The organism is Noviherbaspirillum sp. (genome assembly GCF_035254685.1).
Classification (GTDB): domain Bacteria; phylum Pseudomonadota; class Gammaproteobacteria; order Burkholderiales; family Burkholderiaceae_D; genus Noviherbaspirillum.
Window position 1 is genome coordinate 230,687 of the sequence record NZ_DATFAI010000020.1, and the last position, 57,671, is coordinate 288,357.

47 protein-coding genes and 1 pseudogene (2 of these 48 running past the window's edge) are annotated in these 57,671 nt (G+C 58.9%); 19 read left to right on the forward strand and 29 right to left on the reverse strand.

What is annotated here, in order from left to right; genetic code table 11:
• The 4 genes in view from VJ698_RS06940 to VJ698_RS06955 are tightly spaced (at most 23 nt apart) and all read right to left on the reverse strand, a layout consistent with a single transcriptional unit that may run on beyond the window.
• Positions 1–34, reverse strand: the 5' portion of a protein-coding gene (locus VJ698_RS06940; RefSeq protein WP_324101988.1) for a phosphotransferase. The gene continues 1,040 nt to the left of window position 1, outside the view; only the first 34 of its 1,074 coding nucleotides appear in the window; it begins with the start codon at positions 32–34; its stop codon lies beyond the left edge, outside the window.
• Between the two features lie 22 nt (positions 35–56).
• The gene (locus VJ698_RS06945; protein ID WP_324101989.1) at positions 57–830 is read right to left on the reverse strand and encodes an SDR family oxidoreductase; all 774 of its coding nucleotides are present in this window, start codon (positions 828–830) and stop codon (positions 57–59) included.
• Between the two features lie 12 nt (positions 831–842).
• Positions 843–2,024, reverse strand: a complete 1,182-nt coding sequence (locus VJ698_RS06950; protein ID WP_324101990.1) for an acetyl-CoA C-acyltransferase — start codon at positions 2,022–2,024, stop codon at positions 843–845.
• 23 nt (positions 2,025–2,047) lie between these two features.
• On the reverse strand, positions 2,048–4,138 hold the full coding sequence (locus VJ698_RS06955) for a 3-hydroxyacyl-CoA dehydrogenase NAD-binding domain-containing protein (RefSeq protein ID WP_324101991.1): 2,091 nt from the start codon (positions 4,136–4,138) through the stop codon (positions 2,048–2,050).
• Between the two features lie 366 nt (positions 4,139–4,504).
• On the opposite strand from VJ698_RS06955, the gene VJ698_RS06960 reads away from it, so the two are divergent.
• Positions 4,505–4,972: a PaaI family thioesterase gene (locus tag VJ698_RS06960; RefSeq protein ID WP_324101992.1), complete on the forward strand. Its 468-nt coding sequence runs from the start codon at positions 4,505–4,507 to the stop codon at positions 4,970–4,972.
• A gap of 110 nt (positions 4,973–5,082) precedes the next feature.
• Entirely contained in the window at positions 5,083–5,865 is a 783-nt protein-coding gene (locus VJ698_RS06965; protein ID WP_324101993.1) for an SDR family NAD(P)-dependent oxidoreductase, read from the forward strand.
• An 87-nt stretch (positions 5,866–5,952) separates the two neighbouring features.
• Here VJ698_RS06965 and VJ698_RS06970 read toward each other — a convergent pair whose 3' ends face one another.
• Positions 5,953–6,768 carry an IclR family transcriptional regulator gene (locus VJ698_RS06970; RefSeq protein ID WP_324101994.1) on the reverse strand — a complete coding sequence of 272 codons (816 nt, stop codon included), beginning with the start codon at positions 6,766–6,768 and terminating at the stop codon, positions 5,953–5,955.
• Positions 6,769–6,953: 185 nt separating this feature from the next.
• Positions 6,954–8,081 carry an ABC transporter substrate-binding protein gene (locus VJ698_RS06975; protein WP_324101995.1) on the reverse strand — a complete coding sequence of 376 codons (1,128 nt, stop codon included), beginning with the start codon at positions 8,079–8,081 and terminating at the stop codon, positions 6,954–6,956.
• 328 nt (positions 8,082–8,409) lie between these two features.
• Between VJ698_RS06975 and VJ698_RS06980 the strand changes: the two genes are divergently transcribed.
• Both VJ698_RS06980 and VJ698_RS06985 read left to right on the forward strand, forming a co-directional pair.
• Entirely contained in the window at positions 8,410–8,736 is a 327-nt protein-coding gene (locus VJ698_RS06980) for a DUF190 domain-containing protein (RefSeq protein ID WP_324101996.1), read from the forward strand.
• A 390-nt stretch (positions 8,737–9,126) separates the two neighbouring features.
• Positions 9,127–11,448 (forward strand): NADP-dependent malic enzyme, encoded by a 2,322-nt coding sequence (locus tag VJ698_RS06985; RefSeq protein WP_324101997.1) that lies wholly within the window; start codon positions 9,127–9,129, stop codon positions 11,446–11,448.
• Positions 11,449–11,801: 353 nt separating this feature from the next.
• Here VJ698_RS06985 and VJ698_RS06990 read toward each other — a convergent pair whose 3' ends face one another.
• On the reverse strand, positions 11,802–13,445 hold the full coding sequence (locus VJ698_RS06990) for a methyl-accepting chemotaxis protein (RefSeq protein WP_324101998.1): 1,644 nt from the start codon (positions 13,443–13,445) through the stop codon (positions 11,802–11,804).
• A gap of 281 nt (positions 13,446–13,726) precedes the next feature.
• Here VJ698_RS06990 and VJ698_RS06995 point away from each other — a divergent pair, with 281 nt between their 5' ends.
• On the forward strand, positions 13,727–16,381 hold the full coding sequence (locus tag VJ698_RS06995; protein ID WP_324101999.1) for a bifunctional diguanylate cyclase/phosphodiesterase: 2,655 nt from the start codon (positions 13,727–13,729) through the stop codon (positions 16,379–16,381).
• Positions 16,382–16,406: 25 nt separating this feature from the next.
• Here the strand turns inward: VJ698_RS06995 and VJ698_RS07000 are convergent, their stop codons facing one another.
• The 3 genes from VJ698_RS07000 to VJ698_RS07010 form a co-directional block, all read right to left on the reverse strand.
• Positions 16,407–17,900 (reverse strand): DegQ family serine endoprotease, encoded by a 1,494-nt coding sequence (locus VJ698_RS07000; RefSeq protein ID WP_324102000.1) that lies wholly within the window; start codon positions 17,898–17,900, stop codon positions 16,407–16,409.
• Between the two features lie 114 nt (positions 17,901–18,014).
• Positions 18,015–19,310: an ATP-binding protein gene (locus VJ698_RS07005; protein ID WP_324102001.1), complete on the reverse strand. Its 1,296-nt coding sequence runs from the start codon at positions 19,308–19,310 to the stop codon at positions 18,015–18,017.
• Between the two features lie 7 nt (positions 19,311–19,317).
• On the reverse strand, positions 19,318–19,989 hold the full coding sequence (locus tag VJ698_RS07010) for a response regulator transcription factor (RefSeq protein WP_324102002.1): 672 nt from the start codon (positions 19,987–19,989) through the stop codon (positions 19,318–19,320).
• 468 nt (positions 19,990–20,457) lie between these two features.
• Between VJ698_RS07010 and VJ698_RS07015 the strand changes: the two genes are divergently transcribed.
• Positions 20,458–20,964: an aspartate carbamoyltransferase gene (locus VJ698_RS07015; RefSeq protein ID WP_324102003.1), complete on the forward strand. Its 507-nt coding sequence runs from the start codon at positions 20,458–20,460 to the stop codon at positions 20,962–20,964.
• A 41-nt stretch (positions 20,965–21,005) separates the two neighbouring features.
• On the opposite strand, the pseudogene VJ698_RS07020 reads toward VJ698_RS07015, so the two are convergent.
• Positions 21,006–22,359 (reverse strand): annotated as a pseudogene (locus VJ698_RS07020) (ISNCY family transposase).
• A 356-nt stretch (positions 22,360–22,715) separates the two neighbouring features.
• Between VJ698_RS07020 and VJ698_RS07025 the strand changes: the two are divergent.
• Positions 22,716–23,546 (forward strand): hypothetical protein, encoded by an 831-nt coding sequence (locus tag VJ698_RS07025; protein WP_324102004.1) that lies wholly within the window; start codon positions 22,716–22,718, stop codon positions 23,544–23,546.
• Here VJ698_RS07025 and VJ698_RS07030 read toward each other — a convergent pair.
• On the reverse strand, positions 23,503–23,985 hold the full coding sequence (locus VJ698_RS07030; RefSeq protein WP_324102005.1) for a DUF488 domain-containing protein: 483 nt from the start codon (positions 23,983–23,985) through the stop codon (positions 23,503–23,505). The genes VJ698_RS07025 and VJ698_RS07030 overlap by 44 nt on opposite strands.
• 78 nt (positions 23,986–24,063) lie before the next feature.
• The gene (locus tag VJ698_RS07035) at positions 24,064–25,104 is read right to left on the reverse strand and encodes a DNA-binding protein (RefSeq protein WP_324102006.1); all 1,041 of its coding nucleotides are present in this window, start codon (positions 25,102–25,104) and stop codon (positions 24,064–24,066) included.
• Positions 25,105–25,427: 323 nt separating this feature from the next.
• Between VJ698_RS07035 and VJ698_RS07040 the strand changes: the two genes are divergently transcribed.
• Entirely contained in the window at positions 25,428–26,249 is an 822-nt protein-coding gene (locus VJ698_RS07040; protein ID WP_324102007.1) for a site-specific integrase, read from the forward strand.
• A 438-nt stretch (positions 26,250–26,687) separates the two neighbouring features.
• Here the strand turns inward: VJ698_RS07040 and VJ698_RS07045 are convergent, their stop codons facing one another.
• From VJ698_RS07045 to VJ698_RS07060, 4 genes are read right to left on the reverse strand one after another with little or no spacing between them, the layout of a single operon-like run.
• The gene (locus VJ698_RS07045) at positions 26,688–28,124 is read right to left on the reverse strand and encodes a hypothetical protein (RefSeq protein WP_324102008.1); all 1,437 of its coding nucleotides are present in this window, start codon (positions 28,122–28,124) and stop codon (positions 26,688–26,690) included.
• Between the two features lies 1 nt (position 28,125).
• Complete coding sequence (locus tag VJ698_RS07050; RefSeq protein WP_324102009.1) at positions 28,126–28,551, reverse strand: hypothetical protein; 426 nt, start codon at positions 28,549–28,551, stop codon at positions 28,126–28,128.
• A 9-nt stretch (positions 28,552–28,560) separates the two neighbouring features.
• Positions 28,561–29,106: an ATP-binding protein gene (locus VJ698_RS07055; RefSeq protein WP_324102010.1), complete on the reverse strand. Its 546-nt coding sequence runs from the start codon at positions 29,104–29,106 to the stop codon at positions 28,561–28,563.
• A gap of 3 nt (positions 29,107–29,109) precedes the next feature.
• Positions 29,110–31,191 carry a hypothetical protein gene (locus tag VJ698_RS07060; protein ID WP_324102011.1) on the reverse strand — a complete coding sequence of 694 codons (2,082 nt, stop codon included), beginning with the start codon at positions 31,189–31,191 and terminating at the stop codon, positions 29,110–29,112.
• A gap of 374 nt (positions 31,192–31,565) precedes the next feature.
• Here VJ698_RS07060 and VJ698_RS07065 point away from each other — a divergent pair, with 374 nt between their 5' ends.
• Positions 31,566–33,578 (forward strand): DEAD/DEAH box helicase, encoded by a 2,013-nt coding sequence (locus VJ698_RS07065; protein WP_324102012.1) that lies wholly within the window; start codon positions 31,566–31,568, stop codon positions 33,576–33,578.
• 2 nt (positions 33,579–33,580) lie between these two features.
• Positions 33,581–34,225 (forward strand): hypothetical protein, encoded by a 645-nt coding sequence (locus VJ698_RS07070; RefSeq protein ID WP_324102013.1) that lies wholly within the window; start codon positions 33,581–33,583, stop codon positions 34,223–34,225.
• A gap of 118 nt (positions 34,226–34,343) precedes the next feature.
• Here VJ698_RS07070 and VJ698_RS07075 read toward each other — a convergent pair whose 3' ends face one another.
• From VJ698_RS07075 to VJ698_RS07120, 10 genes are all read right to left on the reverse strand, one after another.
• Positions 34,344–35,657, reverse strand: a complete 1,314-nt coding sequence (locus VJ698_RS07075) for a hypothetical protein (RefSeq protein ID WP_324102014.1) — start codon at positions 35,655–35,657, stop codon at positions 34,344–34,346.
• A 41-nt stretch (positions 35,658–35,698) separates the two neighbouring features.
• On the reverse strand, positions 35,699–36,577 hold the full coding sequence (locus VJ698_RS07080) for a hypothetical protein (protein ID WP_324102194.1): 879 nt from the start codon (positions 36,575–36,577) through the stop codon (positions 35,699–35,701).
• 317 nt (positions 36,578–36,894) lie between these two features.
• Entirely contained in the window at positions 36,895–38,436 is a 1,542-nt protein-coding gene (locus VJ698_RS07085; RefSeq protein ID WP_324102015.1) for a DHA2 family efflux MFS transporter permease subunit, read from the reverse strand.
• On the reverse strand, positions 38,433–38,873 hold the full coding sequence (locus VJ698_RS07090; RefSeq protein WP_324102016.1) for a universal stress protein: 441 nt from the start codon (positions 38,871–38,873) through the stop codon (positions 38,433–38,435). Before VJ698_RS07090 ends, VJ698_RS07085 begins: the two co-directional genes overlap by 4 nt.
• A gap of 16 nt (positions 38,874–38,889) precedes the next feature.
• Positions 38,890–39,936: an HlyD family secretion protein gene (locus tag VJ698_RS07095; protein WP_324102017.1), complete on the reverse strand. Its 1,047-nt coding sequence runs from the start codon at positions 39,934–39,936 to the stop codon at positions 38,890–38,892.
• A 260-nt stretch (positions 39,937–40,196) separates the two neighbouring features.
• Positions 40,197–40,682, reverse strand: a complete 486-nt coding sequence (locus tag VJ698_RS07100) for a hemerythrin domain-containing protein (RefSeq protein ID WP_324102018.1) — start codon at positions 40,680–40,682, stop codon at positions 40,197–40,199.
• 290 nt (positions 40,683–40,972) lie between these two features.
• Positions 40,973–41,539 (reverse strand): DUF2242 domain-containing protein, encoded by a 567-nt coding sequence (locus VJ698_RS07105; protein ID WP_324102019.1) that lies wholly within the window; start codon positions 41,537–41,539, stop codon positions 40,973–40,975.
• A 93-nt stretch (positions 41,540–41,632) separates the two neighbouring features.
• Complete coding sequence (locus VJ698_RS07110; protein ID WP_324102020.1) at positions 41,633–42,328, reverse strand: VIT family protein; 696 nt, start codon at positions 42,326–42,328, stop codon at positions 41,633–41,635.
• 100 nt (positions 42,329–42,428) lie between these two features.
• A complete protein-coding gene (locus tag VJ698_RS07115) occupies positions 42,429–44,198 on the reverse strand; it encodes a carboxylesterase/lipase family protein (protein ID WP_324102021.1) in 1,770 nt (589 codons plus the stop codon).
• Between the two features lie 320 nt (positions 44,199–44,518).
• Positions 44,519–45,163 (reverse strand): class I SAM-dependent methyltransferase, encoded by a 645-nt coding sequence (locus VJ698_RS07120; protein ID WP_324102022.1) that lies wholly within the window; start codon positions 45,161–45,163, stop codon positions 44,519–44,521.
• A 167-nt stretch (positions 45,164–45,330) separates the two neighbouring features.
• Between VJ698_RS07120 and VJ698_RS07125 the strand changes: the two genes are divergently transcribed.
• The 6 genes from VJ698_RS07125 to VJ698_RS07150 all read left to right on the forward strand — a co-directional run bounded on the left by VJ698_RS07125 (position 45,331) and on the right by VJ698_RS07150 (position 52,024).
• Positions 45,331–45,765 carry a bacteriohemerythrin gene (locus VJ698_RS07125; protein ID WP_324102023.1) on the forward strand — a complete coding sequence of 145 codons (435 nt, stop codon included), beginning with the start codon at positions 45,331–45,333 and terminating at the stop codon, positions 45,763–45,765.
• 326 nt (positions 45,766–46,091) lie between these two features.
• On the forward strand, positions 46,092–46,559 hold the full coding sequence (locus tag VJ698_RS07130) for a formate dehydrogenase subunit gamma (RefSeq protein ID WP_324102024.1): 468 nt from the start codon (positions 46,092–46,094) through the stop codon (positions 46,557–46,559).
• Positions 46,556–48,100 (forward strand): formate dehydrogenase beta subunit, encoded by a 1,545-nt coding sequence (locus VJ698_RS07135; protein WP_324102025.1) that lies wholly within the window; start codon positions 46,556–46,558, stop codon positions 48,098–48,100. Before VJ698_RS07130 ends, VJ698_RS07135 begins: the two co-directional genes overlap by 4 nt.
• The gene (gene fdhF, locus VJ698_RS07140; protein ID WP_324102026.1) at positions 48,097–50,952 is read left to right on the forward strand and encodes a formate dehydrogenase subunit alpha; all 2,856 of its coding nucleotides are present in this window, start codon (positions 48,097–48,099) and stop codon (positions 50,950–50,952) included. The genes VJ698_RS07135 and fdhF overlap by 4 nt, the downstream gene beginning before the upstream one ends.
• A gap of 15 nt (positions 50,953–50,967) precedes the next feature.
• A complete protein-coding gene (gene fdhD, locus VJ698_RS07145; protein WP_324102027.1) occupies positions 50,968–51,786 on the forward strand; it encodes a formate dehydrogenase accessory sulfurtransferase FdhD in 819 nt (272 codons plus the stop codon).
• 4 nt (positions 51,787–51,790) lie between these two features.
• On the forward strand, positions 51,791–52,024 hold the full coding sequence (locus VJ698_RS07150; RefSeq protein WP_324102028.1) for a formate dehydrogenase subunit delta: 234 nt from the start codon (positions 51,791–51,793) through the stop codon (positions 52,022–52,024).
• A 16-nt stretch (positions 52,025–52,040) separates the two neighbouring features.
• Here the strand turns inward: VJ698_RS07150 and VJ698_RS07155 are convergent, their stop codons facing one another.
• Positions 52,041–53,609 (reverse strand): sensor domain-containing diguanylate cyclase, encoded by a 1,569-nt coding sequence (locus VJ698_RS07155; protein WP_324102029.1) that lies wholly within the window; start codon positions 53,607–53,609, stop codon positions 52,041–52,043.
• 118 nt (positions 53,610–53,727) lie between these two features.
• Positions 53,728–55,254: a phospholipase D family protein gene (locus VJ698_RS07160; protein ID WP_324102030.1), complete on the reverse strand. Its 1,527-nt coding sequence runs from the start codon at positions 55,252–55,254 to the stop codon at positions 53,728–53,730.
• A 290-nt stretch (positions 55,255–55,544) separates the two neighbouring features.
• Here VJ698_RS07160 and VJ698_RS07165 point away from each other — a divergent pair, with 290 nt between their 5' ends.
• The 3 genes in view from VJ698_RS07165 to VJ698_RS07175 are tightly spaced (at most 9 nt apart) and all read left to right on the forward strand, a layout consistent with a single transcriptional unit that may run on beyond the window.
• A complete protein-coding gene (locus VJ698_RS07165; protein WP_324102031.1) occupies positions 55,545–56,003 on the forward strand; it encodes a MarR family winged helix-turn-helix transcriptional regulator in 459 nt (152 codons plus the stop codon).
• On the forward strand, positions 56,000–57,076 hold the full coding sequence (locus tag VJ698_RS07170) for an HlyD family secretion protein (RefSeq protein ID WP_324102032.1): 1,077 nt from the start codon (positions 56,000–56,002) through the stop codon (positions 57,074–57,076). The genes VJ698_RS07165 and VJ698_RS07170 overlap by 4 nt, the downstream gene beginning before the upstream one ends.
• 9 nt (positions 57,077–57,085) lie before the next feature.
• A protein-coding gene (locus VJ698_RS07175; RefSeq protein ID WP_324102033.1) for a DHA2 family efflux MFS transporter permease subunit crosses the window boundary here: on the forward strand, positions 57,086–57,671 show its start. 947 nt of this gene lie beyond the right edge of the window; the window shows 586 of its 1,533 coding nt (coding positions 1–586); it begins with the start codon at positions 57,086–57,088; its stop codon lies beyond the right edge, outside the window.

Genomic DNA, 57,671 nt, shown 5'->3' on the forward strand with positions numbered 1-57,671 from the left:
TGCCGATGAAACGCTCGAGGTTGTCCTGGGTCATGTGCTGTCTTTGATGATGAGAGTCAGACAGCCGAGATGCCGCCGTCCACCGCGAGCGCCTGCCCGGTGATGTGCCGCGATGCTTCGGACGCGAGGAACACGACGGCGCCCTTCAGGTCTTCGTCGCCGCCGATGCGATGCAAGGGTGCCCGCGCGATGACGCCTTCGGACACTTTCTCCAGCAAGCCCGCCGACATTTTGGAAGGGAAGAAGCCGGGGCAGATCGCATTCACGTTGATGTTGTACTTGCCCCATTCCGAGGCCAGTGCGCGCGTGAAATTGACTGCCGCGCCCTTGGAGGTGTGATAGGCGATGGTGCTGACGTTGACGGCGCTGCCGCGCAGGCCGGCGACCGAGGCAATATTGATGATCTTGCCGTATTTTTTCGGGATCATGCACCGGCGCGCCACCTCGCGCGAGAGGAAGAAGACCGAGTCGACATTCAGTCCGAGCACCTTGCGCCAGGCTTCGTCCGGATATTCTTCCGCGGGCGCGCCCCATGTTGCGCCGGCGTTGTTGACGAGGATGTCGATGGTGCCGAAGCGTTGCAGCACCTGGTCGACCATGCCCGGGATCTGCTCCGGCCTGGAAAGGTCGTTGACGACTGTCTGCACCTCGTAGCCCATCTTTTCGAGATGCGCCTTGGCCTCGGCCAGTTCATCCGCCTTGCGCGCGGTGATGGCGAGCCTGCATCCCATTTCGCCCAGCGCTTCCGCCATTTGCAGGCCCAGCCCGCGCGATCCGCCGGTGATCAATGCCACCCGCCCGTCCAGCTTGAACAATTCCCTGACGCTCATCCCATGCTCCTCCTAGCAGACTTCGAACAGTCCGGCGGCGCCCTGGCCGCCACCGATGCACATCGTCACCACCACATATTTCGCACCGCGACGCTTGCCTTCGATCAGGGCATGCCCGGTCAGCCGCGAGCCGGAGACGCCGTAAGGATGGCCGACGGCGATCGCGCCACCGTTCACGTTCAGCAGCTCGTCTGGAATGCCGAGCTTGTCGCGGCAATAAAGCACCTGCACCGCGAAGGCTTCATTGAGTTCCCACAGCCCGATGTCATCCATCTTCAGGCCATTGCGCTCCAACAGTTTCGGCACGGCGAACACCGGGCCGATGCCCATTTCATCCGGATCGCAACCCGCGACTGCAAAGCCGCGGAAAATGCCGAGCGGCTCGATGCCGCGCTTCTCCGCCAGCTTGCCGTCCATCACGACGCAAGCAGATGAACCATCGGAATACTGGCTGGCATTGCCTGCCGTGATCACGCCGCCGGGAATGGCAGGGCGGATCTTCGAAACGCCTTCCAGCGTGGTGTCGGGGCGAATGCCTTCGTCGGCGGAAATCGTCACTTCGCGCGTGGTAATGCGGCCGGTCTGTTTGTCCACCACGCCCATCGCCATGGTCATCGGCACGATCTCGTCATCGAACTTGCCCGCGGTTTGTGCCGCAGCGGCGCGCAGCTGGCTGCGTACGCCGTATTCGTCCTGGCGTTCCTTGCTGATGTTGTAGCGCTTCGCGACCTGCTCGGCGGTCTGCAGCATGGGCCAGTAGAGTTCCGGCTTGTGTTCGATCAGCCAGGGGTCGAGGCGCATGTGGCGGTTGGCCTCGTTCTGCACGCAGGAAATCGATTCGACGCCACCGGCCACCATGACCGGCACGCGATCGACGATCACGCGATGCGCGGCCATGGCGATGGTCTGCAGGCCGGACGAGCAGAAACGGTTGACGGTGGCGCCGGCGGTGGTCACCGGCAGGCCGGCGCGCAAGGCGATGGCGCGGGCAATATTGCCGCCCGTCGTGCCCTCCATCAGTGAGCCGCCCATCAGGACGTCCTCGACTTCTGCCGGATCCACCCCGGCGCGCTCGACGGCGGCACGTACGGCATGCGCGCCCAGCGTCGCGCCATGGGTCATGTTGAATGCACCTTTCCAGGACTTCGCGAGTCCGGTGCGCGCGGTCGAGACGATGACGGCATCGTTGAGCATGGGGATCACCTCTTTTGTCCAGATCAGTTAAACGATTCGCCCGCCTGCGCAAGGCGCACGAGCGAGTCGGCCGGTTTCCAGAACGCGGCATCGCCACCGCGCTGCGCGGCAAAGCGGCGCATCTTTTCCACCACATTGGCAAGGCCGACGGTTTCCGCATACAGCATCGGCCCGCCGCGATGCGCCGGGAAGCCATAGCCGGTGAGGTACACCATGTCGATGTCGGAAGCCCGTGCCGCAATGCCTTCCTCGAGGATCCGCGCGCCCTCGTTGACCAGCGCGAAGATGCAGCGTTCGACGATTTCCTCGTCGCTCACCTTGCGTGGCGTGATGCCGGTGCTCTGGCGCGCGGCAGCAATGATTTCCTCGACCTGCGGATCGGGCAGTGCGTCGCGCTTGCCCGGCTCGTAGCGATACCAGCCCTTGCCGGTCTTCTGGCCGAATCGGCCGAGTTCGCACAATTGATCCGCGATCACCGAGCGTTTCATGTTCGGGTTTTCCGCATAGAGGCGCTTGCGGATCGACCAGCCGATGTCGAGGCCAGCCAGGTCGCCCATGCGGAACGGCCCCATCGCCATGCCCCAGTTTTCAAGGGCGCGGTCGATCTGCTGCGGCGAAGCGCCTTCATCCAGCAGTTCGTTGGCCTGGTTGCGGTAATACTTCAGCATGCGGTTGCCGATGAACCCATCGCACACGCCGGATACCACGGCGACCTTCTTGATCTTCTTCGCGAGTTGCATCACGGTGGCGAGCACATCCTTGCCGGTCTTTTCGCCGCGCACCACTTCCAGCAGCCGCATCACGTTGGCAGGACTGAAGAAGTGCATGCCGACCACGTCCTGCGGACGCTTGGTGAAAGAAGCAATCCTGTTCACGTCCAGCGTCGAGGTGTTCGACGCCAGGATCGCACCTTGCTTCATGACCTCGTCCAGCTTCTTGAATACCTGCTCCTTCACGCCGATGTCTTCGAATACCGCTTCGATCACGAGGTCGCAATCCTTGATGTCGTCATACGAGAGCGTCGGCGCCAGCAGGATCATGCGCGCGTCCATCTTCTCGGCAGTGAGCTTGCCTTTCTTGACCGTGTTCTCGTAGTTCTTGCGGATGGTCGCGATGCCGCGGTCCAGCGCTTCCTGCTTCATTTCGAGCATGACAACGGGGATGCCGGCATTGAGGAAGTTCATCGCGATGCCGCCGCCCATGGTCCCGGCACCGATCACGGCTACGCGGTGGATCGGACGCGTCGGCGTGTCGGCCGGCACGTCAGGGATCTTGGACGCAGCGCGCTCGCCGATAAAGGCATGGCGCAGGGCACGCGATTCCGGTGTGTTCATCAGCCACAGGAATGCCTCGCGTTCGATCGTCATGCCTTCGTCGAAGGGCTTGAAGTAGGCTGCAGCGACGGCTTCCAGGCATTTGAGCGGCGCGGGGAAATGCCTGATCGTGGCACTGATCGTGTTGCGCGCGAACTGCAGATAGGCTTCACCGAGCGGCTCGTTGATCTTGATGTCGCGCACGCGCTTGAGCGGCCGGTTTTCGGCAACTACCTTGCGCGCGAACTCGAGCGCGCCCTCCAGCAGATCGCCCTCGATGATGGCATCGAACAGCGCCGTCGCCTTGAGTTGCGCGGCTGGGACGGGATTGCCGGAGACGATCATGTTGAGTGCCGTATCGAGGCCGACAAGGCGTGGCAGGCGCTGCGTGCCGCCGGCGCCGGGCAGGATGCCCAGTTTGACCTCGGGCAGCGCGATCTGCGCGTCCGGCTTCGTGACGCGGAAGTGGCAACCCAGCGCCAATTCAAGTCCGCCGCCCATGCATGCGCCGGCGATGGCAGCGACGACCGGCTTGGAAGCGGATTCGATGACGCGAATGACCGACAGCAGATTCGGTTCCTGCCCGGATTTTGGCGTGCCGAACTCCTTGATGTCCGCGCCGCCGGAGAACGCGCGAACCGAGCCGATCAGGACGATCGCGCGCACGGCATCGTCGGCCAGCGCTCGGTCGACGCAGGTAATGATGGCCCGGCGCAGGCTCAGACCGAGGCCGTTGATCGGAGGGTTGTTGAGGGTGATGACGGCAACGTCGCGATCGACCGTGTATTCAGCGTGTTCCATGGCGGTGTTGTTCCTGTTTGTTTTTCCGGAAGGGCAATGAGACCGTACGGCTCGGTCTGTCCGGCCCTTGTTTTTCACCGACGGAGGCGAGGAAGACTGAGATCCACGCTCGTCGGCGCCTTTAGTTTTGCAGAGTAAAACTGTGTTCCATATAAGCTGTTGCGATATTATCAGGCGGTAGAAACGCTGTAAAGGCGCATTCCTCGGCGCTCGGTTTTTCTCCTATGGAATCGGAACGACGGATGAATCCGCCGGGGAACTGCGGGTGTTTCATCCGGAAAGGTCGGGATCATGGGTTTTCAGGTATAGTGGTTTTGGTACGCAATTTAAGATTCCGCAGAATGAAACCAGTTGAATTCTGAACCAATGAAAAATATTGACCACATGGCGCCGCTCGCGCAGAGGCAAGGCATGCCGGTTGAAGTGCCGGAAGGATTTGAACGACTGAACCGCGGCAGCCCGTTTGTGGAACTGGTCGGTCCGCTCTACGGCAAGAGGATTGACGGGCGGAATATCGTGATCGGCATGCGTGCCGGGCCACAACATGCGAACGTGAAAGGACTGGTCCACGGCGGCCTTATGCTGACGCTTGCGGACACGGCGCTAGGAATTGCGATCACGATCGCCAACGACGAAGTACCAATGGTGACGGTCAACCTGTCGACCGATTTCGTCGAGTCGGCGCATCCCGGAGACTGGATCGAAGCGCATGTGGACATCCAGCGCATCGGCGCGCGCCTGGCATTCGCCAACTGTTACCTGATGGTCGATGGCCGGCGCATCCTGCGGGCAAGCGGCGTGTTCGCTGCCAAGGGCAAAAGCAGGAAAGCGTAACCGGGAACTCTCGCAGCGGCGATGGCGGGATGGAACCGCACCGCCGTCCACGGATCGCAGTACACGGGGCTCGCGCATGTGCGCGGCCAAACCGTGACTGGAGATTGAACATGAGCGAGAAACGACTGAGCGGCGAACTCGCGCTCGTCACTGGATCCGATTCAGGCATCGGGCAGGCGACCGCGATTGCATTCGCCCGTGAAGGTGCGAACGTGATAGTCACCTACCTGCAAGACCGGCAGGGCGCCGAGCGCACTGCGCGCGAGATCGAGGCGGCCAGCCGCAAGGCTGCGGTGTTTCAGTGCGATCAACGTGAATCGAAGAACGTGCGGCAGCTTTTCCAGGACATCAAGTCCGGCATGGGCGTGCCGACCATCCTCGTCAATGATGCCGGGATCGATGCGCTCGGCAAGATGGTCAAGGACATGACGGATGATGATTGGGAAGATGCAATTCGCACCAACCTGAGCGGGCCGTTCTATTTCTGCCGCGAGTTCATCCGCAGCATCGAAGGATCAGGCAGGCACGGCAGCATCATCAACGTCACCAGCGTGCACCAGGAGATTCCGCGAGCGGGCGCATCCGGCTATGACGTGTCGAAGGGCGGGTTGCGCAACCTCACCACCACGCTTGCGCTGGAACTCGCGGAAAAGAACATCAACGTCAACAATATCGCGCCGGGCATGGTGCTGACGCCGATGAACCAGCAGGCCATCGACGACCCGAACGTGCTTCGGCAGCAGGTGCAGTCGATCCCGATGAAACGGGCTGCCAAGCCGGAAGAAATTGCTGCCGTCGCGGTATTCCTCGCTTCGAAAGATGCGCGGTATATCCACGGCACCACGATCGTGGTTGACGGTGCGCTGATGCTGTATCAGGGGCAGGGTGCGTAGCAGCGCAGAAATATTGCCGGTTTCCGTACCTTCCGCACTTCAGTCTCTTCGGTAGGCAAAACTCTCTGCGCTGTGAAGATCTGTCGCTCAGGTCAGGGCCGACGATTCCAGCTTGCGCGCCAGCGCGAGCAGGCGCGGCCTGACGTCGTTGAGCAGAAATTCCTTCGACAGGCTCGACGACGGGCCGCCGCAGTTGATGACGTGGACCGGAATCGTGCCGACGGAGCGGAAGGTGACCGCAATACCGTTCACGTCCTTCTGCCATTCTCCAAAGGAAGTGGCGCATCCGTATTTTTCGTAATCCTCCCTGCCGCGCGCCAGTCCCTCGCGCACTGCATCCGCCGCGGATTCATCCAGCTCAGCCGCGAGGCGCATGATGGCATTGCGCTCCGCTTCGGGCGCACCGGCAAGATACGCGCGCCCGATTGCCGACGAGGCGATCGGAATGCGTGAACCAACCTGCAGCGTCAATGCCAGGGTTGCAGTGCTGCGTACTACTTCCGTGTAGATGATGGAAAGCCGGTCGCGTACGCCAAGTGCGAGTGTCGCACCGGCGAAATCGGCGAGTTCCTGCATCAGGGGACGCGCGTACTGTCGGATGTCCATGCGCGCAAGCATCGAACTGCCCAGCGCAAGTGTGGCCGTACCCAATGCGTACCGTCCGCCAGGTTCGACCTGGACCAGGTAGCCGCGTTTGAGCAAGGTATATACAATGCGCGTCACCGTTGATTTCGGCAGCCCGCAGCGCTCGGAAATCTGCTGGTTGCTCAAGGACGCGTCGCCCGATCGGAAGCAGGCGAGCACGTCGAGGCCGCGCGAAAGCGCAGTGATGAAATAGCGGTCTTCGCCGCCTTTTCCTTTTTCGGCATCGTGCAGGTCGTCCGTGGTTTTATCTAGTGGCATTTCAGGCTCGCTATGCAGTTTTATGTTTTACGTATCAAAACTACTGCAATCTGCCAGAAATGTCCAGTCGCGAGGCGGTCCCGCAGCGCGCCCACGCAAGGAAAACCGCTCGACAAAGAAAGGGAAGGGCTGCGCACGGCATTCCTTCCCTCACACGCCTGCCCCTTCGGCGGCGCGCCGGGCAATCAGTAAGTCAGGCGGCCGCCGAGCCCAACCACGCCGATATCCAGGTAATGACTTCCCACACGGTTGGTTTCGCTGAAGCTGATCGGATAACCGGCGAGCATGTAACCGTTCATGGACGTCAGCGCCTTCGTCACCTTCTCGGGAGTGGGGTGCGGACCGGCCATGCGCACGGCTTCCACCATCAGGCGCGCATTCAGGTACACCTCGAAGTTGGTCGGCGTCGATTGCACGCCCTTGCCGTATTTTGATTTCAGGAAGGTCTGGAAGTCCTTGGCCAGCGGCAGGGTGGTCGAATCCGGATTGGGGATGACCTGGCTGATGCCGACGCCGCGCACGTGCTTTTCACCCGCCACCTGCGCCAGCATTTTTGCCGGCACATAGGACAGCGTGTAGATCTGCGAAGCGCCGACTGGAGCGTTGTAGACCTTCATGAAGTGCATCACCGCTTCCGGCAAGGCCATCAGCAGGATCGCCTGCGGCCTGGACTCGATGATCTGCCTGGCCTGCGAGGTGAAATCGGTCTCGCCCGCCTTGTACGAGGTCTTGTTGATGACTTCGAAGCCATAAGCCTGTGCGGCCTGGCCGATGCTCTGGTTGATGCTGGCGCCGAAAGCGTCATCCTGGTAGAGCAGGGCAATACGCTTCAGGCCGAGGGTCGATACGAGGCGCGCGATCTTCTTGATCTCGTCGGTGTAGCTGGCGCGCGTGTGGAAGATCTGTTCCGAGCCCGGGCCGCGGACAATGTCCGCGCCGCTGAATACGCCGACCAGCGGTACCCTGGATTTGTTCAGGATCCCGGTCTTCATGATCGCCACGGTGTTCACCGTGCCGACCGCGTTCACCAGGCCGACCACGTTGTCCTTCAGGACCGCTTCCGCGACCATGGCTGCCGTCTTGGCCGGATCGTACTGGTCGTCCTTGACGATAGCTTTTAAGGTGTTGCCGTTGATGCCGCCCTTGTCATTGACCATGGCAAGGTAGCCGTTGAAGATCGTTGCGCCGTCCTTGGATGTCGCCGCGTTCGGGCCGGTCAGTCCGGTCACCGAAGCAATCCGCACCTCGCCTGCCGTCGCAAGGCCGACAACCGCGCAGGCGGCCATGGCCGCCAATAGTTTTTTTCCCAACATGTTGTCTCCAGATGTTTGTTATTTCGTCATGGTTTGGGGCGCTGTGGTGTCGCCGTTCTGGCGTTCTATCTGGCCGCACTCCGGATCCGCGGACCGTGCGGTGATGCCCCTGCGAGAGTAGCGGCCCGGTGTATTGCCGCGCCTAACTGTTTATCACCATTTTTCTGAGGAAACAATCTAACTTTTTGCGCCTGGCCTGCAAGGTCAAGTTTGTGTCTTCAGGAGCATTTCATCTCTGCGAGCCCTCACTTATGATGGAATATGGAGATTGTTCCCAATGCGTTGTGCCCGCATTGCCTTGGCATTTCGCCTTTCCGAAGGAGGCATCATGAGCGGCTACCAGCTTGAATTTTTCATGGAGCAAAACAAGCGGCATGGGCATCAGACGATGTGGGAATGGCTGCTCGATGTTGCGCGTTCACATGGCATCCGCGGAGCCACTGTGTTCATGGGCGCGATGGGCTTCGGCCATGACCGCCGCATTCACTCAGCGCATTTTTTTGAACTGGCGGACCAGCCGGTGGAAGTGACCATGGTTGTCAGCGACGAGGAAGCTGAGCGGCTGTTCACGCTGCTCAGGCAGGAAAAAGTCCACATGTTCTATGTCAAGCTGCCCGTCGAGTTCGGCATGCTCGGCGAACCGGTATCAGGCTGAACCCGCAGGGGATGTCGGATCATCGCCGACGCGCCGGCCGGTACAACATCCGCGATCTTGATCAAGATCCAGTGATTGCACGAGAGAGGGGAAATCCGGCTGCGTCACGGCTTGCGCTGGAGTACCATGGACATGTCTGGCGAACGGCATGAAACACGCGACGTGATTCGGCCCGGGTACGCCATTGGCGACACATGTCTCGTCCCGCGATCATCTTCGACGGTTCGTGCGGGAGCGACAGCCAGGATGTTCTTTCGCATGCACTTCATGAACGCACCCCTGTTTCCGGTTCGACCCGGTTTGGCGAATGCAATCCGCACCCGACTGGATATTTCCTGGCGCCTGAAGGCGCGACAGGCATCGACACAAAACAGCTAACGAAAGATGACGATGATGAAAACCGAGCATTCCACACAAGACGAACAGTTGCGCGAAGCCGCACTTGACTACCACCGCAACCCGACGCGCGGCAAGATTCAGGTCGTGTCGACCAAGGCGTTGTCCAACCAGCGCGACCTTTCCCTGGCCTATTCGCCGGGCGTGGCCTACGCCTGCGAGGAAATCGAGAAGGACCCGTCGAAGGCCGCGGAATACACCTCGCGCGGCAACCTCGTGGCCGTGGTCACCAACGGCACTGCGGTCCTCGGCCTGGGCAATATCGGTCCGCTGGCCGGCAAGCCGGTCATGGAAGGCAAGGGCTGCCTGTTCAAGAAATTCGCCGGCGTTGACGTCTTCGACATCGAGCTCGCCGAACACGATCCGGACAAGCTTGTCGAGGCCATCGCCATGCTCGAGCCGACCGTGGGCGGGATCAATCTCGAAGACATCAAGGCGCCGGAGTGCTTCTACATCGAGAAGAAACTGCGCGAGCGCATGAACATTCCGGTCTTCCACGACGACCAGCACGGCACCGCGATCATTTCGACCGCCGCACTGCTCAATGCGCTCAAGGTGGTCGGCAAGGACATCGGCAAGGTGAAGCTGGCGGTGTCCGGCGCGGGCGCTGCCGCCATTGCCTGCCTCGACACCATGGTGGGCCTCGGTGTGCGCCGCGAGAACGTCTACGTCGTCGACTCGCGCGGTGTGATCTACTGCGGTCGCGATGCTCACATGGAAGAGAACAAGGCGCGCTACGCGCAGGACACCAACGCGCGCACGCTCGCCGATATCGTCAAGGGGGCCGATGTATTCCTCGGCTGCTCGACCGCCGGCGTGCTCACCGGCGAGATGGTAGCCACCATGGCGGACCGTCCGATCATCCTTGCGCTGGCCAATCCCGAACCCGAGATCCGCCCGGAAATCGCCAGGGCGGCGCGCCCGGACTGCATCATCGCCACTGGCCGCTCCGATTACCCGAACCAGGTCAACAACGTTCTGTGCTTCCCCTACATCTTCCGCGGCGCGCTCGACTGCGGCGCCACCAAGATCACCGAGGAAATGAAGTTGGCTTGCGTGAAGGCGATCGCCGAACTCGCCGAAGCCGAAAGCAACGATGCCGTGGCCGCCGCTTACGCCGGGCAGGACCTGACCTTCGGCCCAGAATATGTGATCCCCAAACCTTTCGACCAGCGCCTGATCGAGCGCATCGCACCGGCCGTCGCCAAGGCAGCGGCGGAGTCGGGCGTGGCCACGCGGCCGATCGCCAACCTGGAAGCCTATCGCCAGCAATTGAGCCAGCGCGTGTACCACACCGGCATGATCATGCGGCCGGTGTTCAATACGGCGAAGATGTCACCCAAGCGGGTTGCCTATGCTGAAGGCGAGGAAGAGCGCGTGTTGCGCGCCGTCCAGACGGTCGTCGATGAAGGCCTCGCGAAACCGACGCTGATCGGCCGCCCGCATGTGATCGATATGCGCATCAAGAAGGCCGGCCTGCGACTGAAGGCGGGTGTCGACTTCGAAGTCGTCAACCCGGAAGAAGATCCGCGCTACCGCACCTATCACGAAGCCTACCAGGCGCTGCGAGGCCGCGACGGCATCACACCTGACATGGCGAAAACCGCGCTGCGCCGTTCCAACACGCTGATCGGCACAATGCTGGTGCACATGGGCGACGCCGACGCGATGCTGTGCGGTACGGTCGGTCGCTTCGACGCGCATCTGGAACATGTGCGCGACGTCATCGGCCTTGCACCGGGTGCCAGCGTGCTTGCCACGATGAACGCGCTGATGCTCGAAAAGTACACGCTGTTCATCACCGACACCTACGTCAACGACGATCCTACGGCGGAAGAGATTGCGGCCATCACGCAACTCGCGGCGCACGAAATCATGCGCTTCGGCCTGCAGCCGAAAGTGGCGCTGCTCTCGCACTCGATGTTCGGCTCGTCATCGCGTCCGTCGGCGAAAAAGATGCGCGCGGCACGCGACATCCTGGCCCGCATCGCGCCGGAACTGGCGGTGGAAGGCGAGGTGCAGGGCGACGCGGCATTGTCGGAAGAGGTACGCCGTCACTTCCTGCCGAGCTCGACATTGACCGGCGCGGCCAACCTGCTCGTGATGCCGACGCTCGACGCCGCCAACATCGCCTTCAACCTGCTGAAGATCACAGGCGGCTATGGTGTCACGGTGGGGCCGATCCTGCTCGGGGCGGCCAAGCCGGTGCACATCCTCAATCCGGCTGCAACCACGCGCCGTATCGTCAACATGACCGCGCTGGCGGTTGCCGATGCGATCTCCGCCGGGCAAGCGACGCTCGCCAGCGCCGGCTGAGTTCCTGAACGCTTGCGATTCCTGCCATCTTCCGTCCGCTCTCGCGGATCGGGAGGGCGGGGCGCGTCACATGCGACGAGGTCACCCAAAGCGTGAGTCGAAAAAAAAGCCCGCGACCCCGAAGGGAGCGGGCCTAACCCTTCCTTGATAGGATGGAGGAGACATGTCTTCTCTTAAGCAATTCTCGGGCCAGCTCTAAAATTGGTCGGAACGAGGCCGAAATTGTCCGGAGTCGTCGCATAACCGGCACATGAAAGATCGAATTTGATCCGCTGATGGGCTAAACAGCCCTCACGCATTCCCGAAGATAAAACTCGGATTCTCATAAATGGCAATCTGCGCCGTGCGATGTCTCATGCAATCAGTCGCCGCGGCGTCGGCTTGTCGTTCATCGCCACCAGCTCGGACGGCGCGACAATGCTCAGCGGGACCGGCGCAGCCGGCATTTTGCGCGCATCGATGCGGAAGCGCGAAACCGAAGCCGATACGCGCATCGACTGGGCGGTCAGGTCATCGATAGCGCGAACCGCATCCTGTACCAGCTCGGAATTCTGTTGCGTCGTCCTGTCGATCTGATGGATGGATTGACCGATATTCAGCAGGTCTGCCGTCTGGCAGTCACTGGCGGTCTTGATATGCGCGACGATTCCTGTCACCTCATTAATGCTCGCCACCACCTGCTGCATGGTTGCACCGGCACGGTTGACCATGTCGCTGCCGTTCGCAATTTCGTTAACAGAATTCGTGATGAGGCTGCGGATTTCCTGGGCCGCTGTCGCGGAGCGCCGTGACAGATTGCGTACCTCATTGGCAACGACTGCGAATCCACGGCCGTGTTCGCCGGCGCGTACCGCTTCCACGGCGGCATTCAGTGCGAGGATATTGGTCTGGAAGGCGATCCCGTCGATCACACCGATGATTTCTGCAATCTGCCTGGAGGAGGCGTTGATCGATCCCATCGTGCGCACGACCTCGGCCACAACGCTGCCTCCCTCGGTCGCCACCCTGGCCGCGTCGGCGGCAAGCGCATGCGCTTCCTGCGTGTGTTCGGCATTGCGCTTGACGGTCGTCGTCATGGCGGCCATCGAACCAGTAATGACGCGCACCGACTCAGCCTGCGCGACCGTGCGGCGCGCGAGGTCTTCATTGTCGCGGGCGATGTCGGCGAGGGCGCCGTCGATCTCCGACACTCCGTCACGAATGTCGCGTGCCATGTGTGCCAAGTTGTCGTTCATCTGTTGCAGGGCGCGCATCAGCGCACTGATTTCGTCCTGGCCGCGCACCTGGATCGCGGAGGTCAGGTTGCCCGATGCCACGCGCGTGGCCACCGCTGCGGCATCCCGCAAGGGCAGGACGATACTGCGCGACAGGAAAACGGCCAGGCAGGCTCCGAGCACAAGGGCCAGTCCACCCGCACCAATCAGGATCACCACGCTGTTGGTGAAGATATCGTTTGCGGCATGGGCAATGCGGTTCGCTTCCGCGTTCTGGTATTCGGCCAGCGCATGGAGCGCTCCTTCGTAGGCTGCCAGCGCGCCATCAAGCTTGGTGGAGACGAGTTGTTCGACCTCGATGGTCTTGCCAATCGACTTCAGCCGGAACACATCGTTGCGTATCTTGAGGTAGGCATCTCCGGCCTGCCCGATCCGGTCCAGCAGCTTGATCTCGACGCTGCCGGCCGCAGAACGGCGCACCGATGCCGCCAGTTCGGCGATCGACTTGTCGCCGTCGGTGAGCTTGCCCTGAAAGTAGTCGCCGAGTTCCAGACTGTCGCTCTTGGCGATCGCGGTTGCCCGAGTGGCATTCAGTGCCACTGCATTTTGCCAGGATGCGATGAGCTGGCTGCGCGCCAGTTTTTCATTGACCAGCACTTTCGCCATACGGTCCACCGAATACAGTCGCCAGACGGAGAGCGCCGTGGTGAACGCCATGAATGCGAGGATGACTGCGAATGCGAGCATGAACCGGGTTTCTATGCGTGTGCGCCAGAATTTCATCGTTTTCCCATGACAGTGTGAATGCAGGCAAGCATAAGAATGAATTGCTACAAAGCAATGACATCGTTATCGAAGCAGCATGCACAAATTGTCATGAAACGGTCATACGCCGCGTGCATCATGACTTGCCAACAAGAAACCATTTTTAACTAGCGTGCATGCGATGGCCGCTTGACCCGATGCGAGTTCTCTCAATTTTTCGCCATTCACGAAGCATCAAACCCTGGCATTCAGAACGGACAGGCTCCAGGTGGCTGCGCTTTCTATGGTGCCTGCTGCCCTTGTCGGCGGGCGCGATCCTGTGGGTATCGGTCGACAAGGAGATGGCGAAGGAGCGTCTGTCCTTCGAGCAGTCGCTTTCTTCAGGCGCACAATCAATCGCGTCCGGCTATGCGCAATACCTGACGCGGTCCATCGACCAGATGGACCAGGTCACCATGCAGCTCAAGTACGACTGGGAGAGTTCCAACGGCGCACTCGACCTTCGCAAGCTGGTGATCCGTGGCATGTTCACCTCGCCGCAATACATGGAGGTCGCCATCATCGACCGCGATGGAAGCGTGGTGACTTCCACCGCATCGCCGTCTACGGCAAAAGCAAAGTACGCCGGCAGGAGTTTTCTTGCGTGGCACCGAAGGAATATCTCCTCGATCGTGCGCATTTCGGCCCCGGAAGCAGACGCCGAGACGGGCAAGTCGCTGGTGCGTTTCACGCGCCGCCTCGATTCTCCTGACGATGACTTCGACGGCGTGGTGATGGTGACAGTCACATCCGACTATTTTTCTGCGTTCTACGATGCGGCGGCGCTGGGTGGCAAGGGCATGCTCGCGGTGGTCGGCGACGACGGAAGGATACGTGCAGCGCGCATCGGCAATGCAATTTCGTATCCGTCGAAAGCTACACTGACGCAGACGCCGCGCTTTGGCCTGCCGCGGGAAGCGCAGGCTTTTCCCAGCAACGGTGAGACGTGGTTCGGGCCGCAATGGTTTGCCGACGGCGACAGGAGGTTCGTTGCCTGGCGCACGCTGAAGGCTTATCCAATGACAGTCATGGCGGGAATCTCCGAGAGCGAGCAGATCGCGCCGCTGGAAAACAAGTGGCGCACCTACCGCCAGATCCGCGCCGCCGCAGAGGCGGCAATCCTTGCGCTCACCGTCGTGCTGGCGTATGTCCTGCATCTCGTTGAGCGCCGGAAGATGCGACTGCGCAGCGTTCAAGCCGCTTATCGTCTCGCCACCGAAGCGGGGGAAGAGGGCTTTTACATGCTTCATCCGCTCCGCGCCGAGGGGCGCATCGTGGATTACCGCATCCTCGATTGCAATGAAAGGGGCGCATTCCTGCTCGGGAAGGGCAAGAAGGAAGTGCTCGGGCAGGCGCTCTCGTCACATTATCAGGCGGAGGAGTTTGCGCGGCTTCTGGAGGTTTACGGGCATGCAATGGAGCGCGGTTCGTATCGCGAAGAAGACGAATTCCAGCCGATCGCCGCGCCGGCAGTTCGCTGGGTGCGCCGCAAGGCGGTGCGTTCCGGTGGAGACCTTGCCGTGACCTTGCGCGACATTTCGGACGCGAAGGAGCAGGAAGGCAAGCTGATCCGGCTCGCGAATACCGACGAACTGACCGGGCTTCCGAACCGTACCTGGTTCATGAAATCTTTTGAGGCCACCATTGTTCGGGCGCAGGAGAAGCAGGAAATCGTTGCGCTGCTCTTCATCGACCTGGACAAGTTCAAGAACGTGAATGACACGCTCGGCCACGCGACAGGGGACAAGGTGTTGCAGGAAGCTGCCGGCAGGCTGCGCCAGGCCCTGCGTCCGACCGATCACGTGGCGCGGCTCGGCGGCGACGAGTTCACCGTGGTGCTGCAGCAGGCGCGCGACGACGATGAAATCGTGCGTATTGCGCAGCGCATCCTGGCCGCGCTCGCACAGCCCTTCCACGCCGGTGCTGGTGCCATGGAAGTCGGTGCGTCCATCGGCATCAGCGTATATCCGCGCGACGGCATGACCGCCGGCAAGCTGCTGAAGCACGCGGATATCGCTATGTATTCCGCGAAAGGCAGCCGCCGCGGAACCTATTCGTTCTATCGACAGGAACTGTACGACGCGCTGCGGACGCGCATCAACATGGAAAGAGAACTGGCCGAGGCCATCGACGCCGATCAGTTCGTGCTGTACTACCAGCCGCGCGTCGACGCCGCGAGCGGCGAGCTCCTCAGCCTGGAGGCGCTGGTGCGCTGGCGGCATCCGTTGCGTGGCATGGTTCCGCCGCTGGAATTCATTCCGATTGCGGAAGGCACGGGACTTATCACGAAACTCGGCGCGCTGGTGCTCGACAAGTCCTGCCAGCAGATCGCGCAGTGGCGCGCGGAAGGCATTTCCCCGGTGCCTGTGTCAGTCAATGTCTCGGCAGTCCAGTTCCAGTACGGCGACGTGCATGAGCTGCTGCGCCGGTGCCTCAGGCAATCGAATATCTCTCCCGAGCTGATCGAACTGGAAATCACCGAGTCCTCCATGCTTGGCGAGCATGCGACCATCGCCGGCCGTCTCGCTGCGATTCGTGAACTCGGCGTCAAGATGGCGGTTGACGATTTCGGCACCGGCTACTCGTCGCTGTCGCAATTGCAGCGCCTGGACATGGATGTGCTGAAAGTCGATCGCGTTTTTACCGTGGATCTGGACAGAACGGCGGAGAGCAGGGTGCTCTTCAAGGCCATTGTTTCGATGGCGCATGCATTGGGCATGCGTGTCGTCGCGGAGGGCGTCGAAACACAGGCCCAGGCAGCAATCCTGCGCGAGCTCGGATGCGACGAACTGCAGGGATACCTCATCTCAAAACCCGTCTCGCCTGACGAGACCCGATCGATACTGCGCCGGTCGCGCCAATTGATCTCGCCCCGAAACGAGGAACGCACGCTGCGCCTGGCCACGTCCGGCTGATCGTCCGTGGCCAGGCCTCTGATTATCATCCTAGCGGCACCGGGACGAAAATCTTCGAATCGCCGCGCTGGATGAGAAGCGCAACATGCTTGCTCTCTTTCGATAGCAGATCCTGCAGCTGCTCGACCGACTTCACCGGCTTGCCGTTCACGGCGACGATCACGTCACCCTGTTCGATGCCGGCCCGCGCGGCTGCGCCGCCAACATCCTCGATCATGAGCCCGGAAGAGAGATGGGTGTCCTGCTTTTCTTCAGGTGAGAGCGGACGGACGGCCAAGCCGAGCTTGCCGTGTGCCTTGTGGTCGACGGCGTCGTTCGTTGCTACCTTGTCCGTGGCTTCCGTCAGCGTGGTCGCAAGTTCGATGCTCTTGCCGCCGCGCCAGACTTCAAGTTTTGCCTTGTCGCCCGGCTTGCTCATGCCCACCAGCGCCGGCAGGTCGCCGGAACGCGTGATCTGCTGGCCGTTGTACTTCAGGATGACGTCACCCGGTTCAAGGCCTGCCCTGGCTGCCGCGCTGCCCGGGACGACGCTGGACACCAGCGCGCCGTTCGGTTGCGGCAATTTGAACGAATCGGCAAGCGTCTGGTTCACCTCCTGGATGGTCACACCGAGGCGCGCGTGCTGCACCTTTCCCGTCTTGACGAGCTGGTCCTTCACATGCAGCGCGACGTCGATCGGAATGGCGAACGAGATGCCTTCATAGCCGCCCGTGCGGCTGTAGATCTGTGAATTGATGCCGACCACGTTGCCGCTGGCGTCGAATAGCGGACCTCCCGAGTTGCCTGGATTGACCGCGACATCGGTCTGGATAAAGGGCACGTAGCCATCACCCGGCAGTGAGCGCCCCTTGGCGCTGACAATGCCTGCGGTCGCGCTCTGCTCAAACCCAAAGGGCGAACCGATCGCCAGCACATAGTCACCGACGCCAAGGCGATCGGGGCTGCCGAGTTGCACGACCGGAAGGTTCTTCGCATCGATCTTCAGCACAGCGACGTCAGTCGCTGGATCGCTGCCCAGCACCTTCGCCTTGTATTCGCGGCGGTCGGTCAGCTTCACGGTAACCTCGTCGGCGTCGCGCACGACGTGCGCATTGGTCAGGATCAGGCCATCCTTGCCAATGATGAAACCGGAGCCTTGGCCGCGCACCGGCACGTCATTTTGCGGCATCCGGAACTGATTGCCAAAACCGGGGATGCCCCGGAAAAACTGGAAGAACGGATCATCTGGTCCGTCGTCCATGGCTTTCATGCCAGTTTTCGCCGTGCCCTCGGTCGTAATGCCGACGACCGCCGGACCAAAGCGTTCGACGATCGCGCGGTAATTAGGAGCGGTAATCGGGCCGATCGGGGCAACCGGGCCGTCCTGCACCGCCGGCAGTGGCGCGCTGGTCGTTTGTGCCGGCTGGCCGGATTGTCCTTTCTGGAGCCAGTGCGACGGGCCCCAGTTCAATGCATTCGCTGTGCCAGCAGCGATCAGGCCGGCCGCTGCCATGGTCAGTGTCAGGGATTTCAATTTCATCTTCGATTCCTTTTCCAAGTACGGGACGAGTCCCTTGCGATCGAAGATTAGAAAAGGAAAATTAAGCGGACATTAAGGAAGAATTAAGCAGAAATTAAGGCAGCTGTGTCCGGCTTACTTCGGGAAGTTGACGGCGACGCTCAGCCCGCCCAGTACGGACCTGCCGAGATCAATGGAGGCACCATGTTGATCGGCAATATTCTTCACGATCGACAGGCCTAGGCCGCTCCCGGTCTGCCCGGTCGAATCACCGCGATAGAAGCGGTCGAACACGCGCTTGCGCGCTTCATCCGCAATGCCGGGGCCGGAGTCTTCGACGGTCAGCACGACGCGCGACGCTTCGTCGATAATGCCGACTCGGACCTTGCCGCCTTCCGGTGTGTAACGCACGGCGTTGTCGAGCAGGTTGCGCGCGAGGATGCGCAGTCCCGCGGCATCCGCGCCGACCATTACCTTGTCCGGCCCATCCTGCTCGATATCGATGCCGCGCTGCTGTGCGAACATGAACACATCCGACAGCGCCTGCCGCATCAGTTCGGCAAGGTCTACCGGCTTCAGCGCGGCGGAGCGGTCGTTCGGATCGGTCTGCGCGGCCGTCAGCAATTGCTCGATCAGGTGGGTTGCCCGGTTTACACCTTCATGCAGTTTGGCGAGCGCGGCCTCTTTCGCGGCTTCGTCCGGGGCACGCTCCAGCAATTGCAACTGCAACTGCACTGCCGTCAGCGGTGAGCGCAGTTCGTGCGCGGCGTCAGCCACAAAGGCATGCTGGCTCGCGAAGGCCCGTTGCAGCCGTTGCAGCAGCGAGTTCAGCGCCTTGACCATCGGTGCGATTTCATCCGGTAGATCGAATTCGGCGACCTGCTCCAGGCTGTGGGCGTCGCGCTGCTCAACCTCGCGCACGACGCGTCGCAATGGACGCATCGAAGATCCGACCAGCCACCAGATCAGCAGCGCCATCAAGGGGGCGAAAGCAAGCAGGGGAGTGAGACTGCGCAAGGCCGCCGATGCGGCGAGGCCGCGCCGCAGGTCGAATGGTTGTGCCACCTGGATGATGCGGTCGTGCGTGGCAAGGCTGTACACGCGCCACAGCCGATTGCCCGCCCGGATATCCGTATAGCCGAGCATGGCGCGCGTGAACAGCGGATTGCCCGGATGGGAGAGATACAACATGGCGCCGTTGGCGGTCCAGATCTGGACCACCACGTCCGGCATGTCCTCGTCGAATCCGAACGCCTGTCCGGGAGCGACGCCCTGGTCGCGCAAGGACAAGGCAATTTGCCGCAACTGGTAATCGAACAGTTCCTCGTTTTGCTTAAGCGCTTCGCGATAAGTGACAACACCGATAACGAGGGCGGTGAGAATGGCCGCCAGAAAGAGCAGGGCGGACAGGCGGGTGCGGATCGATGTCATGCGCATATCACGCCTTCGCCCCCGGCTTGGGGACGAAATAGCCGACGCCCCGCACGTTCTGGATGAAGTCGCTGCCCAGCTTGCGCCGCGCACCATGGATATGCACTTCCACCGTATTGCTTTCCACTTCCTCGCCCCATGCGTACATGCGTTCCGCCAGTTGGGCGCGAGAGAGGATCACTCCCGGTCTCAACATGAGCGCCTCCACGACGGCATATTCGCGTGCCGAGAGCAGTACCGGCTGTCCGTCGCGCGTCACTTCGCGGGTTGCCGGATTCAGCCGCACGCCCATGACTTCGATGGACGGTTCGGCATGGCCGGCGCTGCGCCGTAGCGCTGACCGGATGCGTGCGAGCAGTTCGTCCATGTCGAAAGGTTTGACGACATAGTCATCGGCACCGGCATCCAGCCCCTTGATCCGCTCCCCGACGCCGTCGCGTGCGGTGATCACGATGAGCGGAATCGCCTGCTTGCGTTGCCGCACGCCCTGGATCACCTCGATGCCATCCTTCCCTGGCAGGCCTAGATCCAGCAGTGCGAGGTCGAAATGTTCAGTGGCGAGGGCGGTTTCAGCGGCTCGCCCGTCACGCACCCATTCCACGGCGTAGCCTTCCTGTCGCAGGGAAGTGCGGACGGCATCACCGATCATTGCATCGTCTTCGGCTAACAGAATGCGCATTGTCTTGTTTCAGTGTTCGTCGCGAGGCAGTGATGCCTGGGGTGTTCGGAAAACATGGATAGTATGCCCGAAGCAGGGGGTGGTAGATGGACGCGGGGTTTTGGAAAGATTGTGAAGGCCTCAAGCCTAGGTCGATTTCGTCACGATTCATGACCAAGTGGCTTTTGACCAAGAAGGGTCTTGGCGGTGTCTGTGTCTGCCCATCCAATGACAGGCCAGCGTCTCGTTTCCGGAAACCGGACAGCCTGACATGAGGCCCAAGAAAACTGGGGTCAACAGGGAGGGTTTAAACATTATAGGATTAATGTCATAAAATCGCGCAGAAACTCAAAATATGATACGTAATACGTAAAATTACTAATATTCAAACTTCCCTAGGCTCGGTGATTGAAAGTAGGTGGCGATCTTGTGCGTGACGGATAGCACCCATGCGATAATCCGACCAGATCTGTTACCGGAGAAGTCGACATGAAAGCTATGTTGTTCGTCCTTGGCCTCGGTGCTGCAGCAGCCTCTTTTGTTCAGGACGCGAGCGGTGCAGCCACCCAGCGCCAGATGGACGTGGCGACGCGCGGGGCTGATGTTATGCCGTTCGATCTTGCGGCAACTACGCATGTGTTTACCAAAACAGATTTTGGCGGAATACAGAGAGTCGTCACGAAAGCCGGTGGTGACACAGCCCAAATAGAATTGGTGCGACAACATCTCCAAGATATCCAGGCGAGTTTCCAGAAAGGAGACTTTTCCGGACCGTCCCATATCCACGGCGAGGATATGCCTGGCCTAGCCACACTCAGGGCTGCAAAGCCAGGCCAGCTAACGATCAGCTATAGCAAGGTGAAGAATGGCGCGGAGCTGCAGTATCGCGCCCACAGCCCGGAACTGGTTGCCGCACTTCACACCTGGTTTGACGCCCAACTCGCTGACCATGGTCACGATGCGATGGCGGGCCACGCACATCACCATCATCAGTAAGACTCGTGCCTGGAAGATATGGGTGTTCCGGGGCATCCGTTTTACGCAGTTGGTGCCGTCGGGGTTGGTTGTCCGTGCATGCTTGACGATGTCTGGCGGCCGATCGTGACTTGCAGATCCTGTTCATTTAGCTGGCGCTGGGATTTTTTGCCCGGATTTGCCTTTCTTTGAATCCGACCCATACCCCGGTTGGCGCGCGACGGTACCGAAAGATTGCGACGGCTGTCCCGCTGTTCCTGCAACACCTGAGCGATCGCCAGCACGTGCCCCAGCCGCTTGTTCTCGACAATGGCCCCCTGATCGACCTTCGATAACCAGTCATAAACCGCATAGGGAAGGGCAGTGCCGTCGGCTCGCAATTCGATCGACCCGTCCGGATATTCGTAGACGTCGATATACCTGCCGATGAGCTTGCGCATGGCCTTGCTGTCCTCCAGCAGGTAAATCACCTTGTCGTACTGCAGCGTCAGCACGTGCGACACCTTGCGCTTCTCCCGCACCGTGAAAGTCAGTGCCAGATCCTCATCATCTCGCAAGGGACGGTGCGCATCCCAGTCATTCCTCGGCGGCTTCGCAAAACGCCGGTTGTAGTCGGCAACGAAAGAGGGCGCCCAGGCATTGGCCGCTTCCATCGTCGAGATTCGCTGCAATCGCATCTCCTTCACCAGGCGGTCCTGCAAGATCAGGTTTGCCCGTTCCACACGCCCTTTTGCCTGGCTGCTATTGGCACAAATGCTCTCGATATTGAGCTCGAACAGCGCACGGCCGAACTGCGTGTGCCCGTCGCCACCTGTTGCATGTTTGTTATTACAGCGGAAGACGCTGTACTGGTCGCTGTAAAACGCCATCGGCTTGCCATGCAGCTCGATATACCGCCGCGTTGCCTCGAAATAACTGAACGTGGATTCGGCCGGCGTGAAATGCAGCTGCATCAACCGGCTGGTCGCATCATCGATGTACACCAGCAGTGTGCATGCCGGTCCACGATCCTCGAACCAGCGGTGATCGCTACCATCGATCTGAATCAGTTCGCCGACGCAATGGCGCCGGTTCCTGGGCTGGTAAATCGTCGAGGAACGCAGCTTGCGCGGAATCCACAGTCCTACGTTCATCATCAGGCAACGAACAGTTTCTGTCGCGATTACCAGGCCATGCAGCTCAATTGGCTAACCCTGGTGACAATTGATGATTACTTGGCTGGCCGCGGTGTCGTGAGACCAGGCCGGCGGCACCTTCAGCACGATACCGGTTCAACAAGCGCTCAACCTGGCGCGTCGTCAGACCAAGTCGCTCGGCGGCATGTCTTGGTCTTAAATTCCCGTCTGCCACGGCCTGAATGACCTTCAGCCGATCAACCTCACGCATGCTCATCGTAATCACCCCGATCTCAGCCATAGCGTCGCTCCCATCGATAGGAGCCGACAGCATCGCTCAATTGCCCGAAGACTTGCTACCTTCTGGAAAAATGCGACATTTCTATTCGGGGAAATCGCGACATTTTAAATTCGTTTCTACAGCAACATTTCGCATAATTTGTATTATGTCAAATTAAACAGAGCCTCTTAGGCAATGGCTTCGTCACTCGTCGGTTTGCATAAATCTGGTCAAACCTTTTGCATAAATTTGTTCATAGCCCTCAGAGAGAACATAACCGCCGCTCCCCATGTTTATGGGAGGTACATGACACCGTAATCGCTCTACACTGCTTGCCAATAAGCAATCTTGGAGCAGATCAATCAACGATTGGGGTCATGATGCCATCCTGCATTGAACGCATTCTCATCCTAGCCAAGACCTATCCGTCTCCGAGCGCCAAGCACACGGAGACATCGTGCGTTGCCGGCATCAATGAAGCCGGCGTGCCTCGGCGACTGTATCCCGTCCCGTTTCGACTGATTTCGGGCGACCAGCAATTCAAAAAATGGCAGTGGATTCGCGTTCGTATCGCAAAGAGCCCTGCCGACCATCGTCCGGAAAGCCATCGTGTATTCGTTGACACGATCGAGTTGGAAGACGTGTTGGGCACGGAAAAACATTGGACTGCTCGACGCCCGTGGATTAACCGCCTCCCCTCGTTCGACGACTTCGAGGCACTTGATGCGGCACGTGAACAAAGCGGGATTAGTTTGGCACTGTTGCGACCCAAGCGGATCGTAAAACTGGAGATTGCCCCGGCGGACAATCCAGAGTGGACCGACGAAGATCTGGCCAAATTACTTCAGGAGCAGAGTCAAGGAAACCTGTTCGACCAAGAGGAAGAGAAAAAGCAGCTGAAGCTGTTGAAGAAACTGCCGTTCGATTTTTACTATCACTATGTCTGTGACACGCCGGACGGCGAGCAGATCTACAGGCACAAGATTGTGGATTGGGAAGTTGGCATGCTGTTCTGGAACTGCAAGCGAAACCACCGTGATGGATGGGAAGCGCCCTTTCGGGCGAAGCTCGAGGCGGACCTGGTGGAGAAGGATCTGATGTTCATGATGGGGAACATCCACCGCTTCCAGCATCAGTGGTTGATCATCAGCCTAATCTATCCACCTAAACCAACTCCAGCTGAGACAAGCCAGCGGACGCTGTTTTGAGCATTCCGGCCTGCAGGTGCCGAACCGAGAGGTCGACGACTCGGCTCATTGCGGCAGCGACCATCGAGCGGTGACAATAATTGTAGTCCGCCTCAAAGCATAGCAAGGCGCAGGTCGTCGTTGTCGCCATGGCGGCCATTTCGGCGATCACGTCGTTCTGCAGCGTCAGAAATTGCAGGAACTCTTCCTTGTAGCGGCCCCAGTCGCCGTCCGTGCGGTACTGGTCACGAATGGGTTTCGGACACCCGAGTTCGGGCACATGCATGTATTCAAAACCGTGCAGATTCAGCGTTTCGTGCAGGCCGTTCTTGGAGAATCCGGCTTTGCGAGACAGGGGTAATTCGCGGATGTCGACAACGGTCTCGACATTACCTTTGCGCAGTAATGCCAGGAAGCCATTCATGTCGAGGCCTTCGTAGCCGATGGTATAAATGCTCATGGGGGAATCCTTTTGACGCCGAAGTGTACTCGAATTTGTGCAGCCCCGGCGCTTGGCGGCGCTACTGCCTGCGCTCGGTCAGACATTGCCGCGGGGTTGCTCTACTGATTCCGTCCGCCGGTTCAGAAAAGCGCGCAGTTCGGCGGCGACGGTTTGTTGGGCAGCTAACGCAGCCTTTGCCGCGGTGGCGTCAAGATGAGCGGTCTGTAATTGGGTCCTTAGATTGTCCGTGGTCTCCATTGCTGCCGCCAATTGTTGCTTAAGCTCAGCAATCCGAGATTCGCGATTGGCAGCTTGCGCTTCCAATGCGCCGTAGCGCTGCTCGACGGAACGGGCAGCATCGAGTTTCTGTGACAGCCGGCGTCCATGCTCTTGCTCATCAAGGAGCGCCTGGCGGGCGTGCGACAGATCATTCACCAGGCGTGCGCCCTCCTGGTTCAGTCTCGTAATGTCCTCCTGTTTCACGACGATCGTTTGTTGCGCCTGGCGCAATTCCGCCTGCAATTGCTGGATTTGCTGTCCGTGTCGTTGTTGATCCTGCTCGCGCTGGTCCTTCACCGATTGCCGATAATGCTCGAGCGCTTCGTACGCACGTCGATGCTTCTCTTCGAGGGATTTTCTGTGTGACTCGTTTTCAGCGAGACGCTCCTTGATGTCAGCGACCTGCTGCTCGCTGGTCGAGCGAGCGATTGTTTCCTGCTGCAGCGCCTCCTTGGTGCGGCTGTTCTTGGCCTGCTCATCCCTAAGCGCAGCCTCCGTCTGCCGCGCCTGGTCGTGCCACACAGTACAGTCGTGCCGCGCGGCGGCCAGCTCCCCGGCATACTTGCGGTTTTGCTCCGCTTGCTGCGCCCTCACAGCGTCAACCTGTGCATCGGCCTCCTTGTGCAATTGTGCTGCCAAGCGTTCAACAAGGTCCTGCAGTGCGTCGCTAATCGTCGGCTTACGGCCGTCGGAGCCCTCTTCCGCTTCAAGCTCTTTCAGGTACTTGTGTATGGTGGTTTTCGACCCGGTGTTGCCCAATGCGACGCGCACCGCGTCGACCGACGGATGCTTGCCCATCGCGACCAAGCTGTCGCGCGCCTTCTTAACCTCCGATTTGTAGAGTCCGCTGCGGGCCATTGCCTCTCCGATAAATAAAGTAAGACGTTACGTACTACGTAATTACATACTACACGCGCCAGATGATCAAGCGAAAAAACTCTTGGTTTTCATACTGGATAATGTATTCTTATCCGGTGTGAAGATGAGATAATCAATTTTTTCTGTCCGTGCCCCGTAATTCCTACCCGCGCTGCTACAAAACCTGCATGAGAAAGCTAGCCGAGTACCTTGACGCCGCAACCCGTGAGAACACGCGGCAAAGCTACCAAGGCGCCGTACGCCATTACGAGATCGAGTGGGGAGGCTTCCTGCCAGCCACCGCTGACAGCGTAGCCAGGTACTTGACCAACTACGCTGGCTCATTGTCAATTAATACACTTCGCCATCGCCTCGCGGCCCTTGCGCAGTGGCATATCGAGCAGGGATTTCCGGATCCAACGAAGGCGCCTGTCGTTCGCAAGGTGTTCCGGGGCATTCAAGCACTGCACCCGCAACAGGAAAAGCGCGCCCGCCCCTTACAGCTCGACCACTTGGAGCAGGCGGTGAGAACCTTAGATGCAGCAAGTGCGTCTTCTGCCGAACAGGGCGACCGAGCTAGCGAACTTCGGCACATACGGAATAAGGCATTACTCTTGATTGGCTTCTGGCGAGGGTTTCGCGGAGACGAATTAACGCGCATGCGAATTGAGGACATTACCGTCGTACCAAACGAAGGGATCAGCTTTTACTTCCCTCAGACGAAAGGTGATCGGCAATATCGCGGCACCACTTTCCGGGCACCTGCGCTCTCGCGCCTTTGTCCGGTAGATGCATACCTGACGTGGATATCAGCATCGCAGTTGAACGATGGGCCTGTGTTTCGCGCGATAGATCGTTGGGGCCATATTGGCAGCACAGGGTTGCACCCTGATAGTCTGGTTACGCTACTGCGCTCCATTCTGGCCAATGCCGAGATTCCCTCAGCTAATCTTTACAGCGTCCATTCCCTGAGGCGCGGCTTTGCCAATTGGGCGACGTCCAATGGGTGGGACATCAAGACCTTAATGGAGTATGTCGGCTGGAAAGATGCGAATTCGGCTATGCGATACATTGATGCCGCTGATCCATTTGCCCGCCACCGGATAGAATCAGCACTGCTAATGCCGATAACAGACGACCGATGACTGCATTCAGTCTTCCGAAACAACGTCAGAGGCGTCGGCGCGGCACAAGAGAAGATTACCATGACAAAAATGCGTGTACGGCGACGCCAATTGGCGCATAAGACCACGATCGTACAATCCGGGACCAAGAAGCGATCCCGGCGGCGCTATTCGCTCGCCGAATTGCTTCACGGCGTTACTGAGGGAAAGATGGCGCGAATAATTGAGGATACCCGGGATGGAATGGAGGGCGGCCCAGTTGGCGTGGAGCATATTTGACCCGCGGATACTGTGAAGCAAATGAACCTTTACCTCAAAAGTCGCAGAACGTTGTCGTTCGATTAAGATTGGGCCATAATAGGCAACGAAGTAGTTGATTTCGCTATCGCGACATTGCGTATTCCGTGTTGAAACAGGAAGACCTGCGACAAATGAGGTAAATTTCGCTCCGAAGGCGATTCAATTTCTAGCGACATCTTTGTTACCCCCCATTCTCGGGTGGCTCCATTTGATAAGCAGCAGTCCGTCCTCAGTCTCGCACAGCCGTAAGCACCTCGTCGGATCGTCCCGCTTGTAGGGGGCGACGCCGTTATCAATGTCATCAAGCCACTTCATCAAAGCGCATAGAGCTGACTCGATCTCGACCTCGGCGACTGCATTGAGCAAATCGGTTAGCGATGAGGCATTACTCCACTCGCAGCAAGGCCAGACCCGAGGGCAGGCATATAGGTGACCTTCCGGCGAAACGTGCGCATCAGGCGTGTAGCTGATAAGACCAGCATCGTACATATCATGTGATAACCGAATAAACCGCGAGAGCTCCCTATCAGCTTTATACCTTGAAAGGTCTGGGCAACCCCACCCGAATTCAAGTTCGTCTACTGCTATCTTATTGGGGCAGGTGTAGTTCCAAGGCAACCTTTCGTCTGAATCGATGTGTATCCAGTGTCCGTACCAGCCCTCGATAATTCTTCCCCATTGGCAACCACATGTCATGTGCCGCCCTCTTATCGCATCCTGCGCAGCTTTACGTTTTGCTATAAATGGCGGCGGATTTTTTGAGCAAGCGCCGAGACGCTTGAAAAAGTCCAAAAGTATTGGAAAAGGGATAGCTCCCTTGCAACGATCAAGTTCAATTCTCGCTTCAAGTGGAAATCTTCGGATCTCTATGTGAGTTGCCTCGCCAATGTTGGAAAAGAGAGATTCGATAAATTTCGGCATCGGTTCGAGCGCTCGTAGCCGCCCCATCTCTTGTGATAGCAGACTATCGACCACAAATTCGCCCTCCCCCGAGTCCCAGAACTGTCCGTGCGACAATCGGCTGGCGGCTCCACTCGCTGACTTAATCCATGCCGCTAAACAGTCGAATTGCTTGCTCGTCGAGCCAGGAACAGCCTCCCTTTTCGCGACCGGCCAGTGAGCGCAAGCGCTAGTCATAGCGAGCTTAAGTGCAGCGAGTTTCCTCATCCAAATTGTTCCTCCCTGCTTTGGCGAGAAACACGTTTGCAAATCGCACAAGTGGAATGGGCACTTGGCCAGCCAATGCACCTCATGAAGATAGCTGTGATAGCCGCGGGTAGAACATTCCTTGCAATACCGGACTGAATCGGAACGCGGCGTCGCAAGTACGGGACCGTATCGTCCGCAGTTATCCAAAGTCAAATTCGGCCGAAATACCGATTCAACCAAATGCAAATCCTCATTCAATAGCATTGCAATTCGCTCCAGGTCGGCGTCGCAAAGCCTGTTCTCGTGCCCAAATTCATAACCAAAGAGCTGGTTGTACTGCTGGACCGTTATGCCATTCATAGCGCAAAACCGCGCCACAAACGAAATAACGGACTCGTAAGGTCGTAAATTTCCGCGCCACCAATTGAACGACGGATAAGATGCCATATCAGCCTGTAGCGGAAATAATGCGCATATGGTCAGAGAAGTTCGCCTTGGCAAGACCGTTCAACCAGCTCTCGTATGACGTCACGTCGTCCCAATCCTCACCCCGCGCGAGCCTGAAGAGCGTGCCCTCAACCACCTTGGCTATATGCTGCATGGGAAACTCGAGATTTCTTCGGTTCGACTTCGGGGAAAGCTCCACGAGCGCCTGCCATAGGAGCTTCGTGCAGTCCGCAAGGCGTTGTCCGGATGCGAATGCGTTGGGTGCAAAATACTGAAGAAACGTTACGTTACTTTGTGCTGGCCATTCTGAATCGATGTCATACCCATTAAGCACATACTCGAGCTCGCTTTCAGCGCGCAGTCCATGGAATCGCGCATGGGCGGCCATGAAGCGAGCGGCTACATGCGCGTTTCCTGTGTTTGCCATGTATTCGTGCTAGTAGCCAAGTTGGTGCGAGCCGACCGAAAAGACGCTCAAAAGATACCCTTCATAATCCAACTCATTTTGCAGCCCTACCAACCATTTCCATTCGCGGAGAGTTATGTCTTGCGCTTCATCGATTAGGAGGATGACATAGTTTCTGCCTGCGCTCTCTGCGATCGTAATAAAACGCTGTTTACACAAAAACGTTACCTCTGTTTTTTTTGCTGGCCTAGCGGGATTTGCAAATTCAAACTGAGATGCGAGTAATAATTGATGCCAGAATCCAGTTTCGCTCGTATGGCTGTCAGGTCTCCTGTTCCATACAACAAGTGGGAGTACTGTCTCGAACCGTTCCTTGAGCACGCTTGCGAGATGCCACCGGATTCCTCTGGATTTACCGAGGCGCGACGCGCCGTAGATATAGCCTCCTGGCCTTTGCTGGTCGATCCAGTCACCAATCTGTTCGATCATCTTGTGCATGGGAGGCGTGTATACCGCGTATTGCTTCGTCACGATGCAGTGTCTGGGATCGATATGCGGCGGTAATGAGAAGGTCATTACTCACCTCGTCGCTGTCATCCGCCGGGGCGGAAGGAGGGATTCGACAGCGGATGGTTGCTGCGTACCTGCCACTGCGCTCCCAGGCGGCACGGCACGCTCTTCCTTCTTGGTACTTGGCTTTTTCTCGACGACGTTTTCGGCTTCTGCAGCCCGTGCCTTCGCGGATTCCAGCAGAGATGCACCAATTGCCTGCTCGGCTGTGGCTATAAGTATTCGTCGCGCTTCGAGGTACGCGGGGTGTACAGGCAGCTTTTTATTTCCTTGACTCTCAACGTAACGCATGAACACATCAACGGCATCGCATCCTGCCGGAATTGCAAACTGTCCGTGCGAGTTCGCCTGGCAGATTGCATTCCGTACGGCCAAACTATGCGGTGAAACATGCCAAGGGGGAGCAGCCCTGAGAACTCCGAGAGAAATGCCGTCTAGGGTCGAGGCAAGTGCTACCCTGCAGTCGTCTTCTTTGTGGCATATGACCCAGATGTGCGAACCCACCAGGTCCTGCCGGCTTTGGAGAGTTTCGTTCGTATAGCGTGCATACTGGAACTCGACGAAAGGTGCCCGCCCAGTCCGCGCCCCGCCGCGAACTACACAACGCTTACGAGTGCTAAGCAACGCCTCAATTTCCCCAAGTTCAGCACGTCTTAAGTCCGCAGTCGAGTGCTCATATAGGAACTTCGCATAGTCTAATGGTGTTCTGTTGCCAATACCGCTATGGGGAGTGGCGTTGTAGTTCGCGATAAGGACATCCAACAATTCTTCTGCATATTCAAATTGAAATCGACTGGTGAGGGCGACGGCTTCCGGCACTTTTCCTTTTCTATCTTGCGACTTGGCACCGGTCGTATTTGATAGACGTTGAAAGCCTTTTCCGGCTAGATTACGGAAGTACGCTTCAATGAAAGGACGGTCGTCCTTGCTCCTGCGCTTCGAGAATGAGGTAAGAGGATCGAGAATTTCGGAACCGACGGCGATGCGTAGCGCATCCCTTACATGCAGGCACGTTTCTGCTAATGCACCATCGACGCTTGTTTCTTTCCAGCATAGACCAACAAATTGGGTGCCGTTTGCAGACAGTAGGCCTGCATTTGGCAGGTACGGGGTTTCACAAAAGCTGACCGGCCGAGCTACCCATGGTGTTAACCCTCGCTTAACGGCTCGAAGGACGTCGTCCTTCGACACCTCGCGTCTCATGCTCAAGAAATAACCTATCACGGCCCTCGAAACCACTTCTAGTATGACAATAACCAAGAGGCGGTGAATAATTTTCTCCTGAAATCCTCCACCGACTTGCGGGATCGATACGCAGAACCGCCCGTCGAGTTTATGAGCGTCCATTTCGACGCGCTGCATAAATTTTGAAACGGGACGTTTTGTTCCATCTCCGGTCTTAAGCTTCTTTACCAAGTCGGGTCCGCCGACAGTTTGAGCCAGAGCTTTGGGGTTCGCAGCGAGCAAGCGGTCGATGTATCGACATATCGAGTAATAACTATGGCTGGCGGTGTTGAACGGCCACTCTTGGCGCGCCTCGTAGCCCCGACGGCGCAACTCATCAAGAAACCAGCCGCAATGCCGGCGTTTCGATTGCTTCGTCTCTACAAGCCTGTTGCCCGGTGGTCGCGTCAAGATGCGGGTGTTGAAGGCTTCGCGTAGATCCGGGTGGTGATCAAGAACCGTTTGCATTGCACCGACGGCCCCATACCCGAAAGAATCAACTCGAATTTTCGTTCGTCGCGTATACGGCTGGATACGGAAATATGGCAAAAGGCCGCGCCAACCATAAGGGCGGCCATCGGAGTGAGTTTCTAGGCATCGCTCTCGGATTAGCCGATAGACATTCCTCGCTCCGATTGAGGTCTGTCGTTCAATGATTTCACTGGTAGCGCCTGCGAGGAAAAGCAAGACCGCCTGTTTCCGCGCGAAGTAAAGAGCGCGTCTGTCCCCTTCAAGCGCCCCTTCGTCGGGGGTGGGCCACTTGGAAGCATCCACCGTTTTCCCTCCTACAATTCGGCGGGAAAAACACTCGATATCCACATCGCTGCCTTCTGCCATTCCCCCCCCGGCAATGTAATCGACGCTCAAGTCTGTTGAAATGTACAGACGAGTTTAGCGATCTGCAAGGGAATGAATCACAATATTTCTTTTAAATCATGAGCTTATATGTTTCGCCGAGGCGGAATAGCATATCCCGTGGAATCGGATTCACGTTTCCATTGGCTTCATAGTTACTCGCCACTTATGACTTGACCGTCACCAGCCGAAATCCACGCCTTATCTGAGAACTACCGTCTATTGCGAATGGAAGCCTTCATGAAGGAAGTCGCGTTGCAACACAGGTCAGCACGTCGCCCGTTTTGATTTAAAGCATTACTGAAAAAGACACCTTCTCGGTGTATTATCGGAACATCAAAATTATCGAGTTTCCCCGGTATTTCTCCATCTCTTAGGCCTGTTAAATGTCAAACAGCTTCTTTTTTCTCCAGGCAGAGAAGAACCACTTGAATCAAGGCTTTCTCGATGAGGTCGAAGACTTCGCGGCTTCCAATCGAGAGCAAACCTACGTAATTGCACAGCCGCTTGGCGATAGTAGGTACACATATGAGCATACGAATGCTCTCGTCGTGCTTTCGCCCAAGAGAAAGCTGACGTTTATCGACTTCAGCGGAGATAACGCCTCATTCGAAGAATTCGTTGATGATTTCGTGGAGGATCTTGCTTCTATATCTGACAAGTATCGGTACAAGGAAGCTATTGGTCGCCCCCGTAGTTGGAAATTAGAGCTCATCACAAAAATTTTTGCGGATGAAATCGAGCCTTTCAGGGCATGGCACGACGAATCAACGCTACACGATCCAGCCAAACAACGAACCGCCGAGTTGCTGGTATCGCTTCTTACGGGGAGCATCAACGACATTGAGCGTGTTCGAGCCGATTTGCCGACTAGCTTGCTCGAGAGAGTAAAGCGCAAGATTCAGCTATTTGACGGTGATCAGACTCGTTTTATCTATGAAAAGCCCAAGAACGATATCGTCCGTATTCAAGGTTTGTCAGGTACTGGTAAAACAGAATTGCTGCTTCACAAGCTTCGAGACCTATATGTGAACAGGCCGAATTCGAAAATTCTCTTTACCTGCCACAACAAGATTCTCGCTGAACACCTTCGTAGACGAATCCCTGACTTCTTTAACTTTATGAAGGTGGAGGAGCAAATTGCTTGGGAATCACGTCTTTGGTGCGTTCATGGATGGGGGTCTAACTCGAATCCTCACTCGGGCACGTATCGTCTAATCTGTAACCTATATAACCTGCAGTTCAAGCCCTTCAGCGCTTACATGTCCTTCGACCGCGCATGTCGAGAAGCATTGGAGGGACTTGGCGACAAAGTCGAGCCGTACTTTGACCACATCCTCATCGATGAAAGTCAAGATTTCCCAGAGTCATTTATCGCTCTTTGTCGCAAAGTCACACGTAACACGCTATACGTTGCGGGAGATATATTTCAGAGCATTTTTGACGCCAACATCACGCCGAACATTGCACCCGACCATTTGCTCAGCAAGTGTTATCGCACTGATCCGCGAACGCTGATGTTTGCTCATGCAATCGGTATGGGTTTATTCGAAGACACCAAGTTACGCTGGTTGGAAGACCCAGAATGGGCAGCATGCGGTTACATTGTCGAAAAGGCCGCCTCAAACTCACTCTATCGTTTAACACGCGAGCCGCTAAGGCGTTTCGAGGATATAGACAACGACGTGCCAAGTGTAGTGCTTGAACCTGTTACTGGTAAGTTTCAGGACACGGCTGCATCAAGTATAGTCGCTGAGATCCGCCGACTTGCCCAAGAACATCCTTCTCTCCAACCAGATGATGTCGGCGTTATCATTCTTGACAGAAATGACGCTGCCTTCCCATTAGCTGACAAGCTCTCTATTTTGGTTCGGAGAGAGTTAGGGTGGCAGGTGAACAAGGCACATGAAACAAAACGCCGTGAGCCTGGCCAACTTTTTGTAAGCAACAAAAATAATGTCAAAGGCCTTGAGTTTCCGTTTGTTATTTGTGTAACTGAGAGCATTTCGAATGGCTACGTGTATCGCAATTCACTTTACATGACCTTGACACGTTCCTTTCTGCAATCGCGAATGATTGTTTCAGCCGAGCTAAACCAAAATCTACTACCTCAGATTTCTGATGGATTAAGCCGGATCAATGCGGAGGGCAAGATCGAGGTAATGCCGCCTGATGACGCAGAAAAAGCTCGGATTAAGACCACAATTACAGTGGCTGCTAGCACCCTCTCCTTCTTCGATATGGCTGAAAAGGCTTTCGACGAACTTAGCGTCCCCCCACTATGGCGTGAGCCGCTAATCGACGCACTCAAGAAAGTAATCGGTGAAGAGCCAGACATGGAGAATATTCGGGAGACTAGCCGCTTTATGTACCAAAGAATGATGCGAAGCAGGGCTTAACTGTGGCAAAGCAATTTCATCTTGACATTGACGAGTACCAGGCCTCGACATACCTCTCAGCCATCCGTTCAAAGCGTGACATCGTAGTGCTTTGGATGGAGACGATAAAAAACTTCTTGGTGGGTCAGCCAGCGGTAGGGCCGAAGGTTAGTGCACGCCTGACTATACACGTCGACAAGATGAGTCGGCTTTTTTGCACATCGGAGGGTGGTAAAAAGATATTTTCGGTAGGCTTTCCCTTCAGCGTATCCTTTGGGGATGAGCAGTTCCGATTTCTTTCGAGGGAAGGAGTGGAAATTGACAGTAGGGTTTCATCAAACATCATTGCGTTAATCGGATCGAAGGAAATATTCGGCACGCAAGACTTTTCCGGTTTTATCGATCCAATCCTAGAAATGTCAGAGTACGACCCACAGCTTTGGACGCTGATCCGTGAACTAATGATTGCCGAGGATGGTTATATCCGATATGACTGGGACGAAATCCGTCAGGACGGGCATCGCCACCCATTGCATCATTTGGATATTTATTATTCGAGTGCAAGCACTTTTAAGGTCGGGCTTGGGACGCAACTTGATCAGTCTTCTTTAATGTCAATCCTGGATCTTGCAACAGACTGTCACTACTTGAAGCCCGTTACTGGGTAAAGCTGCTGAAGGTCTACCACCTACAGCCCTGTTTTCTGAATCCACAAATAGGCGTCGGGGCCTGAGGCAAAGCAGCTACCGGCACGCCAACCAGCGAGATCGGACAGCAGTTAACCGCTCATTCATTATCTACCCTGATCTCAGGGAGAGACCAAATGGCACGCGGAGCAATGGTTTTCTGCACTCCCAGTTTTCTGTCCCGCAAGTGGTCGAAAAATCTGTCCTCAAGCTTTCCTTTGCCAGCCTTGATGGCCCTGCACAAGTAGAGGCTACTGTAGATTGCTCGCGCAGCAATCAACCTCGCTGCATTTATGTCTTTCTTTTCAACGGAAGTGGCGCCAGAGTGAACAATTGACGACCGTAGATCGTATGATCTACGGATCATGTCGTGAGCACTACGCCGTTGCCCATGCGGAAAGCACAGCACCGCCGCAAGATCGGCCAACGTTGCCTTAATCGGGGCATTTTTGTCTCGCGAGAATATGGATTCAATAGATATCACGTAGAACAAGAAACTAGTAACCTCGTCTTCCGCATTGAACGCCATCGAGAAAAATTTTATGGCGTTTCTCATTCGACTGTACATTCTCTCATTTGACGAGAGTATGTCCATAAAGAATTCATTGAACTCAGGCCGCTTGATTGATTTCAACAGGGAAACACTTAGCTCAAAGTCGAATGACAATGGCTTGATGACCGGGAAGCGTCTAAGCTCTCCTGTAGCCCTACTAAGGAGGAAGAAATGATTGACTGTCCTAGTTTGTCCAAAGCTTGGAGCGGTGTTCGCGAAGAGATTGGCAAAAACCTCGATCAGTCTGCACAGGACCCGGAATTTGGACTCGACGCTGAAGCGCAGCCGATCTTCAGCTCCGTGAGCGTTGAAAGTCACTAGGATTTCGCGGGAGAACGCGTCATGTGAAGTCCGAGTCGCGTGCCTGAAGTCGGACTCGTTGATAGGCGGAAATTTGTGCTTGGCAATGATCTTGTTGATGGCCTTTGTAGAGGACGCCGCCGGGGAAAAAGTGAATTCGCCTATGATCACTGGCCGCCCAAGAGGAGGCTTTCGCAAGTACGGAAAGCCCAAAGGTGTTCTAAAAGCCAGTGGGACCATCGCTAGATAGTCTCGCTGCCCAGCAGTTTCAGCGATTGTTTCTTCCAGCTTTTCAGCGAACTCGTCGGCACTGAGCTGGGGATAATGATCAATTACCGCAAAGACGATTTGGAGAACATACAGCCAATCTAAGTGGCGAGATACGTACTTCGATTTAAAGATCGATTTGAATAGTTCTTCGTCCTCTTCCCAGTTGCCTGGCCGCTCCGAACGTCCGTCATAGCCGCTGGGACCCACCGCTTTATAGTATGCCTCAAGGGGCTTCCGAATGGCGCGAGCCACCGCACTCCTATCGATCGTTATTTCTTTTCGCTCTTCCATAATCTGCCTGGCTTGTGACTTTGGCGTTACTCCAGACCGCCTCACTTGTGTACGACGAACACTTTGGCCACAATGCCTCGGTCGTTTTTCTTATGTTCGCCTTCCAGATCCTTAAGTGCTTCGGGATTGGTTAGATAGTGCTCAGGATCGTATACGACGCACCACAGCTTCTTACATCCTGGGTGCGCTGCATAGTGAACGATGTCTATTAGAAGTTCGTCTCCGACACCCTTTGCATGCTGCCTATCCCGGACGCACTTGGTCTCGATGACCAACTCATGGGCGGGCAAGTAGAAGTCCATGCGGGTACTCCTGCCCGCGTAGCTTGGCGTGTACTCTTCAGGCCTCACGTCTTGTACCCAAGGCCGAAGCAAAGCGTGGAGCAAATCTTGCACATCGTATTCATTGGTGAAACGCATCTGCTCTGCTCCTTTTCGCCGGTATGTAAGCGGGTGCATGGCGCGACGCAGCCCCTGAATAACGACCTGGACAACTTCGTCCACGTTGTTGGGCTTCGCAGGAACAAGTCGAGCAGAGACTTGACTGATGCCCTCGCTTTCGGCCACGCGGCCTACTGGGAGAACCCTTCCATGCCGGTAATAACGAAGCCCATCGTCTGCTAAGGCCGCTTCAATACGAGCCTTATTTTCTTTCCAAAATGCAATTCCCCCCGGATCTGGGGGGACTGTATCCATATATTCTTCGAGCACATTTCCAAGAACTTGAAGGCTGTCCACATTGGTGTCTTGGCCAGTTCGGAAAAGCCACTCCTTCCACTTCGCGCCATGCGAGAGCGCAGGCGGCTCTCCAGGAGCGCCGGACGATATGAACAGGGCGTCAAGAGTTGAATGGCCTCCAGTAGTCTGAATAACGTCGCCGACCACTTTGCAGAGCGCCCTTGAAAGTCGTGTGCTTTTCATTGTGGACAACACTATACCTGAGTGCTCAAGATCGCTTCAGAACAGAGATCCGCACTCGTCGACTATAGCTTGTTCGCAAGAGCCTGTTTCGGGTGTTTTCCAGCCATCATGGATCGACTAATACCGATGGTTATGCTTACCGACCATCGTAATTAGCCAGCGTGATTCCCGCGTCTGAAAATTTGAGGGATTTATGCAAACTGCTCGCCGGATGAGCACTTTTACGCTGCGATTAACAAGGGAAAATTATTCCCACCCGCTGAACTATCCCACGTAGTTAGGAAAGCGAGGCGTGAACAGATTTATGCAAACCGACGTCACTCCGACGCCACCGCAACCGGCCCACCTCCGCCCTGGCTTTTCCGCAACAAGAACACCAGCGGCAACATCACCACAAAGCTCCAGGTAATCAGCTGAAATACATTGATCATCGCCAGCATTTCAGCCTGCTGTGCAACCTGCTGCGCCATGAGTGCTACCGCCTTCGGGTCGTCCGGACGCAAGCCAAGTCCTTGAAGGTAATGCATCACGGCCGGATTGAAGCGCGTCAATTTTCCGCCAAGTTCATTCCACAGCACCTGTCCTTGGCGCGACATCAGCGTGGTGACGATCGATATGCCGACCGCGGATCCCATGGTGCGAACCAGGCTGTAGAGTCCGGCAGCCTCGGCGATGCGGGCGCGCGGCAGCGTCGCATAGGCAATTGTCGAGAGCGGCACGAAAATCAGGCCCATTCCCGCCCCTTGCAGCATGGCCGGCCAGATGATCCAGAAGGCGTTGATATTGAGCGAATATTTCGTCATGAAGTGGGAGCCGAGTGCGCTGATGAGCATGCCCGACCCGACCAGGAAGCGCGCATCAACGCGGCCTACCAGTCGGCCGACGACGAGCATGCTGATCGCAGTCGCCACGCCGCGCGGCGCCATGACGATGCCCGTTGTCAGGATCGGATAATTCAGCAGGCGCTCCAGCAGGATCGGCTGGACCACGATGGTGCCGAACATGCCGAGGCCGAGCAGCGCGATGACCAGGCAGGCCATGGCGAAATTGCGGTCGGTGAAGATGCGGATGTCGAACAGCGCGCGTTCCTTTTTGCGCAGGCTGTGCCAGGCGAATCCGGCGATGCCGATCACGCCGAGCGCGGCCGTGACGCGGATGTCGGTGGCCGCCAGCCAGTCCTGCTGGTTGCCACGGTCAAGCGCATACTGCGTGCCGGCGACGCCGGCGGCCAGCAGCGTGACGCCGGGCCAATCCATGCGGCGGGTTTTTTTCGGTGTGTCCGGCACGAATTGCGATGCGAGGAACAATGAGAGCGCGCCGACCGGGACGTTGATGTAAAAGGTCCAGCGCCAGCTGGCGGCTTCCGTCAGCCATCCGCCGAGCGTCGGGCCCAGCACCGGCCCGACCATCACGCCCAGGCCCCAGATGGCCATTGCCTTGCCGCGTTCCTGCGGTGGATAAGCCTCGGTCATGATGGCCTGCGACAACGGCACCAGTGCGGCGCCGAATATGCCTTGCAGCATGCGGAACACGACGATCTGGAACAGGTTTTCCGAGATGCCGCACAGGGCCGATGCGCCGACGAAGCCGGCAATGCAGACCAGCAGATACCGCTTGCGGCCGAGGATGTCGGAAAAGTAGCCGGTCAGCGGCATGAAAATCGCTGCAGTGACGAGGTAGCTGGTCAGCACCCAGCTGATCTGGTCGGTGGTTGCGCCGAGTTCGCCCTGCATGTGCGGCAAGGCGACGTTGACGATGGTGGTGTCGAGAACCTGGATCAGTGTGGCGGACATCACCGCCAGGGTGATCATCAAGCGTGATGCCTGGTTGGCGGGCTGTTCCGAGTCGGAGGAATTCATTCCGTAACAAGCGGCGCGACGGCCACCAGAATGCTGCACGGCGCGCGCTCCAGCAGCGTAGCGTCTTCCGCGTCGCTCCACCAGCGCGCCAGGCGGGTGCGGTGGCGATGTCCGAGTACGATCAGGTCTGCGTTGAGCGAGCGGGCGGCAGCGTCGATCTGGGCGATCGGATCGCCGAATGCAATATAGCCATGGGCATTCAGACCTCTTTCCTCCAGCCAGGCGACGCCCTCCTTCAGGATGCGCGTTGCCTCCTCGTCTTCATGCCGTAGCAGCGTCTCGCTCATGCCTTCCGGGATGGTATGCCCGGCGAGTCCGCGGATGATGGCGAGCAAATGCGTTTCGGCCTGCATGCAGAGCGCGACGTCGGCACCGTCCTTCAGCGCGTTGCGACCTTCGACCGATCCGTCGTAACAGAGCAGGATCTTGCGGTACATGGGACTCCCCTTCCGTTCAGGAACTGTTGTTTGCCTTGACTTCCACCGTCGCTGTGGTGCCGATGCGCAGCGGGTACGTGGGATCGGGATCCGTGATGCGCACGCGGACTGGCACTCTCTGTGTGACTTTCACCCAGTTGCCGGTCGCGTTCTGCGGCGGAAGCAGTGAGAAGGCGGTGCCGGCGCCGCCGCTGACGCTTTCGACTACGCCGTGGAAGGGATGGTCCGGGTACATATCGACCGTAACTGTCGCTGGCGCCCCCGGGCGAACGCGCTCGAGTTCGGTTTCCTTGAAATTGGCGTCGGCCCAGTACTCCTGGTTGCTGATCAGTGCAAACAGTGGCGCGCCGGCCTGCACCGTATTGCCAGGGCGCAGCGACAAGTTGGCCACGCTGCCCTGGGTTGGTGCGGTGACGTGCGTATGCTCAAGATCGAGCTGCGCCTGGTTGACGGCCGCCTGCGCCGCTTTCACGCTGGCATTGTTTTCGCCGGTGGTGCCGAGGGCGCTGCGCGCCTGCTCGAGATTGGCTTGCGCCGCATGCAGTGCGGCGGCAGCCGTCCTCGCCTGCGTGCGCGATGCTTCGGCACCCTGCTTCGACAGGAATCCTTGCCGTACCAGTTGCTGCTGGCGCTGGTTGTTCGATTGCGCGTTCTGCAATTCGGCCTGGCGTTGGGCGACCTGCGCCTCGGCGGCCGCCACTGCAGCGCTTTGCTGCGCGACCGATTGCTCCGCGAGGCGCAATTGCGCCTGGGCCTTGTCGAGCGCCAGGCGATAAGGTTGCGGATCGATGTCGAACAGCGGATCGCCAGCCTTCACCTGCTGGTTGTCACGCACATAAACGCGAACGATCTGGCCGCCGATCTGTGCGGCAATTTCGACGGTATGTGCATTGAGATAGGCGTCATCAGTGCTGACGTAGAGTTCGCTGTGGCGCCAGTAACGGTAGCCGAAGATGGCAGCCACGAGCAGGATCAAAACGATGGCCGTCCAACGGAACAGCTTTCGCCTGGAAATTTTTTCCTTGCGTACCAACGGTTTTTGCTCACGAACCGCTGCATCCATACATGGTCTCGCCTTGCAGATCGACTGATAACTGTTATCAACTGGTTACGCAAATATCATGCTCACTCCATTGCAGCAGGAAGCAATGGCACGTCGGGCAGTGCGTCGTGTAAATCGGGGAGCGGGCAGGAAAAAAGTACCGACGGGGATGGTTCGCGGTACAGAACCGGAGAACCATGTGCAGGCGCGAAAAGAGGAAGGGCGAGGTGCGCCTGGCTACCCCACCCTTCCTGTCGATGCGTCGAGAACGGACGCGGGGTTCAGCGTGCGCGCTGCTCGCTCGCCTGCGCGGCTGCGGCCACCATGTTGGCTTCGAAGGACTGCATTTGCAGGCCGATCTCCGTCATGTCGAGATTGGCGCGCTCCAGCTTCGGGAAGAACTGGGTTTCTTCTTCCTGGATGTGGCGCATCACCATGTCGAGCATCTGGCGCATCATCTGGTCGCATTGCGGATCGTCCGTCGAAGCGCCCTTCAGCGATTGCAACAGGTCGTCGACCTTGTGATGCTCTTCCTCGAAATGGCTGATCATTGTCGGATCGACATTGCGAACTGCGGGGTAAAACACGGTTTCTTCCATGCGCGAATGCATTTCCACGAGGGAGGTGATCTGTGGTGCCAGTTCGCGCTTGATGTCGGCCTTGTCGCTGCTGAGATAGGCGTTGGCAAGATCACGGACCATATTGTGCTCCTGCGTCAACGCTTCAACCGGGCGATCGGCGTGAAACGTGCCATGTTTCTCGTTCATGTTGGATTCCATTTCATGCTCCATGCTTGGATAGGTGGAAAGATGCTCGACGTCTCGCGGCGGCGGCGCTCCTGCAAGGGAAGTCGTGAAGGCGGCACCGGCATGTCAGGACGACGCGTCTGCTCGGCCGGGACGCGCCAATGCGCCGCCAGGCGCACGAGCATGTTCGATGGAGGGGTGCTTTCGAAGTTCAAAAAGAACAAGACCGGGAGAACAAGGACGAGGCCAGCCTGCTTGAGGGGAAATGGGTCAGTGGCGAACCAGGGATGGCACGGGCGCCGAAATCGAGATCACTGATCGCTGGAGGTACTCCCGGTCGTGGCTGCCGGGTTTTCATCGACATACCCTTCGACCATGTCGAAGAACCGGTCATAAAAGACACGCGTCTGGATGGTTTCGCTGCCGACTTTCACGAGTGAATCGTCGGAACTGCCGAAGGGCAAAGACAGGGAGCCGACCGCGCCCACGCCGATACTGGCGGAATTGCTGCTCTTCTTGAGGGCGTAGGTATCGCGCACAGCGTTGGCGAAGACGGTTGCGCTGTTGCTGCCGTCGGCGTTCGGCTCGCAGACCACGTGGAACTCGACCTGGATATGGCGCTCAGCGCCTGGCTGGAACTTCTTCAAGGCATTGACCTGGGAGCCGTTCATGTCGCGGATCACATATCCCTGGCTGAGCAGCGCGCGCCGCGCTCCTTCGCACACGACCTGGCTCGTTCCCGGCAGTGCGCGTGAATACATGTCGGTAGAGATGAACTCGTTACTTTCGATGTTGGCGCGCGGCGGCGGCGCCGAGGTGCAGGCGATGAGAAGCAGCGTGGACAAGGATGTGACGAGATAGCGTGGGAGTCGGGCCATACGGATTGCGGCGGAGAGGCGACGATGGAATTTTACCTTACGACACCTTGGCCCCGCCATCCCGCGCCCTTCCCTCCTGCCCCGAGCGGGGTATCAGGCAGTCGTGCCGAACAGTGTGCCGATCGCCGCCGTGACGCCCATTGCCAGTACGCTCCAGAAGGTGACCCGCAATACACCTTTCATGACGTCAGCGCCGCCTGTCTTCGCCGCCAAGCCACCGAGCAGTGCAAGAAAGAACAGCGATGCGACTGCAACCGCAGCGATCAGGTAGGACTGGGGCGACAATGCGGCGACCGCTAAAGGCAGTAGAGCGCCGGCGGAAAAGCTCAGGGCCGAGGCGAATGCTGCCTGCACTGGACGGGCGGTGAAAGCCTCCGTGATGCCCAGTTCGTCGCGTGCGTGCGCGCTGAGGGCATCATGCTTCATCAGTTGCGTCGCAACCTGTCGGGCTAGCGCTACGTCGAGGCCTCGGGCCACATAGATGCCGGTGAGTTCCTGGTGCTCGCCCTTGGGGTTTGCACCGAGCTCAAGTCGTTCCGTGGCGAGCGCCGCCTGCTCGGCATCGGCTTGCGACTGCACGGAAATGTATTCCCCAGTGGCCATCGACATCGCGCCTGCGACCAGGCTGGCGACACCGGCCACCAGGATGCTTTGCTGCGTGGCCTGGGATGCGGCCACGCCGAGGATGAGGCTCGATGTCGAGACGATGCCGTCGTTCGCACCCAGCACCGCGGCGCGCAGCCAGCCGACGCTCCCGAGCTTGTGTTGTTCACGATGTCGATGGATCACGATGGAAATCCGTTGAGAAAGTCTGGACCCAGAACATGTTCTCACGGATTTCCCGCATTTGCATTGACGCCGGTTACCGGCTGCACGCCTTTCAGCCTCCTTACTGCACCGAAATCGATTTGCCCGTCAGGGATGCATCGAAGATCAGTGTGCGCGGCCAGGTCGGCCAGTAGGCGTCGATCCAGCGGTTATTCGGATCGCCTTTCCTGGCAAAGGCGCCGATCGTGTGCATCATGGCGTTCGACAGGTCAAGCCGGCCCGGCATGTTCGCCGTGGTGTTCATGATGTTCGACATCAGCGACGGTCCGAAATTGCCGAAGACAAACGGCAGGTCGAACAGGTGCGCCGCGCCGTAGATATCGTTCCACGGTGCCGGCTGCTTGTCCCAGTTGAACTGGTAATACCAGACATCGGGCTGCTGCGTTTTCAGCGCATTCAGGATGTTGTCGCGGCTGGCGAGGAAGAAGATCTTGTTGAACTGATCCGACCGTGCAGTGAAGCCGGTGACCGGCGCGTCCACCGGCAGGTAGGCCGGCGCGATCCACTGGTCGACCGTGATCTGCGGCGGATCGTTTGGCCGGTAATTGAACTGGATGGAGAACAATTGCGCATCGGTGACGATGCGGGCGCTGCCGGGAATCCCGCTCACGAGCGGCAGGAAGGACGGGAACAGTTTGCCTTCGTCACGCGTATTGCCGGCCAGGACCGGCACCTTGGCATAATTGCCGACCTGGATGGATGCCACCGGGTCTGATGCCACCACGGTGCCATCCGGAATCGGACCGGATCCCGCCAGTCCCAAAGGCGTAAGCTTCGTGAGCAAGGTGGCGAACAGCGTGGCAGGACTCTTGGAGCGCAGGTACGTCGCAATCTGTTCGGGTGTCTGGCTGGCCACATAGGCCTGGGCGGACGCGGCGTCGCTTGCCTTGCCGTCGGCGATCAGGAGGTTGGCAAGCAATGCATTTCCCTGCGCGAGATAGGTCGACGCCGGCGACATGGTTGGAATGGTGCCCGACGGAAGATCGACAGCCAGCGACAGGCCGCCGCTGAGCGGAACCGCACGGTGGAACAGTTTCGGATTCGCGCTGGCCATCTCCGGCGAGGTCAGCAGAGCGTAGACGTTGATCGCGCCCGCTGACTGTCCCATGATGGTCACGTTGTCCGGATTCCCGCCGAAGTTCGCAATGTTGCGGCGGACGTAGCGCAAGGCCTTGATGCTGTCGAGGATGGCGAAGTTGCCGGAGTCGGTGTCGGCGTCCATGCCCGTCTTCAGTTGCGGCAGGTTGATGAATCCGAGAATGCCAAGCCGGAAGTTGACGGTGACGACGACTGATTCAGTGGTCTGCGCCAGGTTGGCGCCGTCATATACCGGATCGGCGGTGTAGCCTGACACATTGCTGCCGCCATGGAAGAAAACGATGACCGGCAGATTCGGCTTCTGGTTGGCGGGGCGCCAGATGTTGAGGTAGAGGCAGTCTTCAGTGCCGACCGCCTGGTTCAGGGTGGTGCCGATAGTTTCGTCATAGCGGTTGTTGGCGCCCGGTCCGTAGATGCGGCCATATTGTGCACAGGCATTGCCGAATGCCTTGGTCGGCAGCACGCCGTTCCACGCTGCCGGATCGAGCGGCGCTTTCCAGCGCAAATCCCCTACAGGCGGCCGCGCGTAGGGCACGCCTTTCCAGGCTAATGTCTTCGACGCGGGACCATTGTCCACGCCCTCGATCATTCCGTATTCCGTCGTGCGCACCGTCAGCGGATTCGTATTTCGGCCTTGTGACGTGTCCGGCCGGTTATCGTTGTTGGCATGGGCTGCGAGCAGGGGAATCGACAAGACAAATGCCGTCAGCCAGCGTGTTGGGCTACTCCACATCGTTCGTCTCCTTGTTGGGTGAAATCATTTGAAGGACTGCGTCGTGGCATTGCACCACGATGAATGAAGATTACCTGCGCATGTATCAAGCCTTCTCCGCATCGCGCCACTGTTTGCGGCGAATCAAGCGGAGCAATATTGCGCATTGGAAGTGCGGCCAAACGAAACGAAAAAAGCCCGCGAACCGGAAGGTTGCGGGCAAGGAACGTATCAGTGGGAGGAGACTGACGGATGCCAATTTACAGGTGCCGTGATGCCGTTTCAGCCACTCTTACATCCGTTTACCCCCGGTACATTGCGATACATTCGGACACAGACGTTCACACGGCTTCGGCCGTGCCCCAGTAGTGGTAAGTCATCGGGCGCGGGCCGGGCAGATACATGGTCTGCATGTCCTGCGAACGAAAGCCGGCGTCGCGGAGCAGTTGCGCAATATCCCTGTCCAGGTGGCATCCACCTGCAATTTTCGACCACAGTGGCGTGAGCCGGTGCTGCCATGCCTGCACCGAGGCATCGGGCGCCAGGCCGTGTTCGCAGAAGATCAGCCTGCCGCCGGGTTTGAGAACCCGCCGCATCTCCCGCAGTGCCGCCAGCGGATCGGGAATGGTGCACAGCGAATAAGTGACGAGCACGGTGTCAAAGCTGGCATCGTCGAAGGGGATGCGCTCGGCCGACAGGCCCACGAGTTCGACGGGAATGCCGTACTTGTGCGAACGCTCTGCCGCGAGACGATGCATCTCCAGGCCGGGATCGATGCCGGTCAGCGATTTCACCTGCGTCCTGTCGTAGTGCTCGAGGTTGCGTCCCGTGCCGATGCCGACCTCGAGCACGCGGCCCGTCGCCAGCGGAACCAGCTTGCGGCGCTGACGCCAGACCGGCTTGACGCCGCAGGCCAGATCGATGAGGTACGGCAGCACGTGGCGCTCGTACCAGTTGGGGGTATGTGTGTTTTTGTCAGCGTCCATGGGTTCCTTCGACATGCGGGCATCGACCAGCGTTGCGAATGTGCGCCAATCCTTGACTTCGGTCAACGGTTTCCGAACTGTAGATTTGTATCGAAAATTTCCATGGTTAAATGAACCGGTAACCAAAAGTGTAAATACAGCTTAACGGTCAAGGCCCAGGTGCACGAATGTCCAATTCCCAGACAGTCAATCGATCCGAATCAACCTATTACACATGGACAGAAGCCATGGCGATCGGCCATCCGATGATCGATGAGGACCATCGTCATATCTTTGATATTGCCAACCGGCTGCAGGCCGAACTTCTTGACGATCCCGAGCATTCGATCGTGGGCGAAGTGTTGGTCGAACTGATCGAGCATACGGGGGACCACTTCGTCCGCGAAGAAGCCTTGATGCAGGCGGCCAATTACCCGGGATATGCCATGCACAAGCAGGAGCATGGGGAACTGATGAAAATGGTGAACGACCTTCACTACCGCTTCATGAACCGCCCCGGCAACATCGCCGTGGACGTGGCTGATTTCTTCCGCAAGTCGCTGATTCCTCACTTTACCAACTGGGATGTGAAGCTCGGGCGGAGCATACTCCCAGCGGATTAGCCGACCTCCGCTTCAGGAGGAACCAGGCGCGGCATTTCGGTCGATCCGGCCAATCATCGCGTGCGCACCATCGCGTTGGCGATCACTCCAATGGCGATGACGCGTGCATCGTTGATGGCACATGAAGCTGTCGCAGGTGCAAAGCGACGCTTCAGCGTGGTGCTGGGCGTCCGAGGCACAGCCTGTCCTTGCATCCCGCCACCGCGCGGATTTCACCCCGCGCTTCATTTTCTGAATCAGGCAAAAGGCTGGAGCAGCGCAAACCCATGCCTGCGGCAATCCGCTAATATGTACGGTCATCCGACACGCCGCTCATCATCACCATCATGAACCAGGACGCCAGCAGCATCGCAGCCATCCTTGAACGCAGCTCCGCCGAACCGGGAGGACTGCTTCCCGCCCTCCACGCAATCCAGGACACGACAGGCTATATTCCGGAGGACCGCATCGCCGAAATTGCGCGCGCATTCAACCTGTCGCAGGCCGAGGTCTACGGCGTGATCAGCTTCTATCACGATTTCCGCATGACCCCACCCGCGAAACATGCGATCAGGATTTGCTGCGCCGAGGCATGCCAGAGTATGGGCTCGGAAAAACTGCTTGCACATGCGAAGCAGTCGCTCGGATGCGGCCTCCATGAAAAAACTGCCGACAGCATGTTCTCGCTCGAGTCCGTGTACTGTCTCGGCCACTGCGCCTGCTCACCGGCCATCATGCTCGATGGCGCGATGCATGCGCGGGTGACGCCGGAGCGACTCGACCAGCTCGTCGCCAACGTGAAGGAAAACCCATGACAATCCGGATCTTTGTGCCGCGAGACTCCACCGCGATTGCGCTAGGTGCACATGAGGTGGCGGAGGCGATCGCGGCGGAGGCGCATCGGCGTCGGATGGATATCCAGATCGTGCGCAACGGTACGCGCGGCATGCTGTGGCTGGAGCCGCTGGTCGAGGTGCAGACGCCTGCCGGGCGCATTGGCTTCGGGCCGGTGCAAGCCGCAGACGTCACTTCGCTGTTCGACGCAGGATTTCACACCGGGCATGCGCTGCATCCGCTCGCTGTCGGCCTGGTCGAACGCATTCCCTATTTCCGCAACCAGCAGCGTCTCACCTTCGCACGTGCCGGCATCACCGATCCGCTTTCGCTGTCGGACTATGAATTCCATGGCGGCTATGAAGGGCTGCGCGAGGCGCTCAAACTGGATGGCGCAAGCATCGTTGAAGCGATCAGCCAGTCCGGCCTGCGCGGGCGTGGCGGCGCAGCTTTCCCCGCCGGCATCAAATGGAAAACCGTGCTGGATGCGCCGGCTGCGCAGAAGTACGTGGTCTGCAATGCAGATGAAGGCGATTCCGGCAGCTTCGCCGACCGTATCCTGATGGAAGCCGATCCGTTTGCGCTGATCGAAGGCATGACGATCGCCGCCGTCGCGGTCGGTGCGAACAAGGGCTACATCTACGTGCGCAGCGAATATCCGCATGCCATCGACACGCTCAACGAGGCCATCGACATTGCGCTCGACAAGGGTTATCTCGGCGATGATGTGCTGGATTCCGGTAAGGCCTTCCACCTGCAGGTGCGCAAAGGCGCCGGCGCCTATATCTGCGGCGAGGAAACCGCCCTGCTGGAAAGCCTCGAAGGCAAGCGCGGAATCGTGCGCGCCAAGCCGCCCTTGCCCGCATTGCACGGACTGTTCGGCCAGCCGACCATCGTCAACAATGTGCTGACATTGGCCAGCGTGCCGGTGATCCTTGCCAGGGGCGCCGCGCATTACCGGGAATTCGGCACGGGGCGTTCGCGCGGCACGCTGCCGATTCAGCTCGCCGGAAACATCAAGCACGGCGGCCTGATCGAAATGCCGTTCGGTGTGCGGCTGCGCGACATCCTGTTCGACTATGGCGGTGGAACCGCATCAGGACGCCCAATCAAGGCGGTGCAGGTCGGCGGCCCGCTCGGCGCCTATGTGCCCGAGGCGCACTGGGACATGCCGCTCGACTATGAAACATTCGCCGGGTTCGGGGCGGTGCTTGGGCATGGCAGCATCGTGGTGCATGACGACACGGTGAACATGGCGAAGATGGCACGCTACGCGATGGAGTTCTGCGCGATCGAGTCCTGCGGCAAATGCACGCCATGCCGCATCGGTTCCACGCGTGGCGTCGAGGTCATGGACCGGATCATCACCGGCAAGGATCGGCCGCAGCAGATTCACCTCTTGCGCGATCTATGCGACACCATGCTGCACGGCTCGCTGTGCGCTATGGGTGGCATGACGCCCTACCCTGTCCTGTCGGCGCTCCACCACTTTCCGCAGGATTTCGGCCAGGAGATGCAATGAGGGAAACCATACTGAAGCGTGATTTCGGCACGCCGGCGAGCATCTCCACCGAGACTGTCACGCTGGAGATCGACGGCGTCGAAGTGACGGTCCCGGCCGGCACTTCGGTGATGCGCGCAGCTGCGGAAAGTGACGTCAACATTCCGAAACTCTGCGCCACCGAGAGCCTGGAAGCCTTTGGATCCTGCCGCCTGTGCCTCGTCGAAATCGAGGGGCGCAAGGGTTATCCTGCGTCCTGCACCACCCCGGTCGAGCCGGGCATGAAGGTGCGCACGCAGACGCCGAAGCTCCAGGCCTTGCGCAAGGGCGTCATGGAACTCTATGTCTCCGATCATCCGCTCGATTGCCTGACCTGCCCGGCGAATGGCAACTGCGAACTGCAGGATATGGCAGGTGTGGTCGGCTTGCGCGAAGTACGTTATGGCTTCGACGGCAGCAATCACCTTCGCGACAAGAAGGATGAATCGAATCCCTACTTTACCTACGATCCGTCGAAGTGCATCGTGTGCAGCCGCTGCGTGCGGGCCTGCGAGGAAATCCAGGGCACGTTCGCGCTCACAATTTCCGGGCGCGGTTTCGACTCGCGCGTGTCTCCGGGGCGCATGCAGCCCTTCATGGAATCCGAATGCGTTTCCTGCGGAGCCTGCGTGGAGGCCTGCCCCACGGCCACGCTGATGGAAAAAACCATCATCCAGCTTGGGCAGGCGGAGCACAGCATTACCACCACCTGCGCGTATTGCGGCGTCGGCTGTTCGCTGCGCGCCGAGATGAAAGGCAACGAAGTCGTACGCATGGTGCCGCACAAGGATGGCAAGGCCAACGAAGGACATGCCTGCGTGAAGGGACGCTTTGCGTGGGGCTATGCGACGCACAAGGACCGTATCACAAAGCCGATGATCCGCCGCAAGATCAGCGATCCCTGGCAGGAAGTGTCGTGGGACGAAGCGCTCGATTATGCCGCCTCGGAGTTCAAGCGCATACAGGCGAAATACGGCAGGGATTCCGTCGGCGGGATCGTGTCCTCGCGCTGCACCAACGAGGAAGACTACCTCATGCAGAAGCTGGTGCGGGCGGCGTTCGGCAACAACAACGTCGACAATTGCGCCCGCGTCTGCCATTCGCCGACCGGATACGGCCTGAAGCAGACCTTGGGCGAATCGGCCGGTACGCAGGCCTTCAAGTCGGTCGAACATTCGGACGTGATCATGGTGATCGGCGCCAATCCCAGCGACGGTCATCCGGTCTTCGCCTCGCGCCTGAAGCGGCGGTTGCGCGAGGGAGCAAAGCTGATCGTCATCGATCCGCGCCGCATCGACCTGGTGAAGTCGCCGCACGTCGCAGCGGATTTCCATCTGCAGTTGAAGCCGGGCACCAACGTGGCCGTCATCAGCGCGCTGGCGCATGTGATCGTGACCGAAGACCTGCTGCAAGAAGAATTCATCGCGCAACGCTGCGAGGAGAAATCCTTTGAACAGTGGAAGGCATTCGTGGCATTGCCGGAAAATTCGCCGGAAGCGATGGAAGCCGTCACAGGCGTTCCGGCGCAGATGATGCGCGATGCCGCGCGTCTCTACGCGACTGGCGGCAACGCGGCGATCTATTACGGGCTTGGCGTGACCGAGCATGCGCAGGGATCGACCATGGTGATGGGCATCGCCAACCTTGCGATGGCGACCGGCAATATCGGACGCGACGGCGTGGGCGTGAATCCGCTACGCGGGCAGAACAATGTGCAGGGCTCCTGTGACATGGGCTCCTTCCCGCATGAGCTGCCAGGGTATCGCCATGTGTCCGATGCAACGGCGCGCATGCAGTTCGAGGCCGCATGGGGCGTGGAACTGCAGCCCGAGCCGGGCCTGCGCATCCCGAACATGTTCGACGCTGCGCTGCATGGCAGCTTCAAGGGCCTGTACTGCCAGGGCGAGGATATCGTGCAATCGGACCCGAACACGCAGCATGTCGCGGCGGCGCTGTCGGCGATGGAATGCATTGTCGTGCAGGACATCTTCCTGAACGAGACCGCGAAATATGCGCATGTGCTGCTGCCCGGTTCCTCCTTCCTCGAAAAGGACGGCACTTTCACGAATGCCGAACGACGTATCTCGCGCGTACGCAAGGTGATGGCGCCCAAGGCCGGCTTTGCCGACTGGGAAGTGACGATGCACCTGGCGAAGCGCCTCGGTTATGACATGCATTACAACCATCCGTCCGAGATCATGGACGAGATCGCCATGCTGACGCCGACCTTCCGCGGTGTCAGCTACGCAAAGCTTGACCGCCTCGGCAGCATCCAGTGGCCGTGCACCGATGATGCACCGGAGGGAACGCCGATCATGCACAAGGAACAGTTCGTGCGCGGCAAGGGCCGGTTCATGCTCACGAAATACGTGGCGACCGATGAAAAAGTCACCCGCAAGTATCCGCTGATCCTCACCACCGGTCGTATCCTGTCGCAATACAACGCTGGCGTGCAGACGCGCCGCACCGAGAACGTGCGCTGGTATTCGGAAGACCGGCTGGAGATCCATCCGCATGATGCGCAGGAGCGCGGCGTCAAGGACGGCGACTGGGTCGGCGTGCAGAGCCGTGCCGGCGACACCGTCCTGCGCGCGCTTGTCACCGAACGCGTGCAGCCCGGCGTGGTGTACAGCACCTTCCATTTCCCGGAGTCGGGCGCGAACGTCATCACCACCGATAATTCCGACTGGGCCACCAATTGCCCGGAGTACAAGGTGACGGCGGTGCAGGTCATGCCGGTCACCCATCCGTCGGCGTGGCAGCAGCATTTTTCGGAATTCAGCCGCACGCAGCTCGGGCTGCTCCATGCCGCTGCACCGGCTGGAAGCGAGTGAGGCAGCATGGACGACATGGAAACAATCGACTGCCGCGCCGATCGCCACGCGGTGACGCGCCTGCGCGACGGAACATGGATGGATGCGCACGATGACCTGGCGGAGGAAGTACCGGTCGCGCTGGAGTACAACGGCATTTCGCATGCCGTCATGCTGGCCACGCCGGCCGACCTGGAGGAATTCGCGCTCGGATTTTCCCTCAGCGAAGGATTGATTGCGTCGCCGCAGGAGTGCCATGACATCACGACGTCGCGCAGCAGCGCGGGCATTACGGTGCACCTCGCCATCGGCAACGCGGCATTTGCGCAACTGAAGGAGCGCCGCCGCAACCTTGCCGGGCGCACTGGCTGCGGGCTGTGCGGCACGGAAAGCCTTGAGCACGTGCTCCGCTCATTGCCGCGCCTCTCGCGTCCCGCACCGCCCCGCCCGCTATCGCCCTCAGGGATACGTCGTGCCCTCGCTGGCCTGGACGCCCTGCAACCGCTCAACCGCATGACCGGAGGTACGCATGCCGCTGCATGGTGCGCGCCGGATGGCGAACTGCGGTTCGTCTTCGAGGACGTGGGCCGGCACAATGCACTCGACAAACTGATCGGTGCGATGGCCAGGTCTCGCGCGGATTTCGCGGACGGTTTCGCGCTGATCACGAGCCGCGCTAGCGTGGAGATGGTGCAGAAGGCGATCACAGTGGGAATGCCGGCGCTGGTCGCGATTTCAGCGCCGACGTCGCTGGCAGTGCGCGTGGCACGCGAGCACGGCATGACGCTGGTCGCCTTCGCGCGCGGGGATGATTTCGCGGCTTATGCGCATCGAGCCAACATCAGGGCGGAATAGCACTATGGATATCGCAAACCTTGTCAAGATGGCCAACCAGATTGGCGACTATTTCGAGGCCTGGCCTGACCAGGCGGAAGCTTCGCTGGAAATCGCCAGCCACCTGCGCAGGTTCTGGGCGCCGGCCATGCGCAGCGAGCTGCTGCGCCATGTGGACGAGAACTGTGGCGAGGGCCTGAAGGATCTGGTCCTGTCCTCGATCAGGCAGCATCGGGACAAGCTGGAAGCACACGCATGAATTGGCCGCCGCGGCGTCAGGCTATCTTTGCGACAACCTCGCGGGCTACAACGACGCGACGTTTCCCCAAGGCCTTGGCTTCATACATCGCATCGTCGGCGCAGTGGAAAATTGCCTTGCCGGTCAACCCGGAATCCGGAAAGCCGGCCACGCCGATGCTTGCCGAAATTTCCATCTCAAGCGCATCAATGACATAGGGGACAGAAAGACTGTCCACCAGCTTGCCTGCCACCACGGCAGCGTCCTCGACGGCGGCATCGATCAGGACCACCCCGAACTCGTCGCCGCCGAGGCGCGCGGCCAGGTCGGATTCGCGAATTCCTGTCTTCAACCTTTCCGCCACCATGCATAGCAGCCTGTCACCCATCGCATGGCCGTACTCGTCATTGATTTTCTTGAAACCGTCGAGATCGATGTACAAAACGGACAGGAAGGAGCCGTTACGCTGGCAGAGCGCCAGCTGCTTCTCGACGATTTCAGCGATCAAGGCGCGATTCGGCAGACCTGTCAGCGCATCGTGCCTGGCCTGGTGCCGCGCCTCATGCAGCATGCCCGACGCTCTCACCAGCGACGCCCCCACTTCATCCGCTTCTTTCACGTGCAGGGGCGGCACAACAACGGCATCTCCCGCACCGAGCGCCAGTGCCGGTCCGCGCAGTCCACGGATCGAGCGCGCAATGCGGTCTCCAATCCACCACGCCATTCCGAGGCTGCAAGCAAGCAGGATGGCCGCGGCAAGGATGAGCCAGGACAGCGTACGCCACAATTCGTGTTTCAGGGCGCTGGTCGGAATATCGATGGCGACTGTCCAGTTTGACACCGCGGACCGGCTGAAAACTGTCACAGCGGGGATGCCGTCGCTGGTGACGCGCTCGAACGCCCCTTCCCTGGCGCCAGAGATCTTCTGGAGCAGGAGAGGAAAACTCTTCTTGCCGACATTTTGCGTATTGTCGCGAGTGCGGGCGACGACCGTGCCGTTGCCGTCAAAAATGACCCCGGTCCAGCCCGGCGGCAGGTTCTGCCGGTGCAGCAGGTTGACGAAGCGTTCCGCAAAGACGCCGGAGCTGAGGGCGCAAATCTCTATACCCGGGCAGTGCACCGGCACGCCGACCGCGATGGCAGGGCGTCCGAAGATGGGTCCGTAAAACAGGTCGGACACCATTGGCTTGCCGGTCCTTGCCATTGCCGCCATGGGAATGGTACGGGCATGAGAGGGAAGCTGTGCACCATATGGCCGGCTGGTATTGATCAGTTGAGCGCCACGGAGGTCGCTGAGCACAATATTGTCGCCGAACTGGTGCTGCAGCACGTCCTTTGCCTGATCGTAAAACGCAGCAAAGTTGTGCGATGCCAGGTGAGGCGAAGTGCCAAGCGCATTCAGGGATGCGGTGATGGTTGCCAGGTCGCCATCGAGCACGGCTGCCATGGCATGGACGGTCGACAGCGAATTGCTTGCAAGCTGCTCGCGCGCCCGCTGATAGTCATGAAAAATCAGCAACGCGGCCATGGCAACCGCCGGCAGGATGCAGCCCATGACAAGGAGTACCAGCTGCGAGCGAATGGAAGGACTTTTGCTCACTTGCATTTGGCGTGGACCTCCGCGCAGACAGAATGATTGTGCACGCAGCATCCATTACTAAAACATCGATTCCCCATTCTACATTACCTTAGGGAAACTTTTCATCGATTTCGATGACGTGCCGCTAAAGCAGCCAGTCAAAGGGCAGCAGCGAGAGCAGGAAGATGCCCGCGCGCTGCCAGAAGCCTGCCCCTGGCTCGGTGTCATGGCGCAGTATCTCGCCGTCCCGCCGTTCTATCCAGTAGATGCTGCCATCCTGATCGAGCAGTGCTTCATAGGCGGCGAATGGCACGCGACGGGCGAAGGCATCGGCGATCTGGTTCGCCAGCGCGGGGCTTTCGATGATGAAGCCCAGTTCCGTATTCAGGCGTGCCGAGCGCGGGTCAAAGTTGAAGGAGCCGATGAACACGCGCGAGCGGTCGACGGCGAATGTCTTCGCATGCAGGCTGGAACCGGACGACCCGCCGGAGAAACCGCCCAGACGGCGCTCTTCCGGTTCCGGTCCGAGCCGCTTCATCTCGAACAAGCGGACGCCGGCGGCAAGCAGTTCCTTGCGCCGCTTTGCATAACCGGCATGCACCACCCTGACATCCGTCGCTTCCAGCGCGTTGGTGAGCACGCTGATCCTCATGCCGCGCTGTGCCATTGCGGCGAAGGTCGCGACTCCGCTTGAGGTCGGCACGAAATACGGTGAGACCAGCTCAACTTCGCTCTTTGGTTCGCCGATGGCCTGCTTCAGCTTGTCCGGAAACTGGTCTGCGCGAGGCGCCTTTCCGAGTGCCTTGTCGGGGCTGTCGCTGACGATCTGCGTTCTCGCCCATTCGAATGGCAGCGTTCCGTTGCCCAACTCGCGTTCAAAGGGAGATTCGTGCACCGTTCGGATGTATGCCAGCGCGTGCGGGGTGTTCCTGGTGTACGACGCGCCAGCCTGCCACGACGGCGCGGGGGCGTCCGCAGCGGGCGGCAACAGTCTGCGGAGAGGATAGGATGCGCCGCTGGCCCAATAGCGGTCGAAGTCGCGTGAGACGGCATCGACGATCGGGCCTATCGCCAGCACATCCAGATCGGCGAACAGGACGTCGTTTGTCGCGCCGAAGTAGGCATCGCCGATATTGCGTCCGCCGATGATGGTTGCCTGGTTGTCGGCGGTGAAGGACTTGTTGTGCATGCGGCGGTTCAGGCGCGAAAAATCAGTGAGGTAGCCGAGCCAGCGCATGGAGCGCAGCGCGAAGGGATTGAACAGCCGCACTTCGATGTTGGGATGGGCGTCCAGCGCCGCAAGCACAGGGTCCAGTCCGGCGGTGTTGTTGTCGTCCAGCAGGAAGCGTACGCGCACGCCACGATCGGCGGCATCGTGCAGCGCGTCGAGGAGCAAGCTGCCGGTCATGTCCTTGCGCCAGATGTAGTACTGCACGTCCAGCGTGCGTTCGGCGGATTGCGCCAGCAGCGAGCGTGCCGCGAACGCATCTCGCGCATTGCGCAAGGGATAAATGCCGGAGGTGCCCGGATGCGCCGCGACCAGGGGCGCCATGGTTCTTCCGATCCGCGTGTGCGCCGTATCGGTGATGACGGTCGATACGCTTCGCCCTTCCAGCGAGGGCAGGCTGGCGCATCCTGTGAGGATGCCGGCGCACAGTACGGCAACGATCATGCACGACGCCGCAAGCCCGCGGAGCCAATACGCCTGCGCAGACGGGCGGCATTCCAATGGATGAATCGTGCGCATGGCGAGAGGCCCGGGTAATTCCTGAAGGTGTCCGGACAAGGAATTGCGGTTCGCGCCCGTCCATTGCCCTTGTTTCCAGCTTATCGCGTTTCGACAGGCGGTCAACACCGGCGCCGCTGATGAAATTCAAGCTTCCGGCTGGCATCGTGGCTTTGAGCATCAACAGCGCTTGGCTTATAATAAGCTCTGCTTACAAGTTGTAATTGAGAAATTTCATGGACCTTCCCCAAGACAGTTTCGGTTTCCTGATTGCCGATCTTTCACGCCTCATGCGCCAGGCATACCAGCAACGCACCGGCGCAAGCAGTCTCACACTTGCTCAGGCCAGGGCGCTGCTTTATGTGGCGCGTCATGAAGGAATACGGCAAGTCGACCTCGCCGGATTGCTCGAAGTGCAACCGATCACGCTCGCCCGCCTGATCGACCATCTGCATCAGGAGGGCCTGGTCGAGCGGCGCAGCGATCCGTCCGATCGCCGCGTCTACCGCCTGCACGTCACCCCTGCCGCAACAACCCGCCTCCAGGCGATTCGTGAAGTCGTCGCCAAGGTCCGTGCCGATGTCCTGCGCAATATTGAGCCGGAGAATGCGGCCCTTGTCCTCGCTACCCTGAACAGGATGCGCAACAACCTCCTCGCGCATTCCCGCAACAGCCAAGGAGGGAATGAACAATGACTCAAGATATTCAAGCCGATCAGCACGCCCTGGCGGCGGCCCGCTCGCGCAAGCTGCGCATGAAGCGTTTGCTGCTGCTGGTGGTCATTCCGCTGACTGCTGCCGTCATCGGCCTCGCCTTCTACATGAAAGGTGGCCGCTTTGTCGAAACCGACAACGCCTATGTCAAGGCGGACAAGATTCCGGTGAGCGCTGAAGTCTCCGGTGCGGTGAAGGAAGTGCTGGTCGACGAAAATCAGAAAGTCGCGGCAGGCCAGATCCTGTTCCGCCTCGATCCTGCATCGTTCCGGGTCACGGTGGCCAAGTCCGAAGCAAAACTGGCGCAGGTGCGCACCGACCTCGCCGCCCTCAAGGCAAGTTATCGCCAGAAGCAGGCGGAAATCGCACTCGCCCGCACCAAACATGCGTTCGCGCTGAAGGAACAGCGGCGGCAGGCTGACCTGGCCGCGCGCAACTTCATCTCGCCGGCCAGGCTCGACGAGGCCAGGGAAAACGCGGACATTGCCGCGCAACAGATCACCACGCTCGAGCAGGACCTCAAGCGCATCGCCGAAACCCTCGGCGGCAGCGTGGACGCGCCGGTGGAACAGCATCCTAGCTACCTCGCCGCGCAGGCGGAACTGCAGCAGGCCAGGCTCGACCTCACGCGCATCGAAGTGCGCGCCCCGCTGCCCGGCGTGGTCAGCAAGCCGCCCAAGCCTGGCCAGTATGTCGCCGCCGGCAGCACCGCCATGGCGCTGGTGGCAAGCAACAACCTGTGGATCGAGGCCAACTTTACCGAGACCGACCTGACGAACGTCGTGCCGGGGCAGCTGGTTACCATTCACGTCGATACTTATCCGGATGCCGAATGGAGCGGCGTGGTCGAAAGCCTGAGTCCCGCCACCGGGGCCGAATTCTCCATCATCCCGGCGCAGAACGCGACCGGCAACTGGGTAAAAATCGCGCAGCGCGTGCCTCTGCGCATCCGGCTCGACACCAGGCCGAACCTGCCGCAACTGCGCGCCGGATTGTCCACCACCGTGGAAATCGACACTGGGCACCGTCGCCGCCTGTTCGGCTTTTCGCTGTAAGAAGGAAGCATGAACGCAGGCCATCCCGAAGACGCACATCGCGGCCTCGTCACGGTTTCCGTGATGCTCGCCACGATCATGCAAGCGCTGGATACAACGATCGCCAACGTGGCGCTGCCGCACATGCAAGGCAGCATGAGCGCGACCCAGGACCAGATTTCCTGGGTGCTCACTTCCTATATCGTGGCGGCGGCCATCTTCATGCCGCTCACCGGCTTCCTTACCGCACGCTTCGGCCGCAAGCGGATTTTCATGTGGGCCGTGGTTGGATTCACGATTGCCTCCATGATGTGCGGCGCGGCGCAGAGCCTGACGCAGATCGTGCTGTTCCGCCTGCTGCAGGGCGTGTTCGGCGCGAGCCTGGTGCCGTTGTCGCAATCGGTGCTGCTTGACACCTATCCGCGTGAGCAGCATGGCTCGGCGATGGCGCTATGGGGCGTGGGCGTGATGGTCGGTCCCATTCTCGGCCCGACGCTTGGCGGCTGGCTGACCGAGTACTATAACTGGCGCTGGGTGTTCTACATCAACCTGCCTTTCGGCCTGCTAGCATGGTCCGGCCTTGCTGCCTATGTGCGCGAAACCGAGATCGACCGCT

Excerpts from the sequence above, each read along its gene's own strand:
- VJ698_RS06945 (WP_324101989.1), bottom strand. The coding sequence starts at position 830 with ATGAGCGTCAGGGAATTGTTCAAGCTGGACGGGCGGGTGGCATTGATC.
- VJ698_RS06950 (WP_324101990.1), bottom strand. The coding sequence starts at position 2,024 with ATGCTCAACGATGCCGTCATCGTCTCGACCGCGCGCACCGGACTCGCG.
- VJ698_RS06955 (WP_324101991.1), bottom strand. The coding sequence starts at position 4,138 with ATGGAACACGCTGAATACACGGTCGATCGCGACGTTGCCGTCATCACC.
- VJ698_RS06960 (WP_324101992.1), top strand. The coding sequence starts at position 4,505 with ATGAAAAATATTGACCACATGGCGCCGCTCGCGCAGAGGCAAGGCATG.
- VJ698_RS06965 (WP_324101993.1), top strand. The coding sequence starts at position 5,083 with ATGAGCGAGAAACGACTGAGCGGCGAACTCGCGCTCGTCACTGGATCC.
- VJ698_RS06970 (WP_324101994.1), bottom strand. The coding sequence starts at position 6,768 with ATGCCACTAGATAAAACCACGGACGACCTGCACGATGCCGAAAAAGGA.
- VJ698_RS06975 (WP_324101995.1), bottom strand. The coding sequence starts at position 8,081 with ATGTTGGGAAAAAAACTATTGGCGGCCATGGCCGCCTGCGCGGTTGTC.
- VJ698_RS06980 (WP_324101996.1), top strand. The coding sequence starts at position 8,410 with ATGAGCGGCTACCAGCTTGAATTTTTCATGGAGCAAAACAAGCGGCAT.
- VJ698_RS06985 (WP_324101997.1), top strand. The coding sequence starts at position 9,127 with ATGATGAAAACCGAGCATTCCACACAAGACGAACAGTTGCGCGAAGCC.
- VJ698_RS06990 (WP_324101998.1), bottom strand. The coding sequence starts at position 13,445 with ATGAAATTCTGGCGCACACGCATAGAAACCCGGTTCATGCTCGCATTC.
- VJ698_RS07000 (WP_324102000.1), bottom strand. The coding sequence starts at position 17,900 with ATGAAATTGAAATCCCTGACACTGACCATGGCAGCGGCCGGCCTGATC.
- VJ698_RS07005 (WP_324102001.1), bottom strand. The coding sequence starts at position 19,310 with ATGACATCGATCCGCACCCGCCTGTCCGCCCTGCTCTTTCTGGCGGCC.
- VJ698_RS07010 (WP_324102002.1), bottom strand. The coding sequence starts at position 19,989 with ATGCGCATTCTGTTAGCCGAAGACGATGCAATGATCGGTGATGCCGTC.
- VJ698_RS07015 (WP_324102003.1), top strand. The coding sequence starts at position 20,458 with ATGAAAGCTATGTTGTTCGTCCTTGGCCTCGGTGCTGCAGCAGCCTCT.
- VJ698_RS07025 (WP_324102004.1), top strand. The coding sequence starts at position 22,716 with ATGATGCCATCCTGCATTGAACGCATTCTCATCCTAGCCAAGACCTAT.
- VJ698_RS07030 (WP_324102005.1), bottom strand. The coding sequence starts at position 23,985 with ATGAGCATTTATACCATCGGCTACGAAGGCCTCGACATGAATGGCTTC.
- VJ698_RS07035 (WP_324102006.1), bottom strand. The coding sequence starts at position 25,104 with ATGGCCCGCAGCGGACTCTACAAATCGGAGGTTAAGAAGGCGCGCGAC.
- VJ698_RS07045 (WP_324102008.1), bottom strand. The coding sequence starts at position 28,124 with ATGGCATCTTATCCGTCGTTCAATTGGTGGCGCGGAAATTTACGACCT.
- VJ698_RS07050 (WP_324102009.1), bottom strand. The coding sequence starts at position 28,551 with ATGGCAAACACAGGAAACGCGCATGTAGCCGCTCGCTTCATGGCCGCC.
- VJ698_RS07055 (WP_324102010.1), bottom strand. The coding sequence starts at position 29,106 with ATGACCTTCTCATTACCGCCGCATATCGATCCCAGACACTGCATCGTG.
- VJ698_RS07065 (WP_324102012.1), top strand. The coding sequence starts at position 31,566 with ATGTCAAACAGCTTCTTTTTTCTCCAGGCAGAGAAGAACCACTTGAAT.
- VJ698_RS07075 (WP_324102014.1), bottom strand. The coding sequence starts at position 35,657 with ATGGAAGAGCGAAAAGAAATAACGATCGATAGGAGTGCGGTGGCTCGC.
- VJ698_RS07080 (WP_324102194.1), bottom strand. The coding sequence starts at position 36,577 with ATGAAAAGCACACGACTTTCAAGGGCGCTCTGCAAAGTGGTCGGCGAC.
- VJ698_RS07085 (WP_324102015.1), bottom strand. The coding sequence starts at position 38,436 with ATGAATTCCTCCGACTCGGAACAGCCCGCCAACCAGGCATCACGCTTG.
- VJ698_RS07090 (WP_324102016.1), bottom strand. The coding sequence starts at position 38,873 with ATGTACCGCAAGATCCTGCTCTGTTACGACGGATCGGTCGAAGGTCGC.
- VJ698_RS07095 (WP_324102017.1), bottom strand. The coding sequence starts at position 39,936 with ATGGATGCAGCGGTTCGTGAGCAAAAACCGTTGGTACGCAAGGAAAAA.
- VJ698_RS07100 (WP_324102018.1), bottom strand. The coding sequence starts at position 40,682 with ATGAACGAGAAACATGGCACGTTTCACGCCGATCGCCCGGTTGAAGCG.
- VJ698_RS07105 (WP_324102019.1), bottom strand. The coding sequence starts at position 41,539 with ATGGCCCGACTCCCACGCTATCTCGTCACATCCTTGTCCACGCTGCTT.
- VJ698_RS07115 (WP_324102021.1), bottom strand. The coding sequence starts at position 44,198 with ATGTGGAGTAGCCCAACACGCTGGCTGACGGCATTTGTCTTGTCGATT.
- VJ698_RS07120 (WP_324102022.1), bottom strand. The coding sequence starts at position 45,163 with ATGGACGCTGACAAAAACACACATACCCCCAACTGGTACGAGCGCCAC.
- VJ698_RS07125 (WP_324102023.1), top strand. The coding sequence starts at position 45,331 with ATGTCCAATTCCCAGACAGTCAATCGATCCGAATCAACCTATTACACA.
- VJ698_RS07130 (WP_324102024.1), top strand. The coding sequence starts at position 46,092 with ATGAACCAGGACGCCAGCAGCATCGCAGCCATCCTTGAACGCAGCTCC.
- VJ698_RS07135 (WP_324102025.1), top strand. The coding sequence starts at position 46,556 with ATGACAATCCGGATCTTTGTGCCGCGAGACTCCACCGCGATTGCGCTA.
- fdhF (WP_324102026.1), top strand. The coding sequence starts at position 48,097 with ATGAGGGAAACCATACTGAAGCGTGATTTCGGCACGCCGGCGAGCATC.
- fdhD (WP_324102027.1), top strand. The coding sequence starts at position 50,968 with ATGGAAACAATCGACTGCCGCGCCGATCGCCACGCGGTGACGCGCCTG.
- VJ698_RS07150 (WP_324102028.1), top strand. The coding sequence starts at position 51,791 with ATGGATATCGCAAACCTTGTCAAGATGGCCAACCAGATTGGCGACTAT.
- VJ698_RS07155 (WP_324102029.1), bottom strand. The coding sequence starts at position 53,609 with ATGCAAGTGAGCAAAAGTCCTTCCATTCGCTCGCAGCTGGTACTCCTT.
- VJ698_RS07160 (WP_324102030.1), bottom strand. The coding sequence starts at position 55,254 with ATGATCGTTGCCGTACTGTGCGCCGGCATCCTCACAGGATGCGCCAGC.
- VJ698_RS07165 (WP_324102031.1), top strand. The coding sequence starts at position 55,545 with ATGGACCTTCCCCAAGACAGTTTCGGTTTCCTGATTGCCGATCTTTCA.
- VJ698_RS07170 (WP_324102032.1), top strand. The coding sequence starts at position 56,000 with ATGACTCAAGATATTCAAGCCGATCAGCACGCCCTGGCGGCGGCCCGC.